The organism is Scytonema hofmannii PCC 7110, assembly GCF_000346485.2.
GTDB classification, from domain to species: Bacteria; Cyanobacteriota; Cyanobacteriia; order Cyanobacteriales; family Nostocaceae; genus Scytonema; species Scytonema hofmannii.
In genome coordinates, this window is record NZ_KQ976354.1 from 7,594,968 (window position 1) to 7,652,638 (window position 57,671).

Annotated in this window: 51 protein-coding genes, 1 pseudogene and 2 CRISPR repeat arrays (2 of these 54 cut by a window edge); of the genes and pseudogenes, 30 read left to right on the forward strand and 22 right to left on the reverse strand. The window is 41.1% G+C overall.

What is annotated here, in order from left to right; translation table 11 throughout:
• Positions 1 to 101 carry the beginning of a glutathione S-transferase family protein gene (locus WA1_RS31865; RefSeq protein WP_017740243.1) on the reverse strand. 559 nt of this gene lie to the left of the window's left edge, so the window shows 101 of its 660 coding nt (coding positions 1–101); it begins with the start codon at positions 99 to 101; the stop codon falls past the left edge of the window.
• 275 nt (positions 102 to 376) lie between these two features.
• Positions 377 to 535 (reverse strand): hypothetical protein, encoded by a 159-nt coding sequence (locus WA1_RS60485; protein WP_017740242.1) that lies wholly within the window; start codon positions 533 to 535, stop codon positions 377 to 379.
• A 424-nt stretch (positions 536 to 959) separates the two neighbouring features.
• Between WA1_RS60485 and WA1_RS31870 the strand changes: the two genes are divergently transcribed.
• Positions 960 to 1,901, forward strand: coding sequence for an SPFH domain-containing protein (locus WA1_RS31870; protein WP_017740241.1), 942 nt, complete (start codon positions 960 to 962; stop codon positions 1,899 to 1,901).
• A gap of 3 nt (positions 1,902 to 1,904) precedes the next feature.
• Positions 1,905 to 2,081: a type II toxin-antitoxin system antitoxin gene (locus tag WA1_RS58295; RefSeq protein WP_017740240.1), complete on the forward strand. Its 177-nt coding sequence runs from the start codon at positions 1,905 to 1,907 to the stop codon at positions 2,079 to 2,081.
• A 29-nt stretch (positions 2,082 to 2,110) separates the two neighbouring features.
• On the opposite strand, the gene WA1_RS31875 is transcribed toward WA1_RS58295, so the two are convergent.
• From WA1_RS31875 to WA1_RS31900, 6 genes are all read right to left on the reverse strand, one after another.
• Positions 2,111 to 2,458 (reverse strand): hypothetical protein, encoded by a 348-nt coding sequence (locus WA1_RS31875; protein ID WP_017740239.1) that lies wholly within the window; start codon positions 2,456 to 2,458, stop codon positions 2,111 to 2,113.
• A gap of 320 nt (positions 2,459 to 2,778) precedes the next feature.
• On the reverse strand, positions 2,779 to 3,540 hold the full coding sequence (locus WA1_RS31880) for a trypsin-like peptidase domain-containing protein (RefSeq protein WP_017740238.1): 762 nt from the start codon (positions 3,538 to 3,540) through the stop codon (positions 2,779 to 2,781).
• Positions 3,541 to 3,563: 23 nt separating this feature from the next.
• Complete coding sequence (locus tag WA1_RS31885) at positions 3,564 to 4,823, reverse strand: M28 family peptidase (protein ID WP_017740237.1); 1,260 nt, start codon at positions 4,821 to 4,823, stop codon at positions 3,564 to 3,566.
• A gap of 49 nt (positions 4,824 to 4,872) precedes the next feature.
• Positions 4,873 to 5,343, reverse strand: a complete 471-nt coding sequence (locus WA1_RS31890; protein ID WP_272819272.1) for a DUF6152 family protein — start codon at positions 5,341 to 5,343, stop codon at positions 4,873 to 4,875.
• A 73-nt stretch (positions 5,344 to 5,416) separates the two neighbouring features.
• Positions 5,417 to 6,706, reverse strand: coding sequence for a sensor histidine kinase (locus WA1_RS31895; protein ID WP_017740235.1), 1,290 nt, complete (start codon positions 6,704 to 6,706; stop codon positions 5,417 to 5,419).
• 100 nt (positions 6,707 to 6,806) lie between these two features.
• The gene (locus tag WA1_RS31900) at positions 6,807 to 7,487 is read right to left on the reverse strand and encodes a response regulator transcription factor (RefSeq protein WP_017740234.1); all 681 of its coding nucleotides are present in this window, start codon (positions 7,485 to 7,487) and stop codon (positions 6,807 to 6,809) included.
• 185 nt (positions 7,488 to 7,672) lie between these two features.
• Here WA1_RS31900 and WA1_RS31905 point away from each other — a divergent pair, with 185 nt between their 5' ends.
• On the forward strand, positions 7,673 to 9,307 hold the full coding sequence (locus WA1_RS31905; RefSeq protein WP_017740233.1) for an alpha-D-glucose phosphate-specific phosphoglucomutase: 1,635 nt from the start codon (positions 7,673 to 7,675) through the stop codon (positions 9,305 to 9,307).
• Between the two features lie 61 nt (positions 9,308 to 9,368).
• Here the strand turns inward: WA1_RS31905 and WA1_RS31910 are convergent, their stop codons facing one another.
• Together WA1_RS31910 and WA1_RS31915 are read right to left on the reverse strand one after the other, a co-directional pair.
• Entirely contained in the window at positions 9,369 to 12,020 is a 2,652-nt protein-coding gene (locus WA1_RS31910) for an EAL domain-containing protein (protein ID WP_017740232.1), read from the reverse strand.
• A 465-nt stretch (positions 12,021 to 12,485) separates the two neighbouring features.
• Positions 12,486 to 12,857: a zinc ribbon domain-containing protein gene (locus WA1_RS31915; protein ID WP_017740231.1), complete on the reverse strand. Its 372-nt coding sequence runs from the start codon at positions 12,855 to 12,857 to the stop codon at positions 12,486 to 12,488.
• 261 nt (positions 12,858 to 13,118) lie between these two features.
• Between WA1_RS31915 and WA1_RS31920 the strand changes: the two genes are divergently transcribed.
• Positions 13,119 to 14,459, forward strand: a complete 1,341-nt coding sequence (locus WA1_RS31920) for a FecR family protein (RefSeq protein WP_336389817.1) — start codon at positions 13,119 to 13,121, stop codon at positions 14,457 to 14,459.
• A 277-nt stretch (positions 14,460 to 14,736) separates the two neighbouring features.
• The gene (locus tag WA1_RS31925) at positions 14,737 to 15,756 is read left to right on the forward strand and encodes a PDDEXK nuclease domain-containing protein (RefSeq protein WP_017740229.1); all 1,020 of its coding nucleotides are present in this window, start codon (positions 14,737 to 14,739) and stop codon (positions 15,754 to 15,756) included.
• Between the two features lie 26 nt (positions 15,757 to 15,782).
• On the opposite strand, the gene WA1_RS58300 is transcribed toward WA1_RS31925, so the two are convergent.
• Entirely contained in the window at positions 15,783 to 15,935 is a 153-nt protein-coding gene (locus WA1_RS58300; RefSeq protein ID WP_017740228.1) for a hypothetical protein, read from the reverse strand.
• 499 nt (positions 15,936 to 16,434) lie between these two features.
• Between WA1_RS58300 and WA1_RS61875 the strand changes: the two genes are divergently transcribed.
• Genes WA1_RS61875 through WA1_RS31945 form a run of 4 tightly spaced genes read left to right on the forward strand, consistent with a single transcriptional unit; the run spans position 16,435 to position 17,973 of the window.
• Positions 16,435 to 16,770, forward strand: coding sequence for a DUF433 domain-containing protein (locus tag WA1_RS61875; protein ID WP_017740227.1), 336 nt, complete (start codon positions 16,435 to 16,437; stop codon positions 16,768 to 16,770).
• A 32-nt stretch (positions 16,771 to 16,802) separates the two neighbouring features.
• Positions 16,803 to 17,249 carry a type VII toxin-antitoxin system MntA family adenylyltransferase antitoxin gene (gene mntA, locus WA1_RS31935; RefSeq protein WP_017740226.1) on the forward strand — a complete coding sequence of 149 codons (447 nt, stop codon included), beginning with the start codon at positions 16,803 to 16,805 and terminating at the stop codon, positions 17,247 to 17,249.
• Entirely contained in the window at positions 17,246 to 17,698 is a 453-nt protein-coding gene (gene hepT, locus WA1_RS31940) for a type VII toxin-antitoxin system HepT family RNase toxin (protein ID WP_017740225.1), read from the forward strand. Before mntA ends, hepT begins: the two co-directional genes overlap by 4 nt.
• The gene (locus WA1_RS31945; protein WP_026134337.1) at positions 17,695 to 17,973 is read left to right on the forward strand and encodes a DUF433 domain-containing protein; all 279 of its coding nucleotides are present in this window, start codon (positions 17,695 to 17,697) and stop codon (positions 17,971 to 17,973) included. The genes hepT and WA1_RS31945 overlap by 4 nt, the downstream gene beginning before the upstream one ends.
• Before the next feature lie 153 nt (positions 17,974 to 18,126).
• Here WA1_RS31945 and WA1_RS31950 read toward each other — a convergent pair whose 3' ends face one another.
• Positions 18,127 to 18,993: a WYL domain-containing protein gene (locus WA1_RS31950; RefSeq protein ID WP_017740223.1), complete on the reverse strand. Its 867-nt coding sequence runs from the start codon at positions 18,991 to 18,993 to the stop codon at positions 18,127 to 18,129.
• 99 nt (positions 18,994 to 19,092) lie between these two features.
• On the opposite strand from WA1_RS31950, the gene cas3 reads away from it, so the two are divergent.
• The 10 genes and pseudogenes from cas3 to WA1_RS60490 form a co-directional block, all read left to right on the forward strand.
• Positions 19,093 to 21,291 carry a type I-D CRISPR-associated helicase Cas3' gene (gene cas3, locus WA1_RS31955; protein ID WP_017740222.1) on the forward strand — a complete coding sequence of 733 codons (2,199 nt, stop codon included), beginning with the start codon at positions 19,093 to 19,095 and terminating at the stop codon, positions 21,289 to 21,291.
• Positions 21,292 to 21,598: 307 nt separating this feature from the next.
• Positions 21,599 to 21,805 carry a hypothetical protein gene (locus tag WA1_RS31965; RefSeq protein WP_017740221.1) on the forward strand — a complete coding sequence of 69 codons (207 nt, stop codon included), beginning with the start codon at positions 21,599 to 21,601 and terminating at the stop codon, positions 21,803 to 21,805.
• Between the two features lie 319 nt (positions 21,806 to 22,124).
• Positions 22,125 to 25,610, forward strand: a complete 3,486-nt coding sequence (gene cas10d / locus WA1_RS31970) for a type I-D CRISPR-associated protein Cas10d/Csc3 (RefSeq protein WP_017740220.1) — start codon at positions 22,125 to 22,127, stop codon at positions 25,608 to 25,610.
• A gap of 105 nt (positions 25,611 to 25,715) precedes the next feature.
• Positions 25,716 to 26,723 (forward strand): type I-D CRISPR-associated protein Cas7/Csc2, encoded by a 1,008-nt coding sequence (gene cas7d, locus WA1_RS31975; protein WP_017740219.1) that lies wholly within the window; start codon positions 25,716 to 25,718, stop codon positions 26,721 to 26,723.
• 5 nt (positions 26,724 to 26,728) lie between these two features.
• The gene (gene cas5d / locus WA1_RS31980; protein WP_017740218.1) at positions 26,729 to 27,448 is read left to right on the forward strand and encodes a type I-D CRISPR-associated protein Cas5/Csc1; all 720 of its coding nucleotides are present in this window, start codon (positions 26,729 to 26,731) and stop codon (positions 27,446 to 27,448) included.
• Between the two features lie 247 nt (positions 27,449 to 27,695).
• Entirely contained in the window at positions 27,696 to 28,571 is an 876-nt protein-coding gene (gene cas6 / locus WA1_RS31985) for a CRISPR-associated endoribonuclease Cas6 (protein ID WP_017740217.1), read from the forward strand.
• Positions 28,572 to 28,631: 60 nt separating this feature from the next.
• Entirely contained in the window at positions 28,632 to 29,225 is a 594-nt protein-coding gene (gene cas4 / locus WA1_RS31990; RefSeq protein WP_017740216.1) for a CRISPR-associated protein Cas4, read from the forward strand.
• A gap of 43 nt (positions 29,226 to 29,268) precedes the next feature.
• The gene (gene cas1d, locus WA1_RS31995; RefSeq protein ID WP_017740215.1) at positions 29,269 to 30,273 is read left to right on the forward strand and encodes a type I-D CRISPR-associated endonuclease Cas1d; all 1,005 of its coding nucleotides are present in this window, start codon (positions 29,269 to 29,271) and stop codon (positions 30,271 to 30,273) included.
• A 111-nt stretch (positions 30,274 to 30,384) separates the two neighbouring features.
• Complete coding sequence (cas2, locus tag WA1_RS53555; RefSeq protein WP_081402980.1) at positions 30,385 to 30,657, forward strand: CRISPR-associated endonuclease Cas2; 273 nt, start codon at positions 30,385 to 30,387, stop codon at positions 30,655 to 30,657.
• Between the two features lie 227 nt (positions 30,658 to 30,884).
• A CRISPR array of direct repeats spans positions 30,885 to 32,232; the repeat unit is 37 nt; unit sequence ATTACAATTTCACTTACTCCCTATTAGGGATTGAAAC.
• Between the two features lie 12 nt (positions 32,233 to 32,244).
• Positions 32,245 to 32,418: pseudogene (locus WA1_RS60490) on the forward strand (DUF5615 family PIN-like protein); the annotation flags it as partial.
• A 179-nt stretch (positions 32,419 to 32,597) separates the two neighbouring features.
• On the opposite strand, the gene WA1_RS32000 reads toward WA1_RS60490, so the two are convergent.
• Both WA1_RS32000 and WA1_RS32005 read right to left on the reverse strand, forming a co-directional pair.
• Positions 32,598 to 32,978 (reverse strand): helix-turn-helix domain-containing protein, encoded by a 381-nt coding sequence (locus WA1_RS32000; protein WP_017740214.1) that lies wholly within the window; start codon positions 32,976 to 32,978, stop codon positions 32,598 to 32,600.
• A 12-nt stretch (positions 32,979 to 32,990) separates the two neighbouring features.
• Positions 32,991 to 33,284 (reverse strand): type II toxin-antitoxin system HigB family toxin, encoded by a 294-nt coding sequence (locus WA1_RS32005; protein WP_017740213.1) that lies wholly within the window; start codon positions 33,282 to 33,284, stop codon positions 32,991 to 32,993.
• A gap of 364 nt (positions 33,285 to 33,648) precedes the next feature.
• Positions 33,649 to 34,778: a CRISPR direct-repeat array (repeat unit 37 nt; unit sequence ATTGCAATTTCTTTGACTCCCTAATAGGGATTGAAAC).
• Between the two features lie 106 nt (positions 34,779 to 34,884).
• On the opposite strand from WA1_RS32005, the gene WA1_RS53560 reads away from it, so the two are divergent.
• The 4 genes from WA1_RS53560 to WA1_RS32020 are packed head-to-tail and all read left to right on the forward strand — an operon-like array spanning position 34,885 to position 39,455.
• On the forward strand, positions 34,885 to 35,088 hold the full coding sequence (locus tag WA1_RS53560) for a DNA cytosine methyltransferase (protein WP_272819449.1): 204 nt from the start codon (positions 34,885 to 34,887) through the stop codon (positions 35,086 to 35,088).
• 5 nt (positions 35,089 to 35,093) lie between these two features.
• Positions 35,094 to 35,792 carry a PD-(D/E)XK nuclease family protein gene (locus WA1_RS32010; protein ID WP_017740211.1) on the forward strand — a complete coding sequence of 233 codons (699 nt, stop codon included), beginning with the start codon at positions 35,094 to 35,096 and terminating at the stop codon, positions 35,790 to 35,792.
• A 21-nt stretch (positions 35,793 to 35,813) separates the two neighbouring features.
• Complete coding sequence (locus WA1_RS32015) at positions 35,814 to 38,456, forward strand: HEAT repeat domain-containing protein (RefSeq protein WP_017740210.1); 2,643 nt, start codon at positions 35,814 to 35,816, stop codon at positions 38,454 to 38,456.
• 12 nt (positions 38,457 to 38,468) lie between these two features.
• Positions 38,469 to 39,455 carry a hypothetical protein gene (locus tag WA1_RS32020; protein ID WP_017740209.1) on the forward strand — a complete coding sequence of 329 codons (987 nt, stop codon included), beginning with the start codon at positions 38,469 to 38,471 and terminating at the stop codon, positions 39,453 to 39,455.
• 104 nt (positions 39,456 to 39,559) lie between these two features.
• Here the strand turns inward: WA1_RS32020 and WA1_RS32025 are convergent, their stop codons facing one another.
• The 4 genes from WA1_RS32025 to WA1_RS32040 all read right to left on the reverse strand — a co-directional run bounded on the left by WA1_RS32025 (position 39,560) and on the right by WA1_RS32040 (position 43,923).
• Positions 39,560 to 40,177: a Uma2 family endonuclease gene (locus WA1_RS32025; protein ID WP_017740208.1), complete on the reverse strand. Its 618-nt coding sequence runs from the start codon at positions 40,175 to 40,177 to the stop codon at positions 39,560 to 39,562.
• Between the two features lie 57 nt (positions 40,178 to 40,234).
• Positions 40,235 to 41,062 (reverse strand): hypothetical protein, encoded by an 828-nt coding sequence (locus WA1_RS32030; RefSeq protein ID WP_017740207.1) that lies wholly within the window; start codon positions 41,060 to 41,062, stop codon positions 40,235 to 40,237.
• A 103-nt stretch (positions 41,063 to 41,165) separates the two neighbouring features.
• Positions 41,166 to 42,380, reverse strand: a complete 1,215-nt coding sequence (locus WA1_RS32035) for a DUF790 family protein (protein ID WP_017740206.1) — start codon at positions 42,378 to 42,380, stop codon at positions 41,166 to 41,168.
• Positions 42,367 to 43,923, reverse strand: coding sequence for a DEAD/DEAH box helicase family protein (locus WA1_RS32040; protein ID WP_026134335.1), 1,557 nt, complete (start codon positions 43,921 to 43,923; stop codon positions 42,367 to 42,369). The genes WA1_RS32035 and WA1_RS32040 overlap by 14 nt, the downstream gene beginning before the upstream one ends.
• A 126-nt stretch (positions 43,924 to 44,049) precedes the next feature.
• Here WA1_RS32040 and WA1_RS32045 point away from each other — a divergent pair, with 126 nt between their 5' ends.
• On the forward strand, positions 44,050 to 45,369 hold the full coding sequence (locus tag WA1_RS32045; RefSeq protein WP_017740204.1) for an adenylate/guanylate cyclase domain-containing protein: 1,320 nt from the start codon (positions 44,050 to 44,052) through the stop codon (positions 45,367 to 45,369).
• A gap of 117 nt (positions 45,370 to 45,486) precedes the next feature.
• Here WA1_RS32045 and WA1_RS32050 read toward each other — a convergent pair whose 3' ends face one another.
• The gene (locus tag WA1_RS32050; RefSeq protein WP_017740203.1) at positions 45,487 to 46,059 is read right to left on the reverse strand and encodes a DUF981 family protein; all 573 of its coding nucleotides are present in this window, start codon (positions 46,057 to 46,059) and stop codon (positions 45,487 to 45,489) included.
• 381 nt (positions 46,060 to 46,440) lie between these two features.
• On the opposite strand from WA1_RS32050, the gene WA1_RS32055 reads away from it, so the two are divergent.
• Together WA1_RS32055 and WA1_RS55660 are read left to right on the forward strand one after the other, a co-directional pair.
• Positions 46,441 to 47,520 carry an ATP-dependent 6-phosphofructokinase gene (locus WA1_RS32055; RefSeq protein WP_017740202.1) on the forward strand — a complete coding sequence of 360 codons (1,080 nt, stop codon included), beginning with the start codon at positions 46,441 to 46,443 and terminating at the stop codon, positions 47,518 to 47,520.
• A gap of 36 nt (positions 47,521 to 47,556) precedes the next feature.
• Complete coding sequence (locus WA1_RS55660; RefSeq protein WP_148662804.1) at positions 47,557 to 47,763, forward strand: hypothetical protein; 207 nt, start codon at positions 47,557 to 47,559, stop codon at positions 47,761 to 47,763.
• Here the strand turns inward: WA1_RS55660 and WA1_RS32060 are convergent.
• The gene (locus WA1_RS32060) at positions 47,737 to 48,309 is read right to left on the reverse strand and encodes a Uma2 family endonuclease (protein ID WP_026134334.1); all 573 of its coding nucleotides are present in this window, start codon (positions 48,307 to 48,309) and stop codon (positions 47,737 to 47,739) included. The genes WA1_RS55660 and WA1_RS32060 overlap by 27 nt on opposite strands.
• A gap of 233 nt (positions 48,310 to 48,542) precedes the next feature.
• On the opposite strand from WA1_RS32060, the gene WA1_RS32065 reads away from it, so the two are divergent.
• From WA1_RS32065 to WA1_RS32080, 4 genes are all read left to right on the forward strand, one after another.
• A complete protein-coding gene (locus tag WA1_RS32065) occupies positions 48,543 to 48,869 on the forward strand; it encodes a hypothetical protein (protein ID WP_017740200.1) in 327 nt (108 codons plus the stop codon).
• Positions 48,870 to 49,675: 806 nt separating this feature from the next.
• Positions 49,676 to 50,455, forward strand: coding sequence for a peptidylprolyl isomerase (locus tag WA1_RS32070; protein ID WP_017740199.1), 780 nt, complete (start codon positions 49,676 to 49,678; stop codon positions 50,453 to 50,455).
• A gap of 29 nt (positions 50,456 to 50,484) precedes the next feature.
• A complete protein-coding gene (locus WA1_RS32075) occupies positions 50,485 to 53,436 on the forward strand; it encodes a peptidase domain-containing ABC transporter (RefSeq protein ID WP_017740198.1) in 2,952 nt (983 codons plus the stop codon).
• A gap of 4 nt (positions 53,437 to 53,440) precedes the next feature.
• Positions 53,441 to 54,895 carry a beta-barrel domain-containing protein gene (locus WA1_RS32080; RefSeq protein WP_017740197.1) on the forward strand — a complete coding sequence of 485 codons (1,455 nt, stop codon included), beginning with the start codon at positions 53,441 to 53,443 and terminating at the stop codon, positions 54,893 to 54,895.
• On the opposite strand, the gene WA1_RS32085 is transcribed toward WA1_RS32080, so the two are convergent.
• Both WA1_RS32085 and WA1_RS32090 read right to left on the reverse strand, forming a co-directional pair.
• Positions 54,896 to 56,035: a hypothetical protein gene (locus tag WA1_RS32085; protein WP_017740196.1), complete on the reverse strand. Its 1,140-nt coding sequence runs from the start codon at positions 56,033 to 56,035 to the stop codon at positions 54,896 to 54,898.
• Between the two features lie 109 nt (positions 56,036 to 56,144).
• Positions 56,145 to 57,671, reverse strand: the 3' end of a protein-coding gene (locus WA1_RS32090) for a hypothetical protein (protein ID WP_017740195.1). It continues 1,887 nt past the right edge of the window; the window shows 1,527 of its 3,414 coding nt (coding positions 1,888–3,414); its start codon lies off the right edge, out of view; the stop codon is at positions 56,145 to 56,147.

Genomic DNA, 57,671 nt, shown 5'->3' on the forward strand with positions numbered 1-57,671 from the left:
ATCTCGTTAAACTCTAATCCGAATTGCCTCATTGCCAACCAAGGACGCAAAGACCAAGATGAGTAGTTTTTGTTGCCGATGACAAGCGTTAGTTTTGCCATATCGATTGACTTGGTGGAAATTCCTCAGTCATCATAGCGGATCGTGCGTGTAGAACAATGAGTTACAGTTTCATAATCAACCTGGTTAGGAACTATATGTGTCTGACCTGAAAATTCTTCACCGAAGTAACCATCTTCAAAACCACGAGCAAATTCACCACCAGAGGTGCGCGGTTTGTATACTTCTCCCTTTCTGGCACTAGCACGTCCTTGGCGATAGCCATCAGCGTAAGCACGAGGATGATAGGCGGGGTCTCTAGAAACTCGTTTTTGATTTACAGGATAGCAATAAGTTTCCTGACGTTCGCGGTGATAAGCCGGGTACGGCTTGCGCCGAAGCGATCGCGTTTTTCTGCTAAGGCTGTCTCACTGAGAAATAAAACAGATGGAGCAGCAGCTATAGTTAATAAGGTAATAAAAATTAATTTTTTCATTGATTTAGTTGTGAATACCTGATGGATTCAAAATATCCTTGTTCAATGAAAGGACACTTCACCGCAGGGTATTAACTAATAGGGTGAGTCTCAATTCATCCAATAGCAGGAATTGGGAGCTTAGTGCCGTTACTATACCAAAAACGGTTTAGAACCTGACTTTCCAACAATTGTCAACAATCGTAGAGGCGCAAGGCCTTGCGTCCCTAAAAATGCTATGAACCATTCCGAAAAAGAAGAGTTGTTAGCCGTTTACAGTATACCTACCTTCGTAGATTGCAAACTTTTCCTCAAAAGGCGATTACTGTTAAATTTATATAAATTTATACAAATATTGCAACAATTTTACTGATATTTTTGCCACTTTGGGACATTTAATACTATTATGATATCATAATGATATAAAATCGATTTGTCAAAAACTATGGAACAGAAAATCAAGGAATTTCCAGCGTTCAAAGTCAACGGCTTCATCATGCTGGCTGTGGTCGTCGTGCTGACGCTAGTGGGAGGGTGGTATCTTTGGTCTCGCGTGCAGGGATTAGAAGCTTTATTGGCAAGAGGCTTGAAGATTACTGATTTTATGGGTGGTGAGGATAGCGTTGCAGAAGTTCTTGCTTGGTTGGCGGCTACACTCTTGGTTGTTATCATCCCATCGCTGTCAGGCTTCTTTAGTGTTGAACCCAATCAAGCAGTGGTGTTGGTGCTCTTTGGGAAATACATGGGAACCGTTCGGGAATCAGGCTTCTGGTGGACAAATCCCTTTGCTAGCAAACAAAAGATTTCGCTGCGGGTTCGCAATTTCAATAGCAAAATCATCAAAGTCAACGATGCTGAAGGGAGTCCGATTGAAATTGCGGCGGTTGTTGTCTGGCAAGTTTTTGATTCAGCTAAGTCAAAATTTGCAGTGGATGACTATGAAGAATTTGTTGCCATTCAAAGTGAAACAGCTATTCGGTCTTTAGCCATACGATATCCCTACGACGCTCCAGATGAAACAGAAACGCCTTCGCTACGGGGAATTCCTGATGAAATCGCTCACGCTTTGCAAAAAGAACTCCAAGCCCGTTTGGAAGTCACAGGTGTAGAAGTGATTGAAGCACGGCTCTCGCATCTTGCCTATGCACCAGAAATTGCTCAAATGATGTTGCGAAGACAGCAAGCAAAAGCCTTAATTGATGCGCGACGGCAGATTGTCGAGGGTGCGGTGGGGATGGTGAATGAAGCGTTGAATCGTCTCAGCCGCGAACAAATGCTTGACTTGGATGACGAGCGCAAAGCTTCAATGATCAATAATCTGTTGGTTGTTTTAACTTCTGAGCAAACTGCCCAACCCGTTATCAATGCTGGAACGCTTTATAACTAAGAAATGGGACAAAAAAAACGATTCTTGTTACGTCTGGATGAAAGACTTTACGAGATGTTAGAGAAATGGTCAGCAGATGAACTAAGAAGTGTGAATGCACAGATTGAGTATCTGTTGACTGAAGCTGTGAAGAAGGCAGGACGCTGGAAGGAGGACAAGGAGAAATCAGAGAAAGAGTAATAAGCAATTAAGAAGTTTTGCCCCTTTGTTCAGTGCCCAATCGCTTGCCTGCGAGAATAAATTTCTTCTACAAGTAAATCTCGCAGTTCGTTAGCAATGTCATCAGGCGGATTACCTGCGAGCGCCCGTCCAATCAGCCGTTCTGCTGAACGCAATTCAGAACATTCTACGGCAAGCACTGCGGCACTGCGATGGAGAACGGATCTAGTGGGTTCAAGGTCGAATAAGTTTGCCACTAGGTCTGCAGCAGCTCGCTCTTGAGAAAAGGCAGCTTTGGTTAATTCCAAGGCGACGATGGCATCACCCCGTTGGCGGGCTAAGAAGGCTTGGTCAACAAGTTCCATTGCTTCTCGATGAAGAATTTCTACGTCTTGCATTTTTCAACTATGCGGGTACGTGGTGTGCCAAATTCAACGACGCAGACGTAGCCGGGAGACTAAAACCCACGTAGGTGGGTTTTGCTTGTATAGCCGCGATTTCCAATCGCTAAGGCTGTATTAATTGAGACTTTTCAAACAACCTCTTATAGTAGTGTCAGTTTTTTTCAAAACTTCTAAAGCAGAATGTTGATGCGGTTCCGTTATTTCTCATAAATTATGAAATATAATTTATGAGAAACTACTAATATGTAAGCATTATTAAAGTGCTTTTAGCCAGAAGTTCCCCTGTTGTAGGGAAACTCCCGTGAAATTTATAACTAACCAGCTTGAGCAATCAATTGATTGGCAATTTGCTGTGCTGTATTAATGGGAATGGCAAAGCCCAACCCTTGAGCACCCTGAATAATGGCGGTATTCATGCCAATGACTTGTCCTCGTTGATTGAGTAACGGTCCGCCAGAGTTACCGGGATTAATGGCAGCATCCGTCTGAATAAACCCAACTCCTCTACTTCCAGCACCCAGCGCCCGACTCGATCGCTCTGTTGCACTAATAATACCAACCGTCACAGTGTTATCCAAACCGAGAGGATTCCCAATTGCGATCGCCCATTCTCCTGGTTTAAGCTGGTCAGAATTACCAACACTGACAGTAGGGAGATTATTCGCCTGAATTTTAATAACAGCAACATCTGTTGTGCTATCTTCCCCTAACACTCTGCCGGTGAAGCTTCGACCATCTTTTAGTGTTACCGATACCGTGTCTGCACCGCCAATAACATGAGCGTTGGTTAGAATCAAACCGTTAGACCGAATAATAAATCCAGAACCCGTTCCTTGTGCCACTCGCCTACCAGAATATCGGCTTCTCACGGTACGTGTAGAGTCTATCCGCACCACTGCAGATCCAGTTCTTTCGACTGCATTAGAAACAAAGTTATTTTCTACATTACTTGCAGGAGCAGCAGAAATTGATGTAGGCTCAGAAAGAACTGGATTTGTGGGCATGAAATGTGCGCCCACAATCGCTGTTAATGCTCCGAAAGAGACTAGAGATAAATTAGTTAATGATTTTTTCATTGTTAATTGCTAATTGTTAATTGTTAGTCTTTTGCGTTGAGAATCTGCTGGATAATATCCAAACCTGCTTGTGTTGTTTCATCTAGCAATTTTGGCTCGACTTTCCGATCGTTGGGTGTGTGGTAGTTTGGTTCTTCTCCTCGGTAGAAGAAAAGAATTGGTACATTTTTACTAGCAAACACTGCATGGTCGCTACCATCGCTAGATCCAAAGATTTTCACGTATGGCTTGATGTTTCGGGCAAATTTTGTTAAAGACGATGTACCACCAATACCCAGTTGATTGTTAACTCCAACCATATCGAAGTTAATCATGGCTTTTAACCCTGAAATAAACTGCGGTTTAGCTGTCTTGATAAAAGCCCGCGATCCTTGGAGTCCGTCTTCCTCGCCATCAAAAGCTACAAACCACGCTTCACGGGAAGTTTGTGTTTTTGACAAATTGCGAGCAAGGGATAATAAAACTGCTGTTCCTGAAGCATTATCATTTGCTCCTGGTGAACCAGCTACTGAGTCGTAGTGAGCACCAAGAAGAATTTTTGGTTGAGTCACGCCCTCAAGGTGAGCAATAATATTGCGTCCTGTAACATTACGCTTTTGAGCATCAATTTTTAAACTGGCATTTTGTGCTATTCTTTGTACTTGTTGAAGTAAGCGATCGCCTTTCTCACTTGAAAGCGCCAAAACTGGTATTTTGACTTCCTCTGCCAAACTCCCGTATAAATCGCCCGATTTGTTATTGACAATCACCAAACCAACTGCGCCCGCCGCTACGGCATTTTTTGCTTTTTCCGAGAAGCGAATTTCTCCGCGTCGCACGACAGCAATTGCTCCAGTAACATTCACTGCGGCAAAATCAGCTTTTCGTCCAAAGTTAGGAATTGCAATAAGTGGAGCATTTAGGTTTCCAGGGATTGTGCCATTGAGAGCTGTTCCCTTAATTGTCTCTCCATTAATTGTCAAATTAGAACCATTATCTTGAAACTTAGAATAAGTAAAAGTTTGAACTTCTGTCACATAACCAGCTTTACGATACTCATCCACTAGATAAGTGCTAGCTTTTTCCATAACTGGTGTACCAGTCACTCTTGGACCGAGATTCACTAAAGCTTCTACATCCGCAAGAGTTCGGTTAGAGTTCGTCGTCTGTGCAACCGATGGAGATAAGATAATTTTCCCAACACCATTTGACCGAACAGCACAGGCTGTGGGAAGCCAAATCAAAGCACTCACCAGTGCAGTTTTTAACCAAGGTTTTTTTTGCTTTTTGTTGAACGAAATCATTTTCAAAGCACTGCTGATAGTGTTGGGAATTTTAAAGGTACGCAATACATTAGCGTAGTTCTATCGTTTTGTTACTTACAACAATTTGCTCTGCCCGCATTTCCCTAGCATCAGTGCGATGCGGGTAGCCCACCAATTTAACCTGTTGCCCAACCTGCAAAATATTTTCAGGTAAACCACGTCGTTGCATTCGGGATGGCGGCGCAAGGACAGCTTGCCATACTTTATTATCTTTTGTCTTGACTTCTATAACAGTGTGTGGATTCTCATAACGTACATTCTGAATTTCTCCATTGATGTTAAGTGTTTGCTGGCTGTTATACTCACTCCAACCGTGATGAGCACTGGCAATTCCAGTCTCGGCAGCCAGAAAATTCGCAATTGTTGCCGCAGTCAGCGCAGTGTGCAAGAACGCTTTTTTGAGCATTGCTTTGTTATTCTGTTGCTGATAGTTCATAGCGGTATTGAGTTCTTGGGTAAGTTGCTTGTTATTTTCTAGTGTGATAGGCAAGTATGACAAAAAAATGTCAAATTGGTTAGTCGATAGTGGTTAGTGGAAAAACGACTAACAACTAACAACTAACCACTAACCACTAACTCTTCCCTTTAAGTAAAATTTCTATTTCAAATGTGGAACCTTGTCCCAGCACACTCCTTACCGTAAGGTTTCCGTGATGCGCTTGTACAATTTGCTGGGCAATTGCCAATCCTAATCCGAAGCCACCTGTTTGACGCGATCGCACTGTATCTACTCGGTAGAACCGTTCAAAGATATGGGATAAATCTTCCTCTGGAATACCTATACCGCTATCTTCTACCTGAATAATCACCCGATGGGGTGGTGTCAGTAACCTTAGTGTTACTGTACCTTTCTCAAGAGTATATTTCAAGGCATTGTTGAGTAAATTAACAACAGCCTGTTTTAATAAATCGGCATCGGCTTTAAGATGTACGAGTTGTTGGGGTATTTGAACGGTAAAGTTTAGATTTTGTGCGGCGGCTTGTTGCTGATATTCTTTTGCCAGAGTTTGTAGGAGTTTAACAACATCGATAGTCTTGAGTTTGGTAATATCTAGAGGACCATCTTGGCGAGCGAGGAACAATAGATTATTAATGAGATCGCTCATTGATTTAGCAATCTCGACAATATTTTCCAAACGATAAAGTTGCTCTGATTCATCTTGTGGGGGCATGAGAGCCACTTGTGCATTACTTAAAATAGCAGCCACAGGAGCACGTAATTCATGGGAAGCATCCGCCGTGAAGCGCTGTAGTTGTTCGTAGGCTCGAAGAGTAGGTTGCATGGCAAGCCCTCCCAGAAACCACCCAGTTACACCAACTAATGCTAAAGTTAAAGGCACGCCCAGTGTGAAAAATAACCTTGCTCTATTTAAACTTTCGCGTAGAGATGTTAGAGGAAGACCTACTTGAATATATCCAAGTAAAATCTCATTTTGTATAATTGGTAACGTTAATTCTCGAATCAACTCTTGATTGGGAGTTATTCTGGGTTGGTTACTGGTGATTTTTATAGTTTGAAAACCAGGAGCAACGATTAGTCTTGCCGAACCTGGAAGACCAAAATAGTCCACCAATTCTTTGTTAAAATTATACAAACGGACATAGACAACATCATTATTAACTGGTGGTAACGTATCGCCAAATATGGGAACTTCCTTTTGCTTATACTGCCATCGTTTGTTATATGTAGGGTATTGTATACTCTTAACAATGGTTTTACTTGTAGAGTAAAGCCTTTCATCAAAAGCCTGTAGTTGCTGTTGAACAACCAGGTAGTAAGCTATACCAGCAAAGGCGACAAGAATACTCCCCATTGATATGGTGAACAAGTATGCTAAATTGCGACGGCTGCGAGTAAACATAAAAATTTGTCACTGGTCACTGGTCACTGGTCACTGGTCACTGGTCACTGGTCACTGGTCACTGGTCACTGGTCACTGGTCACTGGTCACTGGTCACTGGTCACTGATTTTCAGGAACATTAAGACGATAGCCTATACCATAGACGCTTTCTAGCCAGTCTTTAGCTTCAATGATTTGCAAGCGCTGTCGCAATCGACGCACCAATGTTGTGACGGCATTACTTTCTGGTTCTGTCCCCCATCCCCACAATGCTTGTTCAATTTGAGTGTGGGATAGAATTTGGCGGGGATGGCGCATCAGATACTCCATCAGTTGAAACTCTCGCCCAGATAACTGGGTACTGGCTTGATTGCGCTCAATAGTCAGGTTATTTAAGTCTAAATATAAATCTGCTAGTGTCAGGCGATCGCCACTCCATAGTGGAGAACGTCTTCGTAACGCTCGGACTCGGGCTAATAATTCCACAATATCTACTGGTTTCACTAAGTAATCGTCAGCCCCGGAATCTAAACCATAAACTTTATCGGAAGTACTATCTTTGGCAGTGAGCATTAACACTGGGGCTGTTTTTCCAGCTCGTCGATATTCTTGGCAAAGATCGACACCACTTACTTTGGGCAACATCCAGTCTAATATCAGCAAGTCATAATCTTTTTCAGATAAAAGCCATTGGGCTGTTTCTCCATCTTCTATACCATCAACGGTGTGTCCTGCTTTGATAAGAGCAGCTCGCAAAGGCTCTAATTGAGCTAAGTCATCTTCGACGAGAAGGATTAACATAAATAATAGTTATTTTATATCAAACTTGACAGAGCGGTAGGGACTGTGCATAACTATTTTTTGTTCAAAACAATAACATTTTTTGCAGGGCATCTGCCGAATCTGAGTTGTAGTTAATGTAACTGCATTAACTAGCGATACGATTAAAAGCATGTCCTTTGGTGAGCTCTGACTCTAACATTGCTATGGTTATTAAAACAGCACCTACTCAGCCGTTTACCGACCAGAAACCAGGTACATCTGGATTGCGAAAGAAAGTAACTGTCTTTCAAAAGCCTCATTACTTGGAAAACTTTGTTCAATCCATATTTGATAGTCTGCAAGGATACCAAGGTCAAACTCTGGTTTTAGGTGGCGATGGTCGCTACTACAATCGTCAGGCAATTCAAACCATCCTCAAAATGGCAGCTGCTAATGGCTTTGGACGAGTGATGGTCGGTCAGGGCGGTATTCTTTCCACTCCGGCTACCTCTGCTATTATTCGGAAGTACGGCACTTTTGGCGGTATTATTCTCTCTGCCAGCCATAACCCCGGCGGACCAGAAGGAGATTTTGGCATAAAGTATAACATTGATAATGGCGGTCCTGCACCGGAAAAGGTCACAGAAGCTATCTACGCTCGTACTAAAGAGATCGATAGTTATAAAATTTTGGAAGCTTCTGATGTAAATATTGATACATTAGGAGAAACGAAATTAGGGGAAATGGTGGTGCAGATTGTGGATTCTGTAACTGATTATACAGAATTAATGCAGTCTTTATTTGACTTCGATCGCATCCGTTCCCTGATAACTAACGGGCAATTCCGGCTGTGTGTGGACTCACTCCACGCTGTCACGGGTCCCTATGCTCACAAGATTTTTGAGGAACATTTGGGCGCACCACAAGGGACAGTCCAGAATGGTAAGCCTTTGGAGGATTTTGGCGGCGGACACCCAGACCCTAACTTAGTCTACGCTCATGACTTAGTAGAAGTCCTCTTTGGAGACAATGCCCCTGATTTCGGTGCAGCATCTGATGGGGATGGCGATCGCAATATGATTCTTGGTCGCAACTTCTTTGTAACTCCGAGCGATAGTCTAGCAGTACTCGCTGCCAATGCTAAATTAGTTCCAGGGTATAGTTCCGGTCTGGCTGGAATTGCCCGTTCTATGCCTACAAGTCAAGCACCCGATAAGGTGGCAAAACACCTCGGCATAGATTGTTATGAAACACCCACTGGTTGGAAATTCTTTGGCAACTTGCTAGATGCAGGTCGAGCCACTCTGTGTGGAGAAGAAAGTTTTGGGACTGGTTCCAACCACATCCGCGAAAAAGATGGGCTGTGGGCTGTATTATTCTGGCTGAATATTTTGGCAGCTCGCCAACAGTCTGTTGAGGAGATTGTCAAAGAACACTGGCGAATCTATGGGCGCAATTACTACTCGCGCCATGACTATGAAGAAGTAGATAGCGATCGCGCCAACACGCTCATCACAAATCTGCGTTCTAGCGTGCCAAACCTCAAAGGAAAGCAGTTTGGTGCTTATGAAGTAGAATACGGAGACGACTTCAGCTACACAGATCCAGTAGATGGCAGTGTCAGCCAGAAGCAGGGCGTTCGCATTGGCTTTACCGATGGTTCGCGGATTATCTTCCGTCTATCTGGAACGGGTACTCAAGGAGCAACCTTAAGGGTTTATCTAGAAAGTTACGAATCAAACTTAGCAAAACAAAACCTCGATCCCCAAGAAGCTTTGGCAGATCTGATTGCTATAGCAAATGAAATTGCCCAAATCCGTACTTTGACAGGAATGGACAAACCAACTGTGATTACTTGATAGGGAGTGGGGAGTAGGGAGTAGGGAGTGGGGAGTAGAGAGTAGGGGTTTAGTTCAATTCCTATTCCCCATTCCCCACTCCCCATTCCCCAATCATTATTTCTGTCACTTTTTGAGCGCAAAGGGGTCGATAGAACAAGAAGCCTTGTACATCTTCGCAGTGGACGGATTTCAAAAACTCTAGTTCCTCTTCCTTTTCCACTCCTTCAGCAGTCAACCTCAATCCCAGACTGCGTCCTAAAGTGACTATTGCCTTAATAATATGAGTGACTTTGACATCTGTTGTTAAATTTTTAATGAAAGAACCATCAATTTTGAGGTTGTGAAGTGGTAAGAGTTGCAGGCGAGAGAGGGAGGAATGACCCGTACCAAAATCATCTATGGAAAGGTGAACTCCCATTTGCTCTAGTTTCTGTAGCACATTTCTGGTGAAATCAATATCTTCAATGGCTGTGGATTCGGTAATCTCTAACTCTAAAAATTGCGCCTCTAGTTCCGTCTGTTTTAAAATCATTGCTACTGTTTCTACTAATTGAAGCTGACGGAATTGTTTAAGGGAGAGATTCACTGCCATAGTGATGGGAGGGAAGCCCGCCTCTTGCCAAATTTTGTTCTGCTGGCATGCAGTCCGCAAAACCCATTCTCCAATGGGAATAATTAATCCACTTTCTTCTGCTAGGGGAATGAAAGCATTAGGAGCTACTAATCCCATTTCTGGGTGCTGCCACCGTATCAAAGCTTCCATTCCCGTAATCTTTCGTGTTAGAATATTAACTCGTGGCTGGTAATACACGACTAATTCTTTCCGTTCTAAGGCATGACGCAAGCTTTTCTCTAAAGTAAGAATATTGGGCGCTTTAGCACCCAAAGAAGCAGCATAAAATTGGTGATTGTTTCTTCCGAGTTCTTTTGCTTTGTATAAGGCTGCATCTGCGTGTTTGATCAAGGTTTCGGCATCGGGGCTTTCTTCATTTAGCATGGCAATACCAACACTGCTACTGATGTACAGTTCGTTACTATCAAGATAAAAAGGGTTCTCTAGAGCTTGTAGAATTCTTTGGGCGACTTGTACAACTTCGTCAATAGATATAATTCGGGGTAGTAAAATGATAAATTCGTCTCCGCCCCAACGGGCAACTGTGTCTCCTGCTCTTAAGGAGTCTCTGAGTCTTTGAGCAACATTGATTAAAAGTTGATCTCCTAGTGTGTGTCCAAGAGAATCATTGATGGTTTTGAACCGATCTAAATCAAGGAACATCACAGCTAAACTTTCCCCAATCCGAGATGCATTGGGTAGAGTTTTGGAAAGTATCTCGTCAAATAGCAAGCGATTTGGCAAACCAGTTAACATATCGTGGAGCGCCTGGTAGCGAATTTTTTCTTCTACCTGTTGGCGGAGTTTTGCCGCGCTGATACTGGCTGCCATAGTTAAGAGAGCAGATTCTTCATGCTTTGACCAATGACGATCGCTGCAACAGTCTGCTAATCCAAGATAACCCCAAAATTTGTCTTCTAGCCGCAGGGGTACTAAAAGCAAAGATTGAATGCCACATTGAACGAGGAGTTCTTGTTCGGTAGCGGGAAATTCTCTTGTCAATCCATGAATAGACTGTCCGCTAGAAAGAATTTCATACCAACGAGATAGACCGCAACTATCGTAAGGTAGATTTTGTGATTGAGAACGGAAAGATTTCATGTTGGAATGTGTCCATTCAAACTGCAAACTCACAACCCTTTCTCCATTTTGAGGATGGCAATGGTTCTCAAACAAGAAAATGCGGTCTACCTTAGCAGCTTCACCTAATGTGGCTATAGCTTTGTCAATGGCTATTTCGTAGTTCAATTCTGCTAGTAAATAATTAGCAGCTTCTGCAACGGCTTGCAGTAAGCGATCGCGCTGGAGCAATTCTGCTTCTACTTGTTTTTGTGCAGTAATATCTCTAATAATGAATGTTCTAATTAAATCGCTTTCCGGTAAATAGTGAATGGATTGTTCAAAAACTTCTCCGTTAACTTCTATCTCACGAATAAAAGAGCCTCCCTTCCAGTTTTGAACCAGAGCAGAAAGCCCTGCTGCTAGCGGATGATTGTTTTCAAATTGTCTGAGATTGGGAAATTTAGAAGCCGCAGCCGGATTGAGATAAGTTACCTTACCTTGCAAATCTGTCTCAATAATTGGATTGGGGATCAATTCTGGAAAAGATGCCAAACGAGCCAAAGCTACCTCAGTTGCTTCTTCAAGGATGTTATTAGAAGAACCAATTATAGTTTCAAAAGGATTTGCAGAACTTGCTTGCTCTGATATGAGTTTATATATGTCTTTTTCCCCACAGTACTCAGAGAATGCTTCTTCAGATAAGTTAGAAATAGCGTAGTACTTAGCTTGAGCTTGATTGCTACCAAACTCAATGACATCGCCATTTTGGAGATCGTGCGAAAAACATTTTGTGCCATTCACAAACAAACCGTTTGTACTCCTCTTCCCCTTAAAACTGCCATCAATAATCCGAAAGCAACACTGGTCAGTTTGTGGAACAGTGACCCGCAAGAGTATAGCGTGTTGTCTGGAAACTGAACGAGAACGAAGAACAATAGCGTTTCTTAAATCCCGCCCAAGAGAATAAGTTGTCTCCTTTAGGGGGATAGTGCGCTGTCCTTTCAGGTCATTAACAATCAAAAGGTGGCGTATTTTTTCCCTCTCATCTTTTGGCATTGGTCTTCCTTATCTTCCCACGTCTTTTCTTGGGGTGAAGAATACTGCTTGAAGAAGTTTTGACATCCATTGGTGCGATTGCCTTGAAAAGCTACTTCAGTCTGCTTTATTACATGCATATAAACGGCATTCGTAAGCGTTCTTCGATACAACTAACTCGTCTAACGCGAGAATGCGTAGTTGACGAATCAATTTACTTCGGAGAGAGTTTTATCCATGGTTGACTTCAACGAATTAAGTCGTTGCTGAGTTGGCTATTTGATTGTAATGCTGCACTCTGGTTGGCTCTTAAATACCCAGGATAAAATTAAACAACTAATATATCACACTGTATATTTGCTGAATTTTTAACCGGAGGAAGAAAAGAAGAAAAAATTTAGTAATCAGTGACCAGTGACCAGTGACCAGTGACCAGTGACCAGTGACCAGTGACCAGTGACCAATAATTAATGACAAATGACCAGTTCAAGAAGAAAAGAATACAATAAGAAAACAAATGAATAATAAAGCCAGCAACAGTAGCAAAGCTTGATTGCGTCTCACCCAATTTTGAACAGTGACACCAAAGCTGCTAGATTGGTTCTGTTGCTGCAACTCTAATTGCCTTTCATCTATATTTTGGTAGAGGATGCACTCTTTAGCGTGAGGACGCTGAGGATAAGTACAGCTCTCATCAACATGGTAAGTACAAGTGTCGCAGAGATATTTTTCACCCGTGGCGCGATGCAGGGGAATACCTGGATGTCCGTAAGCTTTTAACTCGATGCGACAATGGGGACAAGTTACAGCTTGGGAGTTAACAGGTTGATGGCAACGAGGACAAGTTGTAGTTTCCAAAGCCGGTACCTAAATGTAGCTTGATATCCTATTTTATCTACTTACCCTGTGCCTTTTGCCCTTTGTCTTCAACCTTTCTTCATCAAAAAACCGTAATTGCGCTGAAGTTTTCTTGTGAGCAACTAAAAGATAATTTGACTTAGGGTGCTTTCTTTAAGTTGGGTAATGACTAGTACAGGTCAGTGGAAATAAACAGAACTTACAAACTGTAAATCTACCTACAACTCTCACCACTGACCAATGATAAATGACGAATGACAAATGACGAATGACAAATGCCCGAGGCTGCAAACTATGTTCCGCCAGTTTTTGCTATTGCTAGTGATGAGTTTATGGGGAAGTGTTATTTTACTCTTGCCACAGAAGGTAAGCGCTGTGACTCCCCTGACACTAGCTGTCATTGAGGAACTCCGGAATCTAGTGCAACTTACACCACAAAACAAGCCGAAGCGTCAAGCACGCAAATCAGATGCTATGATTCCTGGAGATGGCTTGTCCACTGGTAAAGCTTCTTTGGCAGAATTGCGCTTCAATGATGGTTCTAGGGCGCGAATTGGACAACAGGCTGTTTTTCGGTTCTTACCAAAAACGCGAAATTTGAGACTTTCAAACGGGACTGCATTGTTGCTGATTCGACCAGGACAAGGGCAAACACGGATAAATACACCAAATGCTGCTGCCGCAATTCGTGGTTCCGCACTGTTTGTGCGCTACGATCCACAAACAAACACGACAATTGTTGGTGCATTGACAAATAGCGGTATTCAAGTCCAGAACAAGAATGCTTCTCAAAGCCAAAATCTGGCAGCTGGGCAACTCATAGTTGTAGTTAAAGATAGATTTCAGGGTTTATATGATTTTGACCTGAGAACTTTTTATGAAACGAGCAATTTGGTTCGGGGGCTGGATTTAACTCTTAAAAGTGGTGTACCGAATTTAGATCCAGCACTCGCTAGCGTTCAAGCTGAAACAGCGGATGCAGTCGCAACACAGCAGCCATTAGCGGGTGTGGGTGTGATGGAAAACTTATCTATTTTCGGGACAATAACTTCTTCTGGTGATACCTCGACTCATCACAACAGCGATCGCATTCACAACAATGTGATGAGAGACCATTCTCCTGTAGAGAACCTGTTAGACACAGGACAAGTTTTGTCAAATACTGATCAAGATAGCGGTTCTAAATCTGGTACTCAGCCTGATAAGAATTTTGGTAACGGCAACCCAGGTAATAATAATCCGGGTAATGGCAATCCAGGCAACAATAATCCAGTTGGCAATCCCGGTAACGGTAACCCAGGTAATGGCAATCCTGGTAATGGCAATCCCGGTAATGGCAATCCCGGTAACGGTAACCCAAGTAATGGCAATCCCGGTAACGGTAACCCCGGTAACGGTAATCCCGGTAACAACAATCCAATTGGCAATCCTGGTAATGGCAATCCTGGTAACGACAATCCAGTTGGTAATCCCGGTAATGGCAATCCCGGTAACGGTAACCCAAGTAATGGCAATCCCGGTAACGACAATCCAGTTGGTAATCCCGGTAACAGTAACCCAGGTAATGGCAATCCCAGCAACAATAATCCAGCAGAAAATTAGCCAAGCTAAGATTTTATTAAGAGGATGTTTTAAAAGTTGTGGGCGAATATAATTCGCTACTACACAAACAAAGTCCGCCTGCGCGGACTAACAAGAAATTAAGGTTTTGAAACAACCCACGCAGGTGGGTTTTGCTTGTATAGTCGCGATTTCTAATCGCTTGATATTTTTATTCAAACCAACCTAGAATTCTTCTAAACTAGACCGTATTGGGTTATGAGTGACATTGATTGAGAGATAATTTTAATTAAACTTAGAAATAAAATTATTAGCAAACATGAGCAAGCCAATTCCGGATGATTATAAAAACCTGCTAATTGAAGTAAAACAACGCATTCGTTCTGCTCAATATGAAGCACTGAAAGCTGTAAACAAAGAACTCATTGCCCTCTACTGGGATATTGGCAAGATGATAGTAACCCGTCAGCAGGAAGCTAGTTGGGGAAAATCAGTGGTAGAACAGTTAGCAAGGGATTTGCAGGCAGAGTTTCCTGGAATTAGTGGATTTTCTACCCGTAATATTTGGAATATGCGGAGTTTTTATGTTACTTACAGTCAGAACGAAAAACTGCAACCAATGGTTGCAGAAATTGGTTGGACTCATAATCTTGTCATTCTTGAAAAGTGTAAGGATGATTTGGAACGAGAGTTTTACATTAGAATGACTCGTAAGTTTGGTTGGACAAAGAACGTTTTGAGCCACCAAATTGAGAATAAAACTTATGAGAAAACCCTACTTAACCAAACTAATTTTGATAAAGCCGTACCAGAGGAAATACGCGATCGCGCAAAATTAGCAGTTAAAGATGAATATACGTTTGACTTTTTAGAATTAGGTGATGAATATAGTGAGCGGGAGCTAGAAAGGGCAATTCTGACAAGAGTGCAACCATTCTTACAAGAAATGGGAGGTATGTTTGCCTTTATTGGTAGTCAATATCGTTTAGAAATTGATGATGAGGAGTACTTTATAGATATTGTTCTATATCACCGTAATTTGAAATGTTTGGTAGCAGTAGAACTAAAGATTGGTAAGTTTTTGCCTGAGTATGTTGGTAAGATGCAGTTTTATTTAGCTGCTTTGGATGACAAGGTAAAGCTACCTGATGAAAACCCTTCAATTGGCATTATTCTTTGCAAATCTAAAAATAAAACGATTGTTGAGTATGCACTAAAAGAATCAAATAAACCAATTGGTGTGGCAAGTTATCAGATAGTTTCTACTGTACCTCAAGAACTTCAACATCAGCTTCCAGCACCAGAGCAGGTTGCCAAGTTATTGGAGGGAATTGAATGAAAATTGATGGAATCAACTAAACAGAACTACTTTGAGAATTTTTTTGCCTTTCTACTAGAACTAATAACTTGTCTTGCAAGGTTAAATTCAGTTTCCAGTGCATCATACTCAGCTTTTACTTTTGGATCTGCCAAGACTTCACTGCGAATAGATTTCCAAGAAATTGTAGTGAAGGTCATTTTTTCCTCTTCTTAAGTTTAAGTTTATAGAAAAAGAAGGACAGGCGAGACGCCCATCCCACAAGAAAGCCATAACTGTTATGCAAAACAGTCAGTATTGCTTTTCGGCTTATGTAAGATTCCGTCTTATAAACGCTTATTTGCTGCCTCAGTTGCTTGAGTTTTTAGGAACTAATTTTCAAATCATAACGTTGACAAAGTATTTTGAGGTTTTCTCGGACTTGCGCTCGCACACACTTTCTAGTAACATGACTTCCTAGTGACTTGAATTCGCAATCTTCCTCATACCGCAATACTTACCGAATTAATAAAGATATTGTAAATACACTTGTAGAAAATCCGATCCATTTCTCCATCATTGTTCGTTTATTGGCAAAATAGTCTTGATGCGATCGCCACAAATAGTCCAGAGATAAGTACAAGCAGTTAAAACTAGAACTATTTCCACGGACGATTTAAAAGCTCCAACCTCAGAACGCAAATACTTTAGAGATAAACAATGGACGAGCAAAAACTTTTAGAAAGAATTACAGTTAATCCCAAAATATTTGGAGGTAAGGGATTTCCAAGAAATAAATTATCCATCTTGTGGAACGGGCGTCCTCGCCCGTTCTATATTAGTGGCGGGCGGGACGCCCGCACCACAAGAGAAAGTTGTATATTTTTTTATTTGGAAGTCCCTAAGCCGATTATTCGAGGTCATCGTCTAGCCGTTGAGCATATTTTAGGGATGCTGGCTACAGGTGATACTATTGAAACTCTGCTAGAGGGTTATCCCTGGTTAGAAAGGGAAGACTTAATGGCTTGTTTAGTCTACGCACGACAATTAACTTAATCTTGTGTTACTTAATACTTCTTTAAATTGCCATGAGCACACCAACAATTGAAGAGATTGAAAAACTTGCCCAACAGTTGCCTGAAAAAATTCCTTATCTCAAAATGTTAGTTTTGTTTGGCTCTAGAGCTACTGGCAAAACTCATACTCAAAGTGACTGGGATTTTGCCGTACTTTTCAATGAAGAAGACCGAAAGTCACATATAAAGGATAATGATTGGGGGTGGTTTGAAGTTCCTCTCATTCTTGGGAAATCGTTTGGAATAGATCCCGAAAAAATTGATGTAGTAGAACTGAATAATTCTTCCTGGTTAGTAGCCCATTTTGTTGCTCGTGATGGTATTCTTCTTTATGAGAAAGATCCAGGAGGATATGAATATTTTCGGAGCACTTCATTAAGACCAGAGTCAGAAATGAAGAAATTTCGCCAAGAGCAACGCCAGCTTATCGAAATGGCATTGAAAAAGTGGGGACTATGAGAAACATTGACTGGGAAATCGTTTTAGTTAGAATTCGGTTGATTGTAAAATATTGCGACAGTTTGGAAAAGTTTAAATCGATTAGTCTTGATGAGTATTTGGGTGATTTTGATCGGCAATTAATTGTTGAAAGACTCATACAACTCATGGTGGAAGCAGCAACAGATATTAATAAATATCTGTTACTACAGTTATATGAAATTAATCCAACTACAAACTTTGATTCTTTTAGTGAAGCTGGACAGAAAGGCATCATAACTCAAAATTTAGCAGATGAACTGGCACAATCTGTTGGAATGCGGAATATTTTAGTTTATCTGTATGAAGATATAAACAGCAGAATAGTATTTTCGGTTATTCCAAAGGCTTTGGAACAATATCGGTTATACGTACAGCAAGTTACAGCTTATCTTGATTCACTAGAGGCAGAAGGATGGGGAACCCTGTGACTAGAGATAATTTGCTCTCCAGAATTTCCATTGACCCGAATATTTGTTTTGGCAAACCTCGTATTTGCGGACATCGCATCCCAGTTTATCTTATTCTCGATATTTTAGCTGGTGGCGAAACTATTGAAGAAGTTTTAGAAGGATACCCAAGTATTGAGCGAGAAGACGTGCTTGCTTGTCTTGCCTATGGTGCAGAAATGTCAAGGGATGTTTTTGTTGAAATTCCTTTGAGTCCAGAAGTTCAGGCTGGACAAGAGGGTATAGGTGAGGAGTAAAATTTATACCCTCATACTAAATACTTTGTAAATTTATGCTTAATATTCCCTCAGGCTAGAAGCCTAGGGCTATACAAACGAAGCCCGCCTGCGCGGGCTAAGTTACGAGTATCTTTATAGAGGATTGGTATTAAATCCAGTTCCAACGAAGTTTTAAGAAGAAATTTTCAGATTGTAACGCTGGCAAAACACTTTGAGTTTTTCTTTGGTCAGCAGATGTACATTTTCTGGCGAGATAATTAATACATCTGGTACATCTCGCAAAACTTCACGCGTAAACCAGTAGGTACTAGAGATGCGTCTGACGACTCGGCGGACTGGTGGAGAAGTTTCTAATAATTCGCTCTCAACATCCTCATTTTTGGTTTTATAAGAAAAAGCCAAGCGTCCATGTATATGCATTTCTACTGGCAGTTCATCTAAATTAGACCGCCATTTACCAGAAATTGGGTTCACACCTGCTTCTGGAATTCTGTCTAGACGCAAACTCCAATTGTGATGAAGTTCCTCGACATCTAGATTTCCTTCTGTTTCTTCACACCAGCAATCAAGATATTGCCGTTCTTCATGAGGAACTATTTTGGCGTGGCGAACAGTAAAGTTCCACAACCGCCCTGTTGCATCTTGGTAAGAAAGTTGAAATGGTTGCTGGCGATAGATATATTGGTTAAGTTCTATTCGCCAGGGTGGAGGGGGATTCCCTACAAAGCGTTCTATTTCTGCTCGTAGCGGCAATGATAGCTCGCTGCGTTCTAACAACAGATTGGCAATGAGCAAAGCTTCCTCTACTTTGCCAACATCTGTTAAGGCATACATAGCTTGCTTTAACGCTGTTATGCGCTCTTGTGACCAATTGTTATTAGGAGTAATCAGCAGTCGGCGTCTGGCGATCGCTTCCACTAGCTTGGAAATGTTTGGGCGATCGCCCCACATCATACCAAGTTCACTGGCAAGCTTTTCTAGTTCGGCTTTGTCCTGTTCTTTCAACGACAGGGTAATCGAAAAACCTTTTCGGCTCATGAATTTATACGGACACTTTTATCCATGTATCTCTTGTCAATCACTATTTTGAGTGCCAAGATAGATTTCAACAACAAGTTACGGACACTATTTTAGTGTATGTCCGAAGACAAAATTACTCTTAAACCTGTTTATTCATGCCCTGCATCTGCATCAGATATTCCAAAGGGTGTGAAACTTCCAAAGGACTTGGTGCTTTCTTGGCATCAAGCAGAAACTTTGAAGGCAATACGCGATCCCAATATTGAAGTTATTTTCAACTACGCTATTACAGGCGATGGGAAAAGCTTAGGCAGTTATTTGGAAAGTTTGCTGGAATACTTCACAATTCTAGGATTATATCCAACAAACGAACTTGCAAGAGATCAAGAAATGCAAATTGGGGGATACATTAAGCTATTTGAGCCTGAACACGAACCGCGTGTTCATCGCTTGAGTGGGCAAGAATTAGAAATTTATGCGGAACAAGAAAACTTAAAAAAAGGTGCAGCCTTAGAAACACGGGTTGGACAAACCGAAATTTTATTGTCAAATCCTGATATTTTTCACTACTTGCATCGAGGAGCATATTTACTTTTCAACGATAGCCCAGATAAGTTGTGGGGAAGGATTGATAAGCGATTCAATGTAATTTTGTTTGATGAGTTTCACGTTTTCCAAGCACCGCAAATTGCTAGTGTAATCAATACTATGCTGTTGATTCGTCATACCAATCGGCGCAAAAAGTTTTTGTTTCTTTCTGCAACACCAAATCCGCAATTAGTTGATAGGCTTAAAATAGCAGGCTTTTGCTGTCATGAAATCGAGCCATTAAAAGAAAACAAGTATAAATTTCCTAATACTGTAGCTGAGTGCCAGCAGTTAAAATCTCAAGGTTGGCGTCAAGTCTCACGGCAAATTGCCTTACATTTTGTCCTGCTAGAACCTACCTCAAAAGCGTCTGAAACTTGGCTAAAAGATAATAGTGAATTGATTTTGTCTCATTTGCAAAGTGGCGGCAAAGTAGCAATTATTCTCAACTCAATTGCTGCAGTCAAGCGTTTAACTAATTTTTTTGATAATTTTCTCAAACCGCATGGGTTTAAAGTTAGTGAAAACACTGGTTTGTCAGGAAAGAGAACAAAGGAAGAATCGCTTGAAGCTGATTTAGTTTTGGGGACTAGCACCATTGATGTTGGTGTAGACTTCAAAATCAATACTCTATTTTTTGAGTCAGCAGATGCTGGTAGTTTTATCCAACGTTTAGGTAGATTAGGACGCCATGATGGGTATGAACGCAATGGTAAGTATATAACTTTTAACGACTTTACTGCCTACGCATTAGCACCCAATTTTTTAATTGATAAGCTTTTTAGGGGGGATTCTCCATCGTTGAAGTCAGAAGAGGTTTACGAACGTCCATTTTTCCACGAGGAAATTCGGGCAAACTACCGCAAAATCAATAATTTTGAAGGCTATTACTTTAAATGGGGCGCAGTACAGTCGATGCGGCTTGTCCGACAACTAGGGCATCCTAATGTTAAGCAGCAGTATAAAGATAGCCAAGAAGCATTCAAGAAAGATTGTGAACTAGTTTTTAGTACTGACAAGAGAAAGATAAACCTCAAGGCTGTATTTGTTCGTAGCAAAGAGTGGGAAAGTGAATGGCAGCAACTAACAGCCGCAAAAGGTAAGGGAAACCCAATTTTAGATGAAGCAACTAGTTTTCGGGGTACAAGTCCATTGCTATGTGGGATATATGACACTACGGAAACAAATGAGGTGGATAAGTTCAAAACTTATGATTTACCTGGGATTCTTAGCAATTTAGAAATTGAACCAATGAAGGGGACAGAATTTGAACGGCTGCGCTATGCGATCGCAGAACGCACCAAGACCCCCATCCCTAAGAGCAGATTTGAATACTGTCTGGGATTTATGAAGTTGCTTGGATATCGCGAAGAAAGACTGGATTGGAAATTTACCTATTTTGGAAACCTTGAACCAATTGCCAATGCTTGGAAAGTCCAAATTTTATTAGGTATTCAAGTTTGGCAGCCAGGGAACTACTGGATTAGTGAGATTAACAAGCAACTGAAGAAACAAGCTTTGGTTTCTTATGTGGTGCCTTTGCGTTTAGATGAAGTACGGTGTCGGCTACAGCTACCGATGCATTTCCAGATTTACCCAATTAGCGACCAATCAAGCATTCATGATGCAATGCCACCATATTCCATAGCATTTGGACAATCTGCACTGCTAGTGGATACGCAAGCAAACTGGCTCAAGAGCAAGGGGAATGAGATATGGGTAATTTAGAGTTTCAATCCCTAATAGGGAGTCAATATAAGTTGATGAAGAAGCTTTCGGGATTAAGCACAGACATATTCGTTTCAATCCCTAATAGGGATTCGTTACTTACCCTACAGCGTCCAACTATTAAATTACCAGAAAGCGCTGACATATTCAACGCTAATAACTGTTGAATATCTCTGAGCTTTCAATAACTCTTGACAAGTGCTATCGCAAACAATAATTTGGCAATAAGTAAATTGCTGAAGCCCAGATTATAAAAGTCTTTGGGCTAACAGAGCCGTTTATCAAAGTAAAGGAGATGAAAAAGCTGATGAGTAGATTGTCAAATCTCAAGCGATTACTCTCTATCCTCAGAGATGGTCGCTGGCACTCTAGCGATGAACTAGCCACTAAAGTTAGCTGGCGTTTTGGACATACAGTGTACGAAGCTCGCAAGAAAGGTTACTCAATCGAGTTGCGGAAAGTTGCTCACAACCAGTTTGAATATCGGTTAGTTGTAGCATCAAGCATTTTGTAGTTCTTGGGAGGGTAAATTTTCTCCTTCTCCATTTAGGACAGAAGCTCACTAGTAGCTTACGGGACTAAGGTCAGGCGTAAGTCGTCTCAACCCCCAGAAACTATTTATATAGCTTATGGCTGGTTAAGTCACTATTAAGGGCTGTATACAGACCCAAGCAAGAACCACTCCTAAAGTAGCTTTACTAAAGCTTTCTTCTTCTTGGTTACAATTCTCTTCTTATAACAGTAAATGTAGGGACGCAAACTTTTGCGTCTCTACATACTAGAAAATCTTGCTAGTTAAGAACCTTGTTATCAAGTAATTTCATTAGTAAAATATGCCGAATAAAAGCAAAAAATCAGAAGAACCAGCGCAACAACTCTCACTCTTTGAAACTAATGATGATATTAACGCCACAGAGTTGAATGACTCAGGCGATGATTGGATGTCTGGAGATGATTCAGACTTTGAAATAACGTCTGATCGCAAAGTTGAAACTCAGGCATCTGAACTCCTCACTCTCAAGTTACTGCAAAGAGCGATCGCAACGGAAAACCCTGATGACTTAATCATGCAGGACTTTAGCCAGTACGTATTACCAAAGTTACTACAGGTAGCTATTGGAGTAACGGCAAAGGGTGGTAAATTTTTTGATTATCTCGACAAAAAGAAAGGTAAAGAAAATGTTAGACGAGATAATGCAAGTGATCAGTCTTTAAATACACACTTACTTAATGGGTTGCTACCAGCTAATTTAATTGAACGTCGTCTTAAAAAACTAGACACAACAGCTAGACGAGTCATTAGAGAGAAAGAAAGGCGGTTATTGATTGCTGGATTTATCCTACATGATTTTGAAAAATTTGATTATCGATTTTTCCCAACAATGCCAGAGGTGTACAGAGCAATATCGTTAGATAAAGAACAAAAAATCCGTGAATTGCCTCTCGCAGCACACCGTGACATTATAGATGTAATTGTTCGGGAATTAAATCTTGACAAGTTTATCAGCCCCGATGAACCAGAAGCATGGCAACAATACCGTGATGACTTGCTATTCATTGCGTACAATGCCCAGCGTAGAAGTGACACGAATTTAAATCTTTCCGAACATGGTCTGCAACCGATACTTAATGATTATGTCCTTGTCTGTCTTGCTGACTTAACTTGTATAGCTGATTTACTTGCCTCGGTTATAAAACATCCTCAAGATGCCGAACATCGTACTTTAAATGGCATTCTTCACAGCCTCAGCGATGGACAATTGAAATTAAGTTATCACAGGGTTTCTGAGAACAGGGGTGTTCTAACTAATGTAGTGAATAATGCTCTGATGGAGGCTCATACAAGTTTAAATACAGGAGAATATGAATATTACAAGCCATTGTTGTATTTACCAACAGGTGTCGTTTACTTAACACTCTGTAATTCACCTTTAATATCGACTGAAGACTTACCAAATAGAGTTGTTAACAAGATTAAAGAATTTTGTGGTGGGCAACTCATCAAACGTCAAACTGGTTTTGGTAGAGACGGGAAAGGCATGAAATATGCCGAGTATTATGATAAATTCTTTGATGATATAGGATTGATGCGCGTTGCACTAAAAGCAACTTTACGCATTCTGAAGACTGGTAAAAATTCAGTTGCTAAAAGCCGTAGTGATAATTTAGTCAAATTTCAACAGCAAGGTGTTCTCTCGGCTGATTATAATTTTAAATTTTCCGACGATATTCGGATCGATCAAATTGCTGAGTTTGGTGATGTCATCACTCGTAAAATTTGGGGAGAGAAGGTTAATAAGATTGAAGAATCCCGAAAGGAGGGCAAGAAAAGCAAGAAGGAATTACCACCCTTTCCCGATTTAGATTTAGTAGGAGAGGTGGCAAAACTCTGGAATTTAGAGAAATCTTTACCCCAAATTCGAGAAATACAAAGCATTAATGACAAGCTAAAGGAACTGAAACTTAAGGGCAATACTGGCGGTGTGCCTTATGAGTGGTATTATCTAGCAGCAAAGTACTTAGAGCGTCACCCAGGAATTGAAAATGTAGAGGAAGTTTGTGAAGGTGTTATTAACCATCTAGCAAAGTTAATCTCGCCAATTGTAGCGCAATACCAGTTACCGGATGGGTGGGATGATTTGCGCTTGTGGGTACAGCACGTTGTCATTCTCCCTGGAAAGGATAAGCACCAAGATGTTGATTCTACAAAAGTCTTTCTGGATGAGTTGGAACGCTATCAACTTGCGAAGAAATCTGGGCGTGGAAGGCAGTTAATTTGCTCTGTTTCCCATTCTGCCTACACAGTCACAGAACAAATGGAATCTGCTGTGCTGTTTACTCCTCAAGTTTATACAAATAAGCAAATGCTAGGTGGTTCCAATGCAAAACGCAACATTTCCAGTATTGCAGGTATAGAAATGATGCTTCGTCAAATCCTGATGAATCAAACTCAGGCGGTAGGTAAACGGTTCGAGGATGGTAAATACCGTTATCTTTACTTTTATCCAACTTATTACTGCACGCCAGAGACGAACAAGTTTCTTCAGTGGGCTTATACCAACATTGCTCAAACTCGCTTTAATGCCAGCATCCGCAATCACTTCATCAATGATGATTTGCAAGCGGATTTTGGGCGACAACGCTATCAAAGTGTTGATACGTTCCTGATTGATGAGGACTTACAGCGCAAAAAAGATTTACCAGATAACCATCCAGAACACAAGCAAGATCGTACATTCAAACTGTCTTATCCCGAAGACCAACCGTTGACATTTTATTTCATAGCACTACCACCAGGACTCGATCCGACTGACACCGAATCCTGGGTTATGCCAAGTTGGTTAGCCTTTGCCTTTCCAATGATTCTTGATGTAAAGACTGTCGTATCTGAGTCACCCATTCCACCATTTAATGATGGCGCTGAATTTGAAGAAACTGTTTTTTTGGATAGTGCGCCAGCAGCGTTTCGGGTATTGGTGGGACGAGATAAATTCCGTCTTGACTACATTCTTGAGGGTTGGGAAGAAAATAACAAACAATATTCTGCACCACTTAATGTATTAACTGCTGCCTATGCAATACATCTTGATGTTAATGCCAAACAAAATAAAGGGAAATATGATTCTAACTGGGGTAAGTTTTCTGAATTAGCAAGAGATTTAGAGACAAGTCCGCTCAATGTCTTTAGCTACCTCAAAAGCTGGACGCGAAGACAGGGTGTGGAAACGCCTAGTATTAATAAAATCAAGCTTTATGCTTATTACTTTTACCCGTGTTTCGATCCTCATGCAAAATATGATTTTCAATTGGAGAAATGGACAGTGACACAAGCATCTTCATTAAATCACCCCAGAGAATTAACAGAACGGTTCCGAAAATTTTACAGACATGCAAAAAAAACTGGGCGACAACCAATTCCAGCCAATGCCATTCTTAAACCTATTGATGTGGCTGCTGATGTCATTCTCAAAGCTGATACTAGTTTTTCCGATGATGCTTTGATTGATTTGGTAACAGCAGAAGTCTTCCAGTTAATGAAGCGAGTTCACGCTTCTAGAGCAGAAGGACGCTGGATGATTAGTAAAAAAGAGGAGGAATTACACGCTATTCGAGATTTCGCTGAATATTTTGTTGTTAAGGTTTTTAACGAATCTTTTGTAGGCGATCGCGCTCGTCTACAAGGTCGTCAAATGAATTACATTCGTAACACTTGCGAGTACCTTTACCGTTTATCGAATTATGAAGAACGTCCTGCAAAAGGAGAAGATGTAACTGATGATTTAGATGAGGATGTAGATGATTCAGATGCCAATGAATAACTTTAGGCGATACGAGTATTTTGCGTATCCAAACTTCTAACCAGCTTTATACTCCCCAAATTGCAATATTAACTGTAACTAGCTCAAAACTCTTGGAGAAATATCATGAATTTTCTAAAAACCGTTGATACTAAACATTTTCATACTGACATTCCCTATAAACCAATGGGCAAATACGTTCATTTTCTGACAATACGCGTTACTGAATCCTATCCATTATTTCAAACCGATGGCGAACTGAATAAATCACGAGTCCGAGCAGGTATGGATGATAAAACCACTATCAGTCGCTTGACGATGTTTAAACGCAAACAGTCAACTCCAGAGCGTTTAGTTGGTCGAGAATTACTCCGTAATTATGGTCGAATGACTGCTGAAGAGTGCGAGTATAACGTTAAATTTGCAATGGATAATCCTGACTGTATTATCTATGGTTTTGCTATCGGTGATTCAGGTTCAGAAAAATCAAAGGTCGTGGTAGATACAGCATTTTCCATCACTGACTTTGCTGAATCTCATGAAACATTTACTCTTAATGCTCCCTTTGAAAATGGTACAATGGCATCTAAGGGTGAAAATGGTTCCAAACCCGGTGAAGTGACTAGCCGAATTAATCAGCAAGACCACATTAAACCTCAAATATTCTTTCCCAGCATTGTTACATTAAAAGATCCCACAGAAGCTAGTTTTTTGTATGTGTTTAATAACATCTTACGTACTCGCCACTATGGCGCACAGACTACACGTACAGGAAGAGTTCGCAATGAATTGATAGGTATCATATTTGCTGACGGAGAGATTGTTAGCAATTTACGCTGGACTCAAGCAATTTATGATTACATGAAGAAAAATGTAACCTTAGCTTCTACAGAACCATTAAATGAAGACGATGTTACTGAAGCAGCTGCTCATACTATTGCTAGCTTGATGCAAGATGAATTTCTCGTGCATGAAGACTTTATCGGTGAAACATTTAAATCTTTGCTTAATGAAGTTAAAGCTATCACTACTAATGAAGAATCGCTGAAAAAGATGCTCAAAAAAGCAGATGATGAAGCGAAAGCTTATGCCCATAAACATATAAAAGGTAAAGACAAAGTACCCGCTAAGTAACCACTATGACCTTTATTTACTGCTGTCGTTTAGAATTACATGACAGCCTGTATTACGCAACTCGCGAGATAGGAAGACTCTACGAAACAGAAGCAGTCATTCATAACTATGCTCTTTGTTACGCAATGGGGTTAGTAGATAGTGAGGTTTATTCGACCACTGTTTCTGAAGAACACTCATATCGTTATTTCTGTCCCGAACAAGTTCCCAAATATGAGGAGCATTTAACACCACTGAATCAACAGGGTATTTATGTAACTCCCGCACATTCAATTCACCATTCTACAACTCTTAACACTTGGAAGTATGCTAACAATAACTACCATGTTGAGATGGAGAAAACCCAGAAAAATATTCCTAGTTTTGGCAGAGCAAAAGAGATTGCGCCAGAAAGCCAATTTGAGTTTTTTGTGATTTCTCAAAAGCAACTCGAATTACCAAAATGGATTCGCTTGGGTAAATGGATGAGTAAAGCAGAGGTACAGAATCAAGAAGTTACGAAATTTGAATTAAAAACTGGTGACTTCTCTTTCGCTTACCCACTTAATCCTTTGGATGTGATGTTTACTCATCAAGTCGTAAGCTACGATGTCGTTAATATGCCTCCTGTGAGTCTGATTCAAAATATCAGCATTCGTCAAGGAGAGTATTACGTGTTTGACAATCCAAACAAATCTGAAAAACTACGACTTCCATCTCGAATGCAGTATCGATTTAAGGGTTGAAGCATAATGGTAGGCAATAATGCTTACTCAGCCCTGTCAAAGTGACTCATAAAATTGAAATTCAGGTGGCAATTCCTCATCTTTTTTCTCTGGGCTCTCTGCGCCTCTGCGGTTTAAAAGTAATTTATTTAACCGCAACAGACGCAGAGTACGCAGAGGGAAGAAGAGAGAGAACTATTAATTTCCTGAAGTTTTTATCCGTCTTGACAGGGCTAGCAATGCCCACCCTACTTAACAAATCTCAATTATGCCGCACAGTCTTGTTCTTAACCTCGTCCCCCAGTCCCCTATCTACCCCGAATTTCTATCAGGTAGACACTACCACGCCTTGTTCCTCACGCTTATCAGTTATGTCGATCGCGATCTAGGAGATTACTTACACACATCCAACGCCGACAAAGCGTTTACTCTTTCTCCTTTACAAGTGCAACGCCATCGGGAAGGATACCCAATACCCAAGAAATTGGATCGCAACAGCAAATTCCACAAACACCATACCTTACTATGCACCCACGAACAACCCATCCCTCCTGGTACATCCTGCTGGTGGCGAATCTCTCTGCTAGATGATACCCTCTTTGGGAAACTAACTCCACTTTGGCTCAATCTCAACCCCGAACAACCTTGGCATTTGGGATCTGCTGATTTACACATTACCAGTATCTTGGGAACTCCTCAACCAACACAGCCTTGGGCTAATGCTTGTACATATGCTCAATTGTACGAGCAAGCAAGCGATCGCGATCGCACTCTCTCCTTCAGTTTTGCCACACCTGTAGCCTTCCGCCAAGGTGGATACGACACAGTTCTCCCTATCCGAGAATGTGTTTTTAACAGTCTTCTCAGTCGCTGGAACAAATATAGTGGAACTGAGTTTACTCACGTCCCCATCGAGTCCATTTATCCCAGCTTTGTAAACATCAACACTGAAGTTGTGAGCAACTATGACAACAAATTTATTGGTTGTGTTGGCGAAATTAACTATCGAATTCTAGGAGAAGTTGAACCCATTGCTGTTAAGCAAATAAACGCCCTTGCTGATTTTGCCTTATATGCAGGGCTTGGACGGAAAACAACGATGGGAATGGGGATAACACGGCGATTAAAAACTGCTAGCAGCTGATAGCTAATGGCTGATAGCGAATAACTATTAGCCATTAACCATTAGCAATTAGCAAAAACCATGAATGAAACAGAAGAATACGTTCTAATCGCGGCATTAAACCAATATGCTTACTGTCCGCATCGCTGTTGGAGAATGTTCTGTGCCAGTGAATTTATTGATAACCAATATACCATTGAAGGAACAAGTCTACATGATCGCGTTCACACAGTTGGAGAAGGAAATCGAGAAGAAACTTGGCAAGTTCGAGCTATCTGGCTGAAATCGGAAAAATACAAACTTATCGGTAAAGCCGATCTCATCGAATCAGAAAATGGTGAATGGTATCCAGTTGAATACAAACGCGGACAAAAAGGCGAATGGGATAACGATGAATTACAAGTTTGCGCCCAAGCTTTATGTTTGGAAGAAATGACTGGACAAACCATCAAGACAGGTTACATCTACTACGCACATTCACACCAACGCCAACTGGTAGAGATAAATGAAGAATTGCGTCAAAGTGCGATCGCAACCATTGAATTCGTACAAAAGCTAATCTGTACGGGTGTTATGCCACAAGCCGTAAAGACAAAGCGCTGTACGGGATGCAGTCTCTATACGAGATGTTTGCCAGGAACTACAGACAAAGTAAGGCGGTATCAAGAAGCCTAAGAGTATTTTGGATTTTGGATTTTAGATTTTGGATTGAGAAACTATGGGAACAGTATATATCACGCAAGAAGACGCATTTATTGGGAAAGTCGATGAACGGTTGCACGTCAAATTTGAGAAAACAACCATTTTAGATGTGCCACTTCTCAAAGTTGATGGTGTTGTAGTGCTCGGACGCGCTACAGTTTCACCGGCTGCTGTCAATGAATTATTGCAGCGTCAAATTCCGCTCACATTTCTTACAGATACAGGTCGTTATTTAGGACGTTTGGAACCAGAAATGACAAAAAACATATTTGTGCGTAAAGCCCAATGGCAAGCTGCTGGTGATACACCCCAAGCAATTCATGTCGTCCAGGGGTTTGTACGAGGTAAACTCAAAAACTACCGGACTACTCTTGTGCGCCGTCAACGAGAATGCAGCGATATAGACTTATCTAGTTTTATCCATCGTCTAGAGCAAACAATTGCACCCATTGACACAACTCACAACATTGATTCATTAAGAGGACTGGAAGGTGCAGGTAGTGCAGCTTACTTTGGCTGCTTCGATCAAATGATTCGTAACATGGCATTTTCCTTTACTAATCGAGTTCGTCGTCCTCCTACCGATCCCGTCAATTCCTTACTCAGCTTTGGTTATTCTTTACTTTGTCATGATATTCAAGGAGCCGTTAACATTGTAGGTTTTGACCCCTATCTAGGATATTTACACTGCCAACGTTACGGCAGACCATCCCTAGCATTAGACTTGATGGAGGAGTTTAGACCTGTTATCGTCGATGCTGTGGTGCTATCCGCTTTGAATAAGCAATTCCTCAAGGCTGAGGATTTTGTACAAGAACCTGTCAGTAACGCTGTTTCCCTTACCAAGGAAGGACGAAAAACATTTTTGCAACTGTATGCACAGAAAAAGCAATCTGAGTTTAAGCATCCGGTTCTCGGACGCAAATGCACTTATCAAGAAGCTTTTGAAATCCAAGCTCGATTCCTAGCTAAATACTTGATGGGCGAAATCGAGAAATATCCACCACTTGTGGTGAAGTAAGCTGTTGTGCTGCTTGTTTACACAGTAGGACGGGCGAGGACGCCCGTCCCACAAGAGTTAGGTTTTGTATAGAGTTAGACAATTTTATTAGCTTAGAGACTAAAATAAACAATGAATGTTGTTGTGTCTTATGACATTTCAGAAGATAAGCGCCGTACAAAAATCCATAGCGTGCTAAAATCCTACGGGCAGTGGGTACAATACAGCGTATTTGAGTGCCAACTCACTGACACCCAGTATGCGAAATTGCGATCGCGCTTGAATAAACTGATAAAGCCCGACACCGACAGCATCCGCTTTTACTTTCTATGCGCCTGCTGTTTTGGCAAAGTGGAGCGTATCGGTGGAGAGCCAGTACGCGACGACACAATTTTTTTCGCCTAATTCGCGGATGGGTAGGTGTAAAAAAAGAACCTACTAGAAAAAAGGCTAACTTCCTTTTGGGATAAGGGTTTACGGCAATTCGAGCGCCTTACCCATCCGCGCACCTTACCCAGACTAGATTTCAGCCATTTTCCCTCTACTCAATTTTAATTTCTCATGCTATGATTTATCCATCCGCGATTTTGAACCATGAAAACCAAATACCGATTGACTTTTGGGCTTTTGCCATTACAATTTCACTTACTCCCTATTAGGGATTGAAACAAAATTCTGCACCATACTACGCGCTATAAAGCTTACATTACAATTTCACTTACTCCCTATTAGGGATTGAAACCTATAAGCTCTTTTGATATCATGTATCTGCGACAAATTACAATTTCACTTACTCCCTATTAGGGATTGAAACACTGAACCAGTAGAATCTTGAGTTATTTCTATAAATTACAATTTCACTTACTCCCTATTAGGGATTGAAACGTCTTGCCCAAAGTTTTTGGTAAGCCATAGATAGAAATTACAATTTCACTTACTCCCTATTAGGGATTGAAACTCCAAGAGTACTTGGCGATATTACGAGTATGTAGGATTACAATTTCACTTACTCCCTATTAGGGATTGAAACATAAACTTATCAATTATTGGGTTCTTAAAAGCATCAGATTACAATTTCACTTACTCCCTATTAGGGATTGAAACAGGCAGATTACGAAAATCAAATTAATCAACAACATTACAATTTCACTTACTCCCTATTAGGGATTGAAACAGAATTGCTATTACAGCTAACACCAGTTTTTGCATTATTACAATTTCACTTACTCCCTATTAGGGATTGAAACTGGACTAAATCTATCTATTAAAGATAATATTACAGAGATATTACAATTTCACTTACTCCCTATTAGGGATTGAAACAAAAAAGGAGATAAAGAAATAAAACAATTTGCTATTACAATTTCACTTACTCCCTATTAGGGATTGAAACGATGAAAAACCTACAAATTGAATAATTTTCCCACTATCATTACAATTTCACTTACTCCCTATTAGGGATTGAAACAGCGCGTGGTAGATACCTATGACTGAAGAAACTGTATTACAATTTCACTTACTCCCTATTAGGGATTGAAACTTATGAAGGATTTCGCATTGATTTTATCCAAATAGATTACAATTTCACTTACTCCCTATTAGGGATTGAAACATCTTTATATTCAATTTCTGTAAATAAACAAGCTTATTACAATTTCACTTACTCCCTATTAGGGATTGAAACTTAATATTGTGCCATTTTGGGTGCGATCGCATATACTGTATTACAATTTCACTTACTCCCTATTAGGGATTGAAACTTGTTATGCGCTAGCAACAAAAACGCGATCGCTGATTACAATTTCACTTACTCCCTATTAGGGATTGAAACTCTTACTCCATCCCTATATTGGCGAGAACACCCAATTCATTACAATTTCACTTACTCCCTATTAGGGATTGAAACGTATCTTCTTTGACCGCACTCTAGAACCGGGTGCTTTATTACAATTTCACTTACTCCCTATTAGGGATTGAAACACAACAGTAAGAGAACAAGGACTAACTTCAGCACCAGATGAAGAATTAATTGATATCTGCCGTGATGAAGGTAGGATACTAGTTACCTCCGACAGAGGATTTGGAAATCGCCTGAAATATAATCCTTCAAACTATGCAGGAATCGTGGTCATTCGGTTATCTCCCCGTTCTAATTTTAATGATTGACGTGAAGCAATAGAAACACTAATTACTGGATTGAAAGCTACAGATGTGACAGGAAAACTATGGATTATCAGAAATGGAAATATTCAAGAGTACCTAACAATTGAACCAGAGGGCAAAGAGCGATGACTCAATTTGATGATGCTCTTCCCCAAAAATTTCCAGATTTTGATGCTGAACCATCAAGCCAAATTTTTCATCAAGGGATAAGGTTGAATCAATACATTTGCAGGAATACCCAATTGTTGATGCAAATGTCGAATCATCTCTAAAGTCAAAGCCTGTTGGCGATTTAGGATTTCAGTAACCTGTTTCTTACTCCCAATCATAGGCTCCAAATCATCACTGGATAAACCACGCGATTCTAAATAATATAGAATAGCTTCAATTGGGTCAGGTGCTTCAATTGGATAATGCTGTTGTTCGTATGCTTCTACCAGCGTCGTTAAAATGTCTAAACGGTTAAACTCTAGTGTATCAGGTTCCGCATCAAATAACCTTTCAATTTCATCAAGTGCAGCACGATAATCAGTTTCGCTTTTGATGGGACGAAGTTCAAGCATTATAATATAACCTCAAATCGTTGTTGCATCTACGTTATCGTACTCTTTATGCGTTCCAATAAAACGAATAAAGATAATTTCAATATCGTAACGAATGTGGACAATTAATCGGTAATCATTGCCTTTGATATTAAAAACAACACGATTATTCGCAATAATACTAGCATTGCGGTAAATACTTTTGATATCCGTCGGATAACTCCACTTAGCACGGGATGCTTCATCATACCAAGCCTTTAGTGCTTGCTCGGCATCAGGATGTTTTTCCCAAAACGAACGTAACGTGCTACGGGCAATAATTCGCATACCGGAATTATGTACTGCTCCCACTATAAACGATAATGTAGTGCATAAGCTAAACTCGTGCGATTCGTTGTTACTTCGGTAAAGTCGAAGGTATCGGTGGTGAACCGCCTCGCGACAACAAAATTTTCATTGCTTAATTCGCGGATGGGTAGGTGTTGGAAAACAACTTAGCTCAAAAATGGCTGAAATCTTTATGATGCAAAGCTTGCAGGTTATTGGACAACTCGAACCATCCGCGCACCTCACCCAGACAGGATTTCAGCCATTTCTCCTCTACTCAATTTCAATTTCTCATGCTATGATTGACACATCCGCGATTTTGAACCATGAAAACCGAATACTCATTGGCTTTCAGGCTTCTGCCATTGCAATTTCTTTGACTCCCTAATAGGGATTGAAACATTTTTGGCTCAACCTTTGCTCTCCAAATATTTATTGCAATTTCTTTGACTCCCTAATAGGGATTGAAACTTAATGAGTTATCGACGAAAGACCTAACGGAATCAGAAATTGCAATTTCTTTGACTCCCTAATAGGGATTGAAACGAGTATTTAGGGTGGTGAGTGTAATGCAGGATTAGATTGCAATTTCTTTGACTCCCTAATAGGGATTGAAACATTCGTATGATTATTGCTCAATGGCAAGCGTTTAATTGCAATTTCTTTGACTCCCTAATAGGGATTGAAACTTTTTAAATTGGACATCCCCACCACGAATAGGCATTATCTATTGCAATTTCTTTGACTCCCTAATAGGGATTGAAACAGGTATGACATGGTTTTTTTCAGAAAAAGACTTGATTGCAATTTCTTTGACTCCCTAATAGGGATTGAAACAGTTAATGAAGCAAAGCAAATACTAGCGCGACAGATAGCAGATTGCAATTTCTTTGACTCCCTAATAGGGATTGAAACACTTCGTAAAGGAAGATTTGATGAAATTTTCTATGTAATTGCAATTTCTTTGACTCCCTAATAGGGATTGAAACGATAAAAAGACAGGCTACCCAGTGCTAAACTCTTACGATTGCAATTTCTTTGACTCCCTAATAGGGATTGAAACTGTAAAAGAAAGTTTAATAATGATAATATTTTTAGATTGCAATTTCTTTGACTCCCTAATAGGGATTGAAACTACTTTTGCCCACAATCTGTCGTTAGCCCCATTTTGATTGCAATTTCTTTGACTCCCTAATAGGGATTGAAACGGATATTGTTTCCATGTGAATACTACCTGTTGATTGCAATTTCTTTGACTCCCTAATAGGGATTGAAACGGATATTCTGATGATCAACCAATCATTCTCTAGATAAATTGCAATTTCTTTGACTCCCTAATAGGGATTGAAACTAATTGATGCCCTGTTAACTCTTCCCACTTTGCCTATTGCAATTTCTTTGACTCCCTAATAGGGATTGAAACCGATTACACTCTATCCGCAAAGGAAAGAAACAAAATTGCAATTTCTTTGACTATTTAGTAGGGATTGAAACTCACATCCATCCCAATACTGCTCGGTTAAGAGAACACGAGAACCCCGGTATCTTTAAGATACCGGGGTTCTGGCACCTCAACTATCCTTAACCGACAAGTATTGACATCCATCCTTATCTCAATCTTGTTATTTCAGCACGTGAAATGGAAAGATTGCAAAAATTTCCAGATACATTTCTTTTTGCAGGTTCCAAGAAAAAAGCAATGTGGCAAATTGGAAATGCAGTACCACCTCGTTTAGCAGAGTGTATTGGGTACGCACTAATTCCCTCTTTAAATGAGATACAACAAAACCTTTCAGAAATATAATAGCAATGCCTTCTCATATTGAACTTCTACCACCTCTTAACGCTAAATGCGTGCGGGAAAATGGCAAACAATATTATGTTGATGCTTTGGGAAACCGTTTGCCAAGCGTGACAACTATACTAAATGTGACAAAACCGCAAGAGGATCGGGACAGACTCAACAATTGGAAACTTCGCGTTGGGATAGAAGAAGCAACTCGTATTTCCACAACAGCTAGCCGTCGGGGAACTCAAACTCATAAACAAATTGAACGTTATTTGCTTGGAAAAAACTTTGATTGTCCTGAGGCTAGTCGTCCTTATTGGGAAAGTATCAAACCCGTGTTAGAAGAGATTGATACAGTGAGACTTGTGGAAGGATCGGTGTTTCACTACAACAAGAGCTATTCTGGTAAAGTGGACTGTGTAGCTAGTTATCAGGGTGTACCTTGTATTTGTGAGTGGAAAACATCTGATAAGCCTAAAGAATCAATTGAGCGATTGTACGAGTACCCATTGCAACTAACAGCTTATTTAGGAGCAGTGAATGATTACTATGGAGATTATGGTATTAAAATAGATAGTGCTCTTTTAGTTGTAGCGATTCCAGAGAGAGAGGCTGAGATATTTTGGTTTGAACCAGAAGTCATGCAAGAGTATTGGAAAAAGTGGGAAAAAAGGGTTGCTGAGTATTGGCACAGAATGGGGAACGAATACAATAAGTAGTCAGAAGTATGGTCATTAATAATGGAATTGTTGCGATCGCTCACTATTTCAGATACAGAACCGTTTCTTGCTAACCCGGCACAGCTTAACACTCAACCCGTCGCCTTACAACTAGCAGTGGCGAGTTATTCTCAAACCCCAAGCCCCTTGCTAGGAGTCTTAGTCGATAGCCCCTATGCGCTGGTTGCTGAAGCCGCACAATTGCACATCAACTGGGCAGGAGAAATCAGTGAAGATGGGCAGAATGCCGTTGAGGAAGTGCTAAAATCGCGTTATTTGGGGCAAAATGACAAATTAGCAGTCGAATTGCTCAAAATTGCGCCTGTTCCCCCCTGCTTCCTCAGTGAGTGGGTTCCCAATCAACATCTCATTCAAGCCCTGAGCAACCCCTATTTACCGCCACGATATTACCTCAAACTGCTGGAACGCTTGGCAGAAGAACCCAGCCTAGAACCACGCTTACAAGTGGCAGAAAGCCCAGAAGCCCCCCTAGCAATTTTAGAATCCTTGGTGGGAGACTTGGAGTTAGCTATTCGCCTCGCTGTGCAATATAACCCCAGTTGTCCGCCGGAGTTGGTGCGCTTGGTACAAGGACAGCATGAGATAGCAAGTGATTGCGATACAGATGCGGAACAATTAGCGAATTTAGCACAAAGTCGTTGGGATTGGATACGTTTAGCGGTGGCACAAAATCCCTCAACTCCTGAAGAAACCCTGCGGGTGTTGGCAGAGGATAAAGTTTTTAAGATTCGGTTAGCTGTGGCGAAAAATTCGGTTACTTCAGCCCAGTTTTTGGCAGTATTAGCGGCATCCGATCGGGAGATTCAAGCTGTGGTGGCGGGACATGATAACGCTACTGAAGAAACTCATATCGACCGCTTAACGAGATATAAAATTCAACTAGAACTACAAAAAAGAGAAGAAACTTCACAAGCAAATCAACTTTTTGCTAATCGTCCCAACAGTCCCTATGCTTTAGCTCAAGTTCTTCAAAGCGGAGATCGAGAAGCTAAAATCACCGCAGCACGTAGCAACAAAACTCCAATTACTATCCTCGAACGACTAGCAAAGGATAGTGATGCAATTATTCGTCAAGTTGTCTCTGAGAATCCTAACTTACCGCTTCCTATTCTCTTGGATCTCACTCAAGATGAAAATGTCAACGTGCGTTTGAATTTGGCGCGTCGTCGCACTCGAATAGAAATTTTAGAACGATTAGCTCGGGATGAATCAGATTTAGTTAGAGAAGAAATTGCAAGAAATAAAAATACTCCCGTAGAAATATTAACTCAACTCGCTCAAGATTTGAGCAGAAGAGTGTGGGTTCAACTAACTAAAAATGAAAATACACCTGTCGAAGTTCTAGAATTTTTGGGAGTAGAAAAGAAACTTGCTAATGCTTACAATTTGAAAACTCCAGGAAATGCCTTAGCAGCAGTAGTAGAAGACACTTTAAAAAGAGATCGTCGTACACAAGAGGAAGTATTTGAGTTTTTGCTGAGAAATCTTGAAGGTTCTCAAATGCCTGCCAGTACGCTCGAAAAACTAGCAACAAACACAACTTCGTGGATTAGATCGAGCGCTGCTCATCATCGCAACACTCCGTTGTCTGCATTAGAGAAAATGATAGATGATACTTATGAACCTGTTCTTTGGGGTATAGCTAGAAATCCTAATAGCTCACCACAATTGTTAGAAAATTTGCTGAATAAGCATTATGAAGAAGTTGCTGGTGCAATGGTAGAAAGAAAAGAAATTCCTGTCAATATCATGGAGAGGTTGTTAGAAAATAATTCCCAATATGTTCGTCAACCTGTAGCATCAAGACACAATCTTCCACCAGAATTGATGGCAAAAATAATTGCTACAGAACCGGAAGAACCTGTCTTAATTTCTCTTGCTCGTAACCCAAATTTAACACCAGAATTATTAACTCAGTTCATACAGCATTCTAATTCAAATGTGCATACTGCTGTAGTCGATCATCCCAATTTAACCGAAGCGCATTGGCAAAAATTAGCCCAAGATAAAGCTTTACCTGTACGCGAAGCCGTTGCTGCTAGTGGGAGCGTACTAAATCATATTTTAGAGTTTTTGTCAACAGATGAACGAGCAGAAGTGCGGAGTAAAGTAGCAACAAATCCTCGGACTCCAGAAAATGCATTAGCAACTTTGGCGCGAGATGAAGACTTAACCATTCGTGCTGCGGTGGCGACTAATCCTAACTTACCATCGGCTCAACTCGAAGTCCTTGCTCGGGATGAAAAAGTAGAAGTGCGTCGTGCTGTAGCGCGAAATCCTCATACACCTGCTGCGATGCGTGCTTCTGTGCAAGATTTAGTCATACAACCGACTGCACCCCCAACCCAAACCAGCCCTACATTACGTGGTTTGAGCCGAATCTATAACCCCCAAACAGATGATTTAGCGACAGTGTTATCGGAGTATGTAGAGTCAGACGTTCCTTTTGTGCGTTTGGTGGCGTTGTTGCACCCTCTGACACCTGTTGAGATTTTACAACAGAGAGCGCACTCAGCATCTTGGCTGGAACGTTACGCAGTAGCAGATAATCTAGCGACACCAATAGAACTTAAACAACAGCTCGCTGAAGATGGCAATCAAATTGTCCGGGCAGTAGCGATCGCTCGTTTATCTGAAATATAAGAGGAAAAATTCATGAAACCTGAAACTGAGCAACGTCTAGGAACACTGGAAGTTCTTTTGGAAAAAGAAATATACTACTCTCTTCCATGTCATGAAGATAGTGCAACCTTACAACCCTATGCTTGGGATGCAACTATAAAAGGTGAATTTACACCCTTAAATCTGATTAAATCTGAAGGTTGGATAAGAGAAACTGACCCAGAAGTTGTTTTTACAAATTGGCTGTGGATAGAAGAAAATAGGTTGGCGTCGAGTCTCATCCATCTTTACAATAAAGATCCACAAAAAATTTTACTAGATGAACCTAGTAAAAATAAAAGATACCAACAATATTCTAATTTACTGGATTTATTAACAGAGAAAATCAAAAATTTACAGGCTTTTACTTTCAGCTATAACTCTAATTACTCCCTCTCAGTTGTTGTGGGAAGAGTTACTGATAATCAACGCTGGATTTGTCTTTCTGCAACTGTTCCCCAAGAAACACCTAAATTTATTAATGAACTCATTCACTGTTCGCCTTACAAAGAAGAAAAGCAATCTAATTTAGAAGCAGAAAAATTATCACAACTTGAGATAAGAATTAATGACATTCTTAAAGAGTTAGGCGAGATCGATATATATGGCTACTATGATGGTGGCTACAAGCATATTCATCATCATAGTATCATTTTAACGTCAGGGGATAGTCAAGAAGAAGCAATTAATAATGCTTTGTTAGCATCGGGTTTAGTTGAAATTTATCAAATTGAAAAATTTACGATTCAAGGAGAAGGAGGTTGGGGCTTTTCTCTTGACGATAGAGATTTCGATCGAGATAATGTTACCAATTTAATCAATTTTCTCAATACTGTTTTTCCTAAATTGCTACTTTATCGCTTTTGTTTTTGGGATTACGAGCATCTTTATATTCTAGGAAAGACAGACGATTCTCAACGGGATAGTTCCACTTCATACGTTGGAGTTGCCATTCACAGTCAGTTTACATACAATCCTTAATTACTTGGGTTCGGCGTAAAAAAAGTCTGAAAACTAGACAGAGTAAATTTTATCTACCAAAAATGAAATAATCACACAATCGATATTGAGCGCTCGGATAGATATTAATTGCCTATAGCAAAAATTTGTTCTGCTGTTAACTGTAACTCTTTAAATGTATGCGAGATAATACGTTCGCTACCCTGAAATTGAGCAGGTTTTTGGTATCGATTTCCGCCAGATGACAACAGGTAAATCGATATTGTCGGTTGCTTTGGATTGCCAATATAATCTCGACCTCCTAAGCCTAAATAATCCACAATCCAGTATTCTGGGATGCCTAATGTGCTGTAGTCTTCGACTTTTCGTGCGTAATCATTTTGCCAGTTAGTACTAACGACTTCTACCACGAGTTTAACAGACGTTCCCAAAGTGATGACAGGCTCATCTTGCCATAAAGGTTCATTCTTCAGCGCCGCTTTATCTAAGACAACGACATCAGGACGGAAAGCTGTTGTTGTTCCCAAAGGTTTGATTAAACAACGCGTAGGTGTAAACCAACCAACACTCAACCGATCTATTTCAACATTCACTTTTCGTAAGATAAAAGCAGCCACCTCTTCATGAGGTCCAGTTGGTTCCATATCAATAAGTTCCCCGTCAATTAATTCGTAACGCTCATTATCTCCATATTTAGTAATGAAATCATCCAATGTCAGGAGTTTCGGAACAGCTTTTGTCATCGCGATAGCACCTCCTAAATTTACCCACTGATGTTTTTGTTTTTTATTCTCAGCTTATCAATACTCAGCCTCAACACCTAACCTAATGGTTGGGGAAGGACAGCGCCAATTCGATCTGTTAGACCTGACAAAAACACAGCCTTGCGATCGCATTTCCTCTGGTGAGATATCATTAGGTTTGTAAAATAGCCAACGACCTCTTGCATCCGGTCCTGATTCGGCTTGCAACACTGTGTCGTTTTGAGATGTTTCTTCATAGGAATCATCAGGATAATCTTCATCATTCCTTTCGCTTTCACCATAGCGCTCCTCAGGAGAATATCTCTCTGGATCTCCACCTTCTTTTTGCCATCGAATCCTTGAAGAAGGACAACTCCAATTTGGTTCTGGAGAATTTACGCGAACACAGCCCTGCGATCGCATCTCCTCTGGAGCTATATCATTAGGTTTGTAAAATCGCCAACGACCCCTTGCATCCGGTCCTGACACAGCCTGTAATTCTTCCTCATAAAATTCATCACCACTTTCCCTGCGCGAATCCCCACCATCAACCTCTACCCTAATCGTTTGGCGAGGACAACGCCAATCAGGTGCGTCAGAACCAACAGGTTTGTTCGTCGGGACACAACCTTGCGATCGCATTGCTTCCGATGAGATATCATCAGGTTTGAAAAACCACCAATCTCCCCTATTCTGCGATCTTGATACAGCAGTCAGTTTTCGTCTAGAGTAGACCTGCTTGTTATAAAAACTTGATAGAACGCTTTCTTGTAAACTCTTATTGATGTGAGGATTCATTTCCTGAGCCAAGGTACAAGATGCATTAATGTTCCATAAAATAGCAGTAGCTATGAAAGATAAAGTTGTAAATTTATTTTTACCCATACTTCTGATTTAGCAGAAACTAGACCCTGACACTATCATCCATGAGATGAGCAGATTGTCAATACTTATTGTGTTAAGCAAGCGATTACACCTTAGCCATCCATCACTCTAGCACTGCCAGGACAGATTTCGGTAACAATTTATCCTTAAACCAAATAATCCGAGCCGGAACATCATTCAATTTAACACCTGCTTTTTCCAAATTCAATCGCTCAGAAATAGCCAAAATCAAATTATGAGATTGAGCGCGACGAACCTGTGCAAACTTTTTTTGTAAATACTCCGGTCGCCAATATCCCACAATCTCTAATAAAAACGAACGTCCATCGGGATGAACCAATCTAAAATCTGGAATCATCACACTTCCAGGAATCGGAATCAAATCAACCTCTCGCTCCAATACCCAATCCGTTTTTAGAGCATCCCACTTATCAGCAAAAGAATGTTCCAACATACTATCATAAGGCTTGCCTGGGGGATAATGAGTCACCAAACCGCAATCAGAATTCAGAGTAAACCGCCCTGTTCTCCAAGTGTTTGTATACACATCCCGAATTTGAAGCGTAGCCGAAAGACTCCATTTAGTAACATGAAGTAAAGCCGGTATGAGTTTAGCAATTGCCAAACCATACCGCGTACTATTGGTAAACAAACTTGTAGGACCATCAATCGTAATTGTAAACCCGTGGTCAGCATCCCCCTCTATATAAGACATTAATTGAAACAATTTGAGATATCGAAACAAAAGCTTGTACTGTCCCGGAACATTCCGATGAGCATTAATTGTCAATTGACTTGCCTTATAAAACACCCCCTGCACCTGAGATAAATTGTAACGGTGTAACAAACCATCAGGCTGCGGTACATCAAAAGCAGTCAAAATTTTATTCTCCGACAAATCAGCATACAAACCATTACGAACTTGTTCCGACACAACTTCCCGTTCGAGATCGCGACTTAACTCCAATGCAATTGTTTGCAAAGTCACCTCCGTCAATTCCAGACTCGGAACAGACTTAGCCGCCAAAGCAAAAACCTTTTCTCTTAACATTTGAGGTTCCAAAGGGCTAACCACCTCAAACGTGCAAAAACTGCTTTTCAAAATATAAGCCAAACCACGCTTAATCTTATAATCCGGAGTATCACCCTCAAACTCCAACAACTGACGCTCAAGCACTCCCTGAGTACTACTCACCGCCTTCTGAAAAAAACCAATCAACTCCGTCGCCATCTCCAAATTCTTATCATCAACCTTCAACCGCTTAGGAACAATTTCCTCACCATTTTGTCTGTGACTCAGCAAATCAGTAGGTAACATCTTCTTGATTTTGGATTTTAGATTTTGGATTTTGGATTTTAGATTCTGAATTTTCAGTCTTATAATTCAAATCCAACTGTTCAGCCGCTCTATAACTTTTCCCCTCACCACTTCCATAAACCACCTGCAAATTCCCTTTCCCCTGCTCCCCTGCTCCCCTGCTCCCCTGCTTTCTTTCAACACCGCGCCTCCTAGCCGAAGTACCCTCCTCAGTCGTATCCTCCGCCACCACCTCATACAAAATCGCCTGCTTATTACCCTCCTTCCCCTTTCTCAACACCCTTCCCAAACGCTGAATATACTCCCTCGCCGAACCAGTCCCCGACAATATAATAGCAACAGAAGCAGAAGGCACATCTACACCCTCATTCAACACGTGAGAAGCCACCAAAGTCCTATACACCCCCTCCTTAAACTTCGTTAATATCTCATGTCGTTCCTTCACAGGAGTTTGATGAGTAATCGCCGGAACCAACAACTCTTGAGAAATTCGATAAACCGTAGCATTATCAGCAGTAAAAACCAAAACTCGCGCCGGATAATGCTGTGTTAATAAATCTATCAAAATCCGCAACTTCCCATCAGTCCCCAAAGCAATTTCCTTAGCTTCACGGTGTGCTAGCATCGCCCTGCGTCCCGCCTGAGAACGCGCACTCATCTGCACAAATTTTTGCCAACCTTGCATACTACCCAAAGAAATCTTTGATTCTTTCAAAAAATCATTGCGAGTTTGAATCAGTTGATTATACTTTTCCCTTTCTTGTTGTGAAAGTTTAACTTTTATTTGGACAATTTCGTGTTCTGCTAACGCCTTCCCTGCGAGTTCCTCAGCCCTTTTACGATAAACCTCCGGTCCTATTAAAATATTTAAATCCGCATGCTTACCATCAGTCCGTTCCGGTGTAGCAGATAACCCCAAACGATAGGGTGCGATCGCATATTCAGCAATCACCCGGTTAAAATCTGTTGGTAGGTGGTGACATTCATCAAAAATCAGGAAAGCATAGCGATCCCCAAGCGATTCCGCGTGAATGGCTGCACTATCGTAAGTTGACACGAGGATAGGAGTTTTATCCCGCGAACCACCTCCCAACAATCCCACCTCAACGTCAGGAAATGCTGCTTTTAAATGAGCATACCACTGGTGCATTAAATCTAACGTTGGAACAACAATCAGAGTTGTGCGAGGCGTCGATACCATAGCCATTTGCGCCAGATAAGTCTTTCCAGCTGCTGTTGGTAATACCACAACCCCTTGTCTTCCCGCCAACTTCCAAGCTGCTAGCGCCTCACTTTGGTGGGGATAAGGCTCCATTTCCAGACCTGAAACTAACTCTATTGGATAAAACTCTTTAGCCTCGTCAATAAAACTGGTATTTTCTGCTTGTAGCGCTTCTACCAGAGGACGGTATTGAATAGCTGGAATCCGAAATTTTTCTACTCTGTCATCCCACGTAGCAAAATCCATCCAGCCTTTACTGCGAGGTGGTGGATGCAAAATTAATGTGCCACGATCAAAGGTTAATGTAGGGGTGCGACCCATATAAATGCTTTTTCCTACTTTTGGGACTGGGAACTGTGGACTAGAAACTGGGGATTGGGGAACCATCCTGTTATCAGTCTCTTGTACCGAGTTCCTTCATTCAATATTAATAACGTAATTATCCGTATGATAAATCGGAACGGCTCAGACAAAACACAAGTTAATGCATTTATCAACCAGATCAAATCACATTGGAAAAGACCTCCCAGTCTTTTTGACTCCTACAACGCCCAGCGCCATCGCTTTACGCTCAAGCGACTGCGGCTACAAGCGGAGGTTATGCTTATTGTTGGTTTAACAGTTATTGCATTTTTCTTATGGCTGAACGTACAACCCTCAGGTAAGTTGTCCGCCCTCACTCTTGGGATTTTTATAGAACTAATCATAGCTACTTGTTGGTTTTTCTCCAAAACTCAACTCGGTCACCGTCATCCTCACTTTATCTTTTTGACTTTGAGTTGGTCTGTAACTTGTATCAATCAAATTGGGACTGCTTTACTCTTCCATGTTGTTGAACCAAGAATAGGTATTTGGAATTTAATGTTTCTCACTCAAGCAACAATCGTTCCTGTGGTATGGCATCTCCATATGATTTCTCAAATAGGAACTATAATTTGTTACTTGAGCTTGTACGGGCTGTTTCAGCCTAGTTTAAAGTATCCATTTCCCTATTATCTTGAACAAGGACTGTATTTATTTTGGACTTGTGTAATTTGTAATTTGTCTGTCTATTTTTACGATAAGTTACGAAAGGAAGAATTTCACACTCGCAAAGATTTAGAAGTTGCTCAGGATAAGTCAGAAAAGTTATTACTCAATATTTTGCCAGAAACGATCGCAACCAAATTGAAGCACCAGCGAACTACAATCGCCGATAATTTTCATGAAGTGACAGTCTTGTTTGCAGATATTGTTGGCTTTACAGAGCTTTCAACTAGTACATCTCCAACAAAATTAGTCGAGTTACTCAACGAAATTTTTTCCAAATTTGATAAATTAGCAGAACTGCATGGAGTAGAAAAAATTAAAACAATTGGTGATGCTTACATGGCTGTCGCTGGATTACCCATTCCACGTAGCGACCATGCGATCGCAATGGCTAGGATGGCATTGGATATGCAACGTGCCATACAACAGTATAACAAAGACAGAGATTCGTCATTCCGCATCCGAATTGGTATTAGTACGGGACCTGTGGTGGCGGGTGTGATTGGTTTGAAGAAGTTTACTTATGACCTTTGGGGAGATACGGTTAATACAGCGAGTCGAATGGAGTCTCACGGTATAGCGGACTGCATTCAAGTTTGTGAAGTCAGTTACGATCGCTTAAAAGATAAGTTTTTGCTAGAAAAGCGGGGTTTAATTCCTGTTAAAGGCAAAGGAAAGATGATGACATATTTACTGAAAGAGGAGAATAGGGAATGGGGAGTAGGGAGTGAAGAATAGGGAATGGAGTTTAACAAACATTTATCAGGAGGTTAACAGGAGTTGCTGGCAGTTCAAGCCCATGCCTAATGATTGCTCAACACACCTAAATAACACGGGAGGCTCGGATTTGTCAGTTTAGCGCATGGGAGTTGGAACCCACTTTTGGAAAGTATCTAGATGATTCCAGTAAGCCAGATACCCAGTAAATGCCCAGATCAGAGCCGCCACTATCAGTACAACTGCACCAATCAGCCGCCATGTTTGGTTAGTTTTCAAGTAAAGAGTCGGTGCAGCAAAGACACCACCTAGACCGGTAAGGATAAAGCCAATACCTGAAAGTAATGGCTGCCGTGTTAGACTTAAGTTCATAATGCGTAAACCAACCACAATAGCAGCGATGCCAGCGAAAAAAGCGTAAATTGCCACTGTTAGCAGATCCCAACCCTGTGCTAAAGCTACAGCAGCGCCAATGAATAAGATCCCGAATAGGACTGTCATCTCACCAAAAGCAATGTTGAAGCTACCAGCGACTGGCCAAGTCCAGATCATATGCAAACCAGTTGCTAAGGCAAGGCCGCCAGTCATCCCAAAGCCAGGAATCCACCGTCTCTGATTAATGCTATCGAGGTCTTGATACACGTAGTAAGCTAGTAGAAAGAGTCCAGCTACCATATTGATTAGCATCAGTGTGATGTAGTCGATAAACATGATGAACCTCTTGATACGGGAAGACATACCTTACTGTGCGTGTAAGGCTGCACTATTTTAGGTAAAATAGCAAAGAGAAACACAATTTGCTCGTTGGGTACTCTGAACAATGGCAGTGTGAAAAGGTCTGTTTTGACAGGATACAACAGAATTGGACTATTTCCTGTATCAGCTAATGTCAAAGTGGAAACAACCTCACTAATATAGTGCTCTTAAACGACTCTTTTATTCCTGTAAAATCAATCTTCAAATGAAAGCGCTCGCGCTCTTTGTAAAAAACTAAAGTATAGTAAAATGACTCTGAAATTTTTAGCTATTGAACGCTGCTAGCCTTTTATTGTACTACTAAATATATTTCACGTTGGAAATGTAAAAAAATATATGGGAAAATGCAAGCGTATTGGCATTCTTACGAGTGGAGGAGATTGCTCGGGTTTGAATGCGGTCATAAGATCTGTCGTCCATTGTGCTTGTGGAAAAGGTTGGGAAGTACTGGGAATTCGTCAAGCAACTCTGGGATTGATGGCGCGTCCCGAGCAATTCACAAAACTGGAAATTGACTTAGTTGACCCCCTGTTAACTTCTGGTGGGACAATGTTAGGAACCACCAACACAGGCGATCCTTTTGCTTTTCCTATGCCTGATGGCAGTGTGTGCGATCGCTCAGAAGAAATTATTGCAGGTTACCATCGACTGGGTTTAGACGCTTTGATTGGAATTGGCGGTGATGGTAGCTTGGCTATTCTCCGTCGCTTAGCACAACAAGGGGGTATTAATTTAGTGGGTATTCCCAAAACAATTGATAATGATATTGGGATTACCGAACATGCGATCGGTTTTGATACGGCAGTTAATATTGCTACAGAAGCACTCGATAGATTACATTTTACTGCTGCGTCTCACAGTCGAGTCATGATTTTAGAAGTGATGGGTCGTGATGCGGGACACATTGCCATTGCTGCGGGAATTGCTGGAGGAGCAGATGTTATTTTAATTCCAGAAATTCCCTACACTATTGACCACATTTGCAACAAAATTAAACAGCGCCAAGACAAAGGCAAAAACTACTGTTTAATTATTGTTTCCGAGGCAGTTCGTACAGCTGAGGGTGAAACTGTCACAATGACAAATCGTTTGGGTCAATCTCGATACGGCGGTATTGGTCAGTACTTAGCCGATGGAATTAGCGATCGCATTAATGCAGAAACCCGAGTCACAGTTTTAGGACACATTCAACGGGGAGGAACGGCTTCACCACTGGATCGACTCGTAGCAGCTGCTTTTGGTGTAGCAGCAGTCAATCTCATTGCTGAAGATAAATATGACTACATGGTGACATGGCAAAATCGCCAGGTGATCGCTGTGCCAATTGCTCTTGCGATCGCTCAGTATAGAGCTGTCAACCCAGAGGATACCTTAGTAAAAACTGCTCGCGGTTTGGGTATTTATTTAGGAGATTAACCAATAAGGGATTTCCAAGAATAAGTTATCCATCTTGTGGGATGGGCGTCCTCGCCCGTCCTGTCTTTGTGGCGTCCTCGCCCGTCCTGTCTTTGTGGCGTCCTCGCCCGTCCTGTCTTTGTGGCGTCCTCGCCCGTCCTATCTTTGTGGCGTCCTCGCCCGTCCTGTCTTTGTGGCGTCCTCGCCCGTCCTGTCTTTGTGGCGGGCGATCGCGCCTTATGGAAAAATCCGGTTCAAGTTTAATAGAGTATCTTCAAATCCAGGTATTGGAATTTCCTGGTGAGATAAAACAATCTGCTTGTTGAGATAGCCGAACTTTTGCTGAATATTTTGGTATGGTTGACTGTAACACTCAAGTTGACGTTCCTGCAAATTTACGATCCAGTAGTTAGAAACACCTGCTTCGGCATACAACGACAGCTTTGTTGTTTGGTCGTAATCTAAAGTTTTGTCAGAAATTTCGATCGCTAATAAAATATCTTCGGGATAGGGATGATGTGCGAGATAATCTTCATCTGTTCCTCGTGCAATGACAACATCCGGTTCAGGCTCGCTTTGATTGGGTAGAGTTATGGGATCTTGTCCGCGAATGACTGCTCGGTCACCCAAAAGCCGATCTAGTTGACGACAAAGAATGGAAGCACAAACTGTATGAGGTGTTCCTTTTGCAGTCATTGAAATGAGTTCTCCTTGAATCAGCTCGACCCTATCTCCTTCAGTCAGAAATCCAAGTTCAATGAGCCGATGGTATTCGTCAATTGTGAATCGCTTTGATTTTGCAACAGTCATGGCATCCATTCAGATGGAATTGCTTCCACTTTAAATTTTACGTCAATAACCTTACATATAGCAATCCTATTTGATTTGCGAAATACATATAAGGAAACCACCCTCGTGCGCGTCTTTCTACGCTTTGACAGGAGTGGCGTTGGGCAATGCCCACCACTACAGTAATAATGTACTGAAAATTTTGTATGCATAGTTTAGGATTGCTATATATTATTGATATTGTTTGAAGGCGTATGATTATAACTTCTGCTAAATCTATTCGTACAGCACGTCGAGGAAGAATTTTCCCCGAAATCCAGTGGACTGCTGAAGAGAAAGCCAAACTTAAAGCTGAAGACGAGGAATTTCATCGTCGTTGTAAGGTTATTTTTGACCTCGTGAAATCTAATTATATCCAGACCCACTACGGCTGGTATATGGTTGTTGAACCGAATAGTGGTGACTACTTTATTGACCGAGAGGAAGAAGTAGTTATGCAAACCGCTCGTCAGAAGCACCCCGGTACTGTACCATTATTTTTCTTTCAAATTAATGAGACAGGGGTTTCCGGAACTGTATGATCCAAGGGTGGTTTGAACCAATTTATTTATCTGCCCTAAGGGATTTCCAAGAAATAAATTACCACTACTTGTGGCACGGGCGGGGACGCCCGTTCTATACTAGACATCTCCAAAAATTAAATATGCATTACCCGAAGTCTTAGTAGGGGCGCAAGGCATTGCGCCCCTACATCTTTTCCGGAGATGTCTACTAGTGACGGAGAGACTTTAGTACTACAAGAGATATTTTAAGACTTTTTTATTTAGAAGTCCCTAAGGAAAAAGGGTGCGCTCGCATCGCATTCCTTTTTGCCATGTCTGTATGATTTTTTAGGAGTTGTTGCATTCAGGAATAATTCTTAGCCAGTTTTTTCCTCTCCCTTTCCCAAAGAGAGAGGGGTTGAATTTCTTCTCCCTTCTCCCCTTGGGAGAAGGGTTGGGGATGAGGGCCATTTTTTCAGATATGCTCAAAAAATCTTAATTAACAAATGTAAACTTCTTCAAGTTCTTGCGTAATGTCACCTAACAATGCCGATGAATAATATGACAGTTTAATTCAAGTTTGACTTCCACAGGAAGGTTCATATCAGAGGAAAACCTCTGACAGAACCAGAACTTACCTTAGTACACATCAACTCACACCTTTCTCAAGAGGAGCTGATATACAAAAGAATATAACACATTACTGACTTTAAAAACCTGAGTACTATCTGCATTAAATTGTAATTTTTTGACAAAGTTTGAGTTATTTTGTGCATTTTTTCAATAAATACTACGTAGTTGCTTGTTAACAATTAATCACAAACAGTTAAGGAGTTTTGCAGGTTATGGCTTATGAGATAGAGATTGCCGATCGCACGATCGCTAGCGAAGAACTCATAACTTTGCTCGCACAGTACAACATGGTGCCACAACTGTTACGAGAAATCATCATAGACAGAGCGATCGCACAAATAACTTGCACGAGAGAAGAAATCGCTACAGCTAGCCAGCAATTTTTCAAACAACATCAAATTAGTAATCCTACCGAACATGAAGCATGGCTGAAACATTACAACCTCAACCACAATCAATTTCAAGCCCTTATAACTCGCAAGTTAAGAATAGAAAAATTTCAGCAAGCGACCTGGGGAAACAAACTAGAATCTTACTTTCTGCATCGCAAACCACACCTAGATCGAGTTATATACTCTTTGATTCGCACGCCAGAATTCGGTATTGCTAATGAACTGTATTTTCGCATCCTAGCTGGGGAGCAAACCTTTGCCGAAGTTGCGCGGGAATATTCTGCGGGACCAGAAGCAGACAAAAGTGGAATCGTTGGACCAGTCGATCTTGGATCGTTGCACCCCGGTTTGGCAAAGCAACTTCAAGTCAGTCAACCCAGACAAATCTGGCGTCCCATGCCTTTTGGTGAATTTTTTGTTATTCTACGCTTAGAAAAATTTCTTCCCGCACAGCTGGATAAATTCATGCAACAACGTCTGTTGAAAGAATTATTTGAAGGTTGGTTGCAAGAACAAATTCACCAATTATCAGATGCAGATAAAGCTTGGATGATCGTGACACGCAAACACTCACAAGAGAAATCCACTAACGCCGCATAGGAAAAGATGATAAAAATTTGGTGCAGCATATGATAACAAATACTTCTGTTGATATTAAAGAATTCTTAACTGGTACGTTTCCTTTTTTACATTTATCAGAAAAGACCTTAGAAAATTTATATAAAAAAGTACAATTTTTGCGCTATCGAATGGGTCAAACCATCACAACGCGGGAAGTCATACCCGAACAAATTAGCATTATTTGTCAAGGACAAGCTCGTCTTTTAGGATACGATCCCCGGTCAGACAAACCCGACACTCTGATGTTGCTGCAACCGGGAGAAGTTATAGGTTGGGTAAGTCATGTACGGGATGTGGCTTGTGAAACTGCGATCGCATCTACAGAAGTGCTTTGTTTGAATTTACCTGCTACCGATTTTCTCTCTTTAATGAAGCAAGAATCAGCCTTTGCTGAAGCATTGCAAAATCGAGTCTCCCTAATAGAACTATATGAATTATTAGGAGAAGAACTCAATCGACGGGCTGATGGTAACACCGATTTACTCAAACTGACACGAACTGCTTGGGAAACAGCCGTTGTGCAAACATTCCCTACACGACGCTCCGTCTTAACTCATAGAAATAGAGAAAACCATCTGTGGCTAGTCAGTGGTAGTTCTCATGCGGCATTTCCAGTAGGCAGTCATATAGACTTAAACGCTAACACAAAACTCCTTCTTCATGGAAGCCTGCGTTTGATTGGTATACCAGAGTATTTGCTACCAGCATCCATCATTCCGGCGATCGCACCTACAGAAGCAGATTCCTGGCAATCGGATATTCCCTACGCTGCAGAAATCGTTGCTAAACCCGCTACAGCCAAGCGATCGCAAAGAGAAAAATATCCCTATATTCGGGCTAGAGGTCCAATTGATGCAACCCTAGCTTGCTTTCAGATGTTGAGCCAGTATTTTAATACGCCCTTCCGGCGAGATATGCTGCGGCGAGTTGTGACCAAACAACAAGAAAACGCTGGTGGTCTATCCCTGCAATTTTGCGGTGCAGTCGCAGAGTTGATGGGGTTGACAACCCAGATAGTCAAAATTCCTGCATCTGCTGTCAGCCGATTGCAACCTCCTGTCATGATTTCTTGGCAAGATACTTTTGCAGTTATCTACAAAACCAGTCCCCAGGAGTTACTCATTGCTGTTCCCGAAATGGGACTCGTGCGGCGCAAGTCACGAGACTTTGCTGAAACGTGGGGTACGGAAGGGGAAGTTTTACTGCTGCAACCCACAAAACACACACCTAAATCCCGATTTGGTCTTTCTTGGTTTATTCCCTCACTACGACGCTATCGAAAAGTCTTGATTGAAGTCTTGATTGCTTCGATAGTGGTACAGATTTTTGGCTTGGTGAATCCCCTTGCAACACAAGTCGTTATCGATAAAGTGATTGTAGGCAATAGCCCCGCTACCCTAGAAGTTTTCGGCATCTTTTTAATAGTCGTCTCAATCGTAGAAGCCATACTTTCTAATGTTCGCACCCATTTATTTGTAGACACCACAAACCGCATAGACCTTTCGTTAGGTTCAGAAGTCATCAATCACCTGCTGCGCTTGCCATTATCTTATTTCGATCGCCGTCCCGTTGGCGAACTAGCAACGCGGATTAATGAACTCGAACACATCCGTTCTTTTCTCACAGGTACGGCTTTAACAGTGGTCATGGATGCAGTCTTTTCCGTGATTTACATCTTTGTGATGGCAATTTATAGTTGGGTGCTGACTTTGGTGGCTTTAGCGACAGTACCGCTATTTGCGCTATTGAACTTGTTAGTATCACCAATTATGCGGCGACAATTGCATGAAAAAGCCGAACGCAACGCCGAAACTCACTCCTATTTAGTAGAAGTGATGGCGGGAATGCAAACAGTCAAAGCACAAAATTTGGAATTACGTTCCCGGTGGCAATGGCAAGAACGCTACGCCCGCTATGTTAGCGCTGGGTTTAAGACGATTTCTACCCAAACAACTGCTGGATCTCTCAGCAACTTCCTCAACAAACTCTCTACTTTGTTGGTTTTGTGGGTAGGAGCTTATCTCGTTCTCAACGGACAACTCACTTTAGGACAACTCATCGCTTTCCGCATTATTTCTGGTTACGTCACCAGTCCCCTACTGCGCTTAGTCCAACTATGGCAAAATTTCCAAGAAACGGCTTTATCCTTACAACGTTTGAGCGATATTCTCGATACACCCCAAGAAGAAGAACAGGGAGAACATCAAAATATCCTCATGCCTGCAATTGAAGGTCATATTCGCTACCATAATGTTTCCTTTAGCTTCCGTCCTAACAGCCCCATGCAACTGTGCAACATCAGTGTCGATTTCCCTGTCGGTTCGTTCATAGGTGTTGTCGGTCAAAGTGGTTCTGGGAAAAGTACTATGTTGAAATTATTACCCAGACTTTACGAGCCAGCATCTGGAAAAATCTTGATTGATGGTTACGATATCAGCAAAGTAGAGCTTTACTCCCTCCGCCGTCAAATTGGAGTTGTATTACAAGATACTTTACTGTTCGATGGGACAATTCGCGAAAACATTGCCCTGGGGTATCCTGATGCTAGCGATGAAGAGATTATTGCAGCTGCCAAAGTGGCTTATGCCCACGACTTTATCATGTCATTGCCCAATGGCTACAATACCCAAGTCGGCGAACGGGGTTCGGGTTTATCTGGTGGACAAAGACAGCGAGTTGCGATCGCCCGCACTGTCTTACAAAATCCGCAATTACTGATTTTAGACGAAGCCACAAGTGCTTTAGACTACAATGCAGAAGCACAAGTGTGCCGCAACTTAGCAGAAGCATTCAAAGACAAAACAGTATTCTTCATCACTCACAGACTCACCACTATCCGCAACGCCGATGTCATTTTGATGATGGATAAAGGCGCGATCGTAGAACAAGGAACCCATGAAGAATTAATGTCTCTCAAAGGTTACTACTACTGCTTGTATCAACAACAAGAAAAAATTTAGTATTATGAACACTGAATACAAATTCGATCAACCTGTTATATTAGAACAATCCTCAACCTGGTCGCGGACAATTGCTTGGGCAATTATTGGTATGACCGCTTTTACTATTATTTGGGCATCAATCTTTAAAATTGATGAAGCAATTCCCGCAACTGGTAAGCTACAACCCCAAGGTGCAGTGACCGATGTTAAAGCACCTGTAGGTGGTGTTGTTAAGGTCATTCATGTTAAAGATGGTGAGCGAGTTAAAAAAGGTGATATCCTAGTGACTCTCGAACAAACAACAGCTAAAGCACAGTTGGTATCATTGCAAAAAAATCGTGCTGCTTTAGTGCAGGAAAATGATTTTTATCGCCGTCATTTAGCAGGGAATGTTTCACCAAACCAGAAACTAGGAGCAACACTTAACATTCGTCCGGAAATTGCTTCTTTAACTCAGAGTCGGGAAGCGATCGCTGCTGAAAATCAAGTTTATCGCGCACAATTAAATGGTTCTATAGCGGGAGTCTCCTTCACTCCAGACCAAAAGTTGCGCTTGCAAAGTCGTGAATCAGATTTTAGTTCTCGCCTAGCGGATATTCGGCTAGAAAAAGAGAAAACAATTGAGAAATTGACTCAAAACCAGCTTGAGCTAACCAGTGCTAAAGATGTGCTGACAATTGGTCAAAGAATTCTCAAAGATATGGAAACAGTCATGAAGGAGGGTGCTTTTCCACGAGCGAGGTATTTGACTCAAAAGCAGGAAGTTGTTAGATCTCAAGCAGAAGTTGCTCGTCTTACAAAAGAACAGATGCAATTAAAGTTAGCGATCGCCCAATCCAATGAAAAACTCCGCAATACTGAAGCGCTTTCTAAAGAGGATTTACTTTCTCGCATGACAGTCAATGAAAGAAGTATTGCTGAAATCGATAGTCAACTGACTAAAATCATTTTGGAGAACCAAAAGAAAATCAACGAAATTGACAGCCAAATCAGTCAAGCACAAGAAACTCTGAAGTATCAAAAAATTAGCGCTCCTGTAGATGGAACTATTTTTGAGATGCAACCTTCAAATTCTGGATTTGTTGTGAATACGACTGAGCCAATTGTGAAAATAGTTCCTAATGAAGACTTAGTTGCTAAAGTTTATATCACCAACCGCGATATTGGCTTTGTGAGACAGGGACAGAAAGTAGATGTTAGAATTGATTCTTTTCCTTTCCAGGAATTTGGTGATATTAAAGGAGAACTGATTTGGATTGGTTCTGATGCTTTGCCTCCGGATCGAGTTCATCCTTTCTATCGTTTTCCAGCAAAAGTGCGTTTGGATAAGCAAGCAGTATCGATTAGCGATCGCTCTTTGTCGCTACAATCGGGTATGTCAATTAGTGCCAATATCAAATTGCGTCAGCGTACTATTATGAGTATCTTTACTGATTTCTTAGTGCAGAAAGCAGAAAGTTTAAAGTCTATTCGCTAATTAAGAAGACCGGAAAAGTACTCGTCCTGGAAGCACTTCATCATCAATCTTGGCGTAAACTCGCAAACAAGCAGAGACTTCCCCAGGTACACCCCCAATATCGAGTTGCAAATCGTCTTTAGACCAATTGAAAACATCGGCGTAGGTTCCCCACAACGGGCGAATCTGTATCTGATGTCCGGCTTGGCGTGCTTTTTCGACTACCTGGTCAAGAGTGCGCCGTGTTTCTTGTTGCAGTTTACCCCACCAAGAGAAGCGATCGCCACAGGGCAAGTAAACTAATGAGTGGATTGCTTCATCTAAATCCAGTCTTGCACGCAATGCCACAGCTGGGGTACTGTCAGCCGTTGCTTGGACGCGTCGAAAACGATCTATCAGTGAAGTGATGTACTTAGACTTTTCTGAATCCGAGATCAAAGACCGAATCCCAAATCTATCTACACTCTTCAGCGCATGATGTACAGACGGATCGCTTTCAATAAATTTGAGACAAGCAGAAACAACTCCTGCTAGAAAATCTAGTTCTCCTCCACTCCTTTCCACCATAAGTCTTGAATCAAAAGCAACTCGATCCGAAAACCATAATCCAGAAGCTTTGACTTTTCCACTCAAACCGGGATAAATACATTCATTACGGGTGAAGGGTAAAGATGAGTAGAATTCCTTGTCCTCGACAGCCCCAACTTGAATTATCGCTTTTACAAGATACTCTCGCCAAGTCTGAGCTAATTTCTCCGGAACCCGCAGTAGCAAATGTTGCACCTCGTTCCATAAATCGGCGTCACTCGTGCTGTAAAATTCATACTGACCGATATAATTTATTAATTCTCGGTCAACCAGCAAAGCTTCACAAATTGGTCTGAGTTTCAAGTTAAGCGCAACTGGTTCCAACACGTCTTCCCACGAAGCATTATCCTTTGCAGGCGTGGTAGTTTCTTCATGAGTCAATTCCGGTGTATTTGTCAGTTCCAAAAGAATATCCAATTCCTTCAGCAACTCCTCACATACACTGTTTCCTGGATCGGTCTTTGCTATTTTTAATGCTTCCTGTAATTGAGTCCGCAGTCCGTGCAATCCCAACCGCAGTACCCAAGCTAAATTTGAGTTTTCAATTTCCAATAACTTGCTGAGGTGCTGCATAATTCCTCCGTTTTGTCCTTATTCAGTGACCAGTAACCAGTGACCAGGCGTAGGTTGGGAACAAGTAAATCTAAAATCAATCCAAAATCTAAAATCCAAAATCCAAAATTCAGTGTTCTCCAGAGAAGGGATCGCGTTCTGCTCTCACATCATTAGGTTGGGCTTGGAGGGTGTCTCGAAAAACATATCCTTCTTGTTTAAGACAATTTGGATCTGATGAAGTTAGGTAAGGAACTTCAAATGCATGCACTCTCAGAATACCTTTTTCATTTAAAGAAACGTAATATCGACAGGGATATTCGCTTTTCACTTCTGGTTCTGGTAATTGACCAATGAGTTCCCATTTATTAGATTGTGGATTGTGAAATTGAAAATAAAAAGTATGTTTTCCACTGGCGGGAAATGCAGGTAATTCAGTAATTAATCCCTTTCCTTGTGGCTGTACATCCCCATCATCATATCGAAAAACTCTTAGCTCGTTACTGTAGTCTTTCTGAGCTTGAAAGATAACAGTATGAGCATCTGTTTTTAAAGCATTTGCCGATTCAGCAACGTTCACAGCAATATCACAGACCACTTGAGCTTCATCAGAAATGACTGTTGATATGGAAAGCGCTTTTGCTGCATCCAAGCAAGGAATATTAATCGGAATTAAGTAGTGTGGATTTCCCTGACAAAGTAGCAAATCAATATCAAGCTTTTGATTGATTTCAAACTGAATTTTGATGAGGTTTTTAAAATCTTCTTCACTCATATCCAGTTTTCTTCTCAGCGCCTCACCATTGTAACTTCCCCAAAGTTGAGGCTTGATATTCTCAAAATCCTGACGAATAATATTATTCGTTAATTGCATCCCTTGCCAACTACTACGAAATCTTGCCAGTGAGTCGTTACTTTGGAGTTGATAAAGTTCTTGACCTGCTTGAAAAATGGGATCTAAATTTCCTCCGATAACTTCTCTTTTAAAGGAGCACGGTAGGAAGTAAAATAAATTTTTTACATCTATATAAAGTTGGTTTGCTCCTCTACGCAACAATTCTTTTGAATCTTTAGGAGAGAAACCAAGTTGTCTAATTTTCTCAGCAAAACAAGCTCCAGCAGAAGTCGCAAGCTTTGTATATTCTGGTTCAAAAGTGACTCGCTCGTCATTCCAAACAAAATAATCTGACTTACTAAAAACTCGATAAAGTTCTCGACTAACTAATTCCAGATTGCAGGTTTTTCCTGATAAAATAAACCAATCGACTTGCTCTTTATTGGTTTGAGAATTTTGAGACTCAGGTAGCTTGCTCCCAAAGGCATTTTCGATTAAACCTTGAGCAATTCCGATCGCTTCTCGAATGACGGGAGAGACCGCTCTTTCAAATTGCTTGACTGTCAGGGTTACACTAAGGGTATCGATCGCCTCACTTGGTAACTGAATATCATTTTGTTGCAAAAGCTCAAAGATTTTTTGCCCATCTAGGACAAACACTGGTTCGGGAGCATCTTTTGGTCGTTTTTGACCGAGGGTAATTTTGGCATTCTCTGCTTGTTCCCAAAGAGTGTAAAAAGCTTGTGCGCGGGATGACGCATATTTCCAACGAGTAGGAATCACTTTTTCCGCCGCGTTTAATGCATCTTTGTAAGCATCGCC

Coding starts and splice junctions, on each gene's coding strand:
- WA1_RS60485 (WP_017740242.1), bottom strand. CDS start 535: ATGAAAAAATTAATTTTTATTACCTTATTAACTATAGCTGCTGCTCCA.
- WA1_RS31870 (WP_017740241.1), top strand. CDS start 960: ATGGAACAGAAAATCAAGGAATTTCCAGCGTTCAAAGTCAACGGCTTC.
- WA1_RS58295 (WP_017740240.1), top strand. CDS start 1,905: ATGGGACAAAAAAAACGATTCTTGTTACGTCTGGATGAAAGACTTTAC.
- WA1_RS31875 (WP_017740239.1), bottom strand. CDS start 2,458: ATGCAAGACGTAGAAATTCTTCATCGAGAAGCAATGGAACTTGTTGAC.
- WA1_RS31880 (WP_017740238.1), bottom strand. CDS start 3,540: ATGAAAAAATCATTAACTAATTTATCTCTAGTCTCTTTCGGAGCATTA.
- WA1_RS31885 (WP_017740237.1), bottom strand. CDS start 4,823: ATGATTTCGTTCAACAAAAAGCAAAAAAAACCTTGGTTAAAAACTGCA.
- WA1_RS31895 (WP_017740235.1), bottom strand. CDS start 6,706: ATGTTTACTCGCAGCCGTCGCAATTTAGCATACTTGTTCACCATATCA.
- WA1_RS31900 (WP_017740234.1), bottom strand. CDS start 7,487: ATGTTAATCCTTCTCGTCGAAGATGACTTAGCTCAATTAGAGCCTTTG.
- WA1_RS31905 (WP_017740233.1), top strand. CDS start 7,673: ATGGTTATTAAAACAGCACCTACTCAGCCGTTTACCGACCAGAAACCA.
- WA1_RS31910 (WP_017740232.1), bottom strand. CDS start 12,020: ATGCCAAAAGATGAGAGGGAAAAAATACGCCACCTTTTGATTGTTAAT.
- WA1_RS31920 (WP_336389817.1), top strand. CDS start 13,119: ATGACGAATGACAAATGCCCGAGGCTGCAAACTATGTTCCGCCAGTTT.
- WA1_RS31925 (WP_017740229.1), top strand. CDS start 14,737: ATGAGCAAGCCAATTCCGGATGATTATAAAAACCTGCTAATTGAAGTA.
- WA1_RS58300 (WP_017740228.1), bottom strand. CDS start 15,935: ATGACCTTCACTACAATTTCTTGGAAATCTATTCGCAGTGAAGTCTTG.
- WA1_RS61875 (WP_017740227.1), top strand. CDS start 16,435: ATGGACGAGCAAAAACTTTTAGAAAGAATTACAGTTAATCCCAAAATA.
- mntA (WP_017740226.1), top strand. CDS start 16,803: ATGAGCACACCAACAATTGAAGAGATTGAAAAACTTGCCCAACAGTTG.
- hepT (WP_017740225.1), top strand. CDS start 17,246: ATGAGAAACATTGACTGGGAAATCGTTTTAGTTAGAATTCGGTTGATT.
- WA1_RS31950 (WP_017740223.1), bottom strand. CDS start 18,993: ATGAGCCGAAAAGGTTTTTCGATTACCCTGTCGTTGAAAGAACAGGAC.
- cas3 (WP_017740222.1), top strand. CDS start 19,093: ATGTCCGAAGACAAAATTACTCTTAAACCTGTTTATTCATGCCCTGCA.
- WA1_RS31965 (WP_017740221.1), top strand. CDS start 21,599: ATGAGTAGATTGTCAAATCTCAAGCGATTACTCTCTATCCTCAGAGAT.
- cas10d (WP_017740220.1), top strand. CDS start 22,125: ATGCCGAATAAAAGCAAAAAATCAGAAGAACCAGCGCAACAACTCTCA.
- cas7d (WP_017740219.1), top strand. CDS start 25,716: ATGAATTTTCTAAAAACCGTTGATACTAAACATTTTCATACTGACATT.
- cas5d (WP_017740218.1), top strand. CDS start 26,729: ATGACCTTTATTTACTGCTGTCGTTTAGAATTACATGACAGCCTGTAT.
- cas6 (WP_017740217.1), top strand. CDS start 27,696: ATGCCGCACAGTCTTGTTCTTAACCTCGTCCCCCAGTCCCCTATCTAC.
- cas4 (WP_017740216.1), top strand. CDS start 28,632: ATGAATGAAACAGAAGAATACGTTCTAATCGCGGCATTAAACCAATAT.
- cas1d (WP_017740215.1), top strand. CDS start 29,269: ATGGGAACAGTATATATCACGCAAGAAGACGCATTTATTGGGAAAGTC.
- cas2 (WP_081402980.1), top strand. CDS start 30,385: ATGAATGTTGTTGTGTCTTATGACATTTCAGAAGATAAGCGCCGTACA.
- WA1_RS32000 (WP_017740214.1), bottom strand. CDS start 32,978: ATGCTTGAACTTCGTCCCATCAAAAGCGAAACTGATTATCGTGCTGCA.
- WA1_RS32005 (WP_017740213.1), bottom strand. CDS start 33,284: ATGCGAATTATTGCCCGTAGCACGTTACGTTCGTTTTGGGAAAAACAT.
- WA1_RS32010 (WP_017740211.1), top strand. CDS start 35,094: ATGCCTTCTCATATTGAACTTCTACCACCTCTTAACGCTAAATGCGTG.
- WA1_RS32015 (WP_017740210.1), top strand. CDS start 35,814: ATGGAATTGTTGCGATCGCTCACTATTTCAGATACAGAACCGTTTCTT.
- WA1_RS32020 (WP_017740209.1), top strand. CDS start 38,469: ATGAAACCTGAAACTGAGCAACGTCTAGGAACACTGGAAGTTCTTTTG.
- WA1_RS32025 (WP_017740208.1), bottom strand. CDS start 40,177: ATGACAAAAGCTGTTCCGAAACTCCTGACATTGGATGATTTCATTACT.
- WA1_RS32030 (WP_017740207.1), bottom strand. CDS start 41,062: ATGGGTAAAAATAAATTTACAACTTTATCTTTCATAGCTACTGCTATT.
- WA1_RS32035 (WP_017740206.1), bottom strand. CDS start 42,380: ATGTTACCTACTGATTTGCTGAGTCACAGACAAAATGGTGAGGAAATT.
- WA1_RS32040 (WP_026134335.1), bottom strand. CDS start 43,923: ATGGGTCGCACCCCTACATTAACCTTTGATCGTGGCACATTAATTTTG.
- WA1_RS32045 (WP_017740204.1), top strand. CDS start 44,050: ATGATAAATCGGAACGGCTCAGACAAAACACAAGTTAATGCATTTATC.
- WA1_RS32050 (WP_017740203.1), bottom strand. CDS start 46,059: ATGTTTATCGACTACATCACACTGATGCTAATCAATATGGTAGCTGGA.
- WA1_RS32055 (WP_017740202.1), top strand. CDS start 46,441: ATGGGAAAATGCAAGCGTATTGGCATTCTTACGAGTGGAGGAGATTGC.
- WA1_RS32060 (WP_026134334.1), bottom strand. CDS start 48,309: ATGACTGTTGCAAAATCAAAGCGATTCACAATTGACGAATACCATCGG.
- WA1_RS32065 (WP_017740200.1), top strand. CDS start 48,543: ATGATTATAACTTCTGCTAAATCTATTCGTACAGCACGTCGAGGAAGA.
- WA1_RS32070 (WP_017740199.1), top strand. CDS start 49,676: ATGGCTTATGAGATAGAGATTGCCGATCGCACGATCGCTAGCGAAGAA.
- WA1_RS32075 (WP_017740198.1), top strand. CDS start 50,485: ATGATAACAAATACTTCTGTTGATATTAAAGAATTCTTAACTGGTACG.
- WA1_RS32080 (WP_017740197.1), top strand. CDS start 53,441: ATGAACACTGAATACAAATTCGATCAACCTGTTATATTAGAACAATCC.
- WA1_RS32085 (WP_017740196.1), bottom strand. CDS start 56,035: ATGCAGCACCTCAGCAAGTTATTGGAAATTGAAAACTCAAATTTAGCT.